Annotated in this window: 43 protein-coding genes and 2 tRNA genes; 12 read left to right on the top strand and 33 right to left on the bottom strand. The window is 52.7% G+C overall.

The annotated features are described in order from the left end of the window. Positions 1-159: 159 nt before the first annotated feature. The 10 genes from moaE to HZS80_RS20400 all read right to left on the bottom strand — a co-directional run bounded on the left by moaE (position 160) and on the right by HZS80_RS20400 (position 8008). Entirely contained in the window at positions 160-669 is a 510-nt protein-coding gene (gene moaE, locus HZS80_RS20445; RefSeq protein WP_179917159.1) for a molybdopterin synthase catalytic subunit MoaE, read from the bottom strand. Continuing rightward, positions 629-1426: a cyclic pyranopterin monophosphate synthase MoaC gene (gene moaC / locus HZS80_RS20440; RefSeq protein WP_179917154.1), complete on the bottom strand. Its 798-nt coding sequence runs from the start codon at positions 1424-1426 to the stop codon at positions 629-631. Before moaC ends, moaE begins: the two co-directional genes overlap by 41 nt. Positions 1427-1431: 5 nt before the next feature. Then, positions 1432-1995 carry a molybdopterin-guanine dinucleotide biosynthesis protein B gene (mobB, locus tag HZS80_RS20435; protein ID WP_179917153.1) on the bottom strand — a complete coding sequence of 188 codons (564 nt, stop codon included), beginning with the start codon at positions 1993-1995 and terminating at the stop codon, positions 1432-1434. 58 nt (positions 1996-2053) lie between these two features. Continuing rightward, complete coding sequence (locus HZS80_RS20430) at positions 2054-3286, bottom strand: uracil-xanthine permease family protein (RefSeq protein ID WP_179917152.1); 1233 nt, start codon at positions 3284-3286, stop codon at positions 2054-2056. A gap of 87 nt (positions 3287-3373) precedes the next feature. After that, positions 3374-4003 carry a uracil phosphoribosyltransferase gene (gene upp / locus HZS80_RS20425; protein WP_008956231.1) on the bottom strand — a complete coding sequence of 210 codons (630 nt, stop codon included), beginning with the start codon at positions 4001-4003 and terminating at the stop codon, positions 3374-3376. Between the two features lie 92 nt (positions 4004-4095). Then, on the bottom strand, positions 4096-4779 hold the full coding sequence (gene ung / locus HZS80_RS20420) for a uracil-DNA glycosylase (RefSeq protein ID WP_179917158.1): 684 nt from the start codon (positions 4777-4779) through the stop codon (positions 4096-4098). Positions 4780-4781: 2 nt separating this feature from the next. Further along, positions 4782-5261, bottom strand: coding sequence for a xanthine phosphoribosyltransferase (gene gpt / locus HZS80_RS20415; RefSeq protein ID WP_008956229.1), 480 nt, complete (start codon positions 5259-5261; stop codon positions 4782-4784). 5 nt (positions 5262-5266) lie between these two features. Then, positions 5267-5812: an adenine phosphoribosyltransferase gene (locus tag HZS80_RS20410; RefSeq protein WP_179917151.1), complete on the bottom strand. Its 546-nt coding sequence runs from the start codon at positions 5810-5812 to the stop codon at positions 5267-5269. Positions 5813-5866: 54 nt separating this feature from the next. Next, positions 5867-7165: an NCS2 family permease gene (locus tag HZS80_RS20405; RefSeq protein WP_179917150.1), complete on the bottom strand. Its 1299-nt coding sequence runs from the start codon at positions 7163-7165 to the stop codon at positions 5867-5869. A gap of 201 nt (positions 7166-7366) precedes the next feature. Further along, positions 7367-8008 (bottom strand): riboflavin synthase subunit alpha, encoded by a 642-nt coding sequence (locus tag HZS80_RS20400; RefSeq protein WP_179917157.1) that lies wholly within the window; start codon positions 8006-8008, stop codon positions 7367-7369. A gap of 575 nt (positions 8009-8583) precedes the next feature. Between HZS80_RS20400 and HZS80_RS20395 the strand changes: the two genes are divergently transcribed. The 4 genes from HZS80_RS20395 to HZS80_RS20380 all read left to right on the top strand — a co-directional run bounded on the left by HZS80_RS20395 (position 8584) and on the right by HZS80_RS20380 (position 11752). Further along, on the top strand, positions 8584-9642 hold the full coding sequence (locus HZS80_RS20395; RefSeq protein ID WP_179917149.1) for a methionine ABC transporter ATP-binding protein: 1059 nt from the start codon (positions 8584-8586) through the stop codon (positions 9640-9642). Then, on the top strand, positions 9623-10276 hold the full coding sequence (locus HZS80_RS20390; RefSeq protein WP_008956224.1) for a methionine ABC transporter permease: 654 nt from the start codon (positions 9623-9625) through the stop codon (positions 10274-10276). Before HZS80_RS20395 ends, HZS80_RS20390 begins: the two co-directional genes overlap by 20 nt. A gap of 104 nt (positions 10277-10380) precedes the next feature. Continuing rightward, entirely contained in the window at positions 10381-11172 is a 792-nt protein-coding gene (locus HZS80_RS20385) for a MetQ/NlpA family ABC transporter substrate-binding protein (protein WP_008956223.1), read from the top strand. A gap of 100 nt (positions 11173-11272) precedes the next feature. Further along, the gene (locus HZS80_RS20380; RefSeq protein WP_179917148.1) at positions 11273-11752 is read left to right on the top strand and encodes a GAF domain-containing protein; all 480 of its coding nucleotides are present in this window, start codon (positions 11273-11275) and stop codon (positions 11750-11752) included. A gap of 75 nt (positions 11753-11827) precedes the next feature. Here HZS80_RS20380 and HZS80_RS20375 read toward each other — a convergent pair. Both HZS80_RS20375 and HZS80_RS20370 read right to left on the bottom strand, forming a co-directional pair. Continuing rightward, positions 11828-11904: transfer RNA gene (locus HZS80_RS20375), tRNA-Val, on the bottom strand. A gap of 23 nt (positions 11905-11927) precedes the next feature. Continuing rightward, positions 11928-12004 (bottom strand) — tRNA-Val (locus HZS80_RS20370). Between the two features lie 216 nt (positions 12005-12220). Between HZS80_RS20370 and HZS80_RS20365 the strand changes: the two genes are divergently transcribed. Beyond that, entirely contained in the window at positions 12221-13291 is a 1071-nt protein-coding gene (locus HZS80_RS20365; protein WP_179917147.1) for an endonuclease/exonuclease/phosphatase family protein, read from the top strand. A gap of 20 nt (positions 13292-13311) precedes the next feature. On the opposite strand, the gene HZS80_RS20360 is transcribed toward HZS80_RS20365, so the two are convergent. Continuing rightward, positions 13312-14688, bottom strand: coding sequence for a class II fumarate hydratase (locus HZS80_RS20360; RefSeq protein ID WP_179917146.1), 1377 nt, complete (start codon positions 14686-14688; stop codon positions 13312-13314). Between the two features lie 309 nt (positions 14689-14997). Between HZS80_RS20360 and HZS80_RS20355 the strand changes: the two genes are divergently transcribed. Beyond that, positions 14998-15372, top strand: a complete 375-nt coding sequence (locus HZS80_RS20355) for a phasin family protein (protein WP_008956219.1) — start codon at positions 14998-15000, stop codon at positions 15370-15372. A gap of 159 nt (positions 15373-15531) precedes the next feature. Here HZS80_RS20355 and hda read toward each other — a convergent pair whose 3' ends face one another. Then, positions 15532-16239, bottom strand: coding sequence for a DnaA regulatory inactivator Hda (gene hda / locus HZS80_RS20350; RefSeq protein ID WP_179917145.1), 708 nt, complete (start codon positions 16237-16239; stop codon positions 15532-15534). Beyond that, positions 16236-17381 (bottom strand): AI-2E family transporter, encoded by a 1146-nt coding sequence (locus HZS80_RS20345; protein WP_179917144.1) that lies wholly within the window; start codon positions 17379-17381, stop codon positions 16236-16238. Before HZS80_RS20345 ends, hda begins: the two co-directional genes overlap by 4 nt. A gap of 225 nt (positions 17382-17606) precedes the next feature. On the opposite strand from HZS80_RS20345, the gene purM reads away from it, so the two are divergent. Together purM and purN are read left to right on the top strand one after the other, a co-directional pair. Further along, positions 17607-18674, top strand: a complete 1068-nt coding sequence (gene purM, locus HZS80_RS20340) for a phosphoribosylformylglycinamidine cyclo-ligase (RefSeq protein WP_179917143.1) — start codon at positions 17607-17609, stop codon at positions 18672-18674. Next, positions 18671-19438, top strand: coding sequence for a phosphoribosylglycinamide formyltransferase (gene purN, locus HZS80_RS20335; RefSeq protein WP_179917142.1), 768 nt, complete (start codon positions 18671-18673; stop codon positions 19436-19438). The genes purM and purN overlap by 4 nt, the downstream gene beginning before the upstream one ends. A 100-nt stretch (positions 19439-19538) precedes the next feature. On the opposite strand, the gene dcd is transcribed toward purN, so the two are convergent. The 4 genes from dcd to cobA form a co-directional block, all read right to left on the bottom strand. After that, a complete protein-coding gene (gene dcd / locus HZS80_RS20330; protein ID WP_008956214.1) occupies positions 19539-20105 on the bottom strand; it encodes a dCTP deaminase in 567 nt (188 codons plus the stop codon). Between the two features lie 11 nt (positions 20106-20116). After that, positions 20117-20917, bottom strand: coding sequence for an iron-sulfur cluster carrier protein ApbC (gene apbC, locus HZS80_RS20325; RefSeq protein WP_179917141.1), 801 nt, complete (start codon positions 20915-20917; stop codon positions 20117-20119). A 150-nt stretch (positions 20918-21067) separates the two neighbouring features. Beyond that, positions 21068-22327 (bottom strand): coiled-coil domain-containing protein, encoded by a 1260-nt coding sequence (locus tag HZS80_RS20320; protein WP_179917140.1) that lies wholly within the window; start codon positions 22325-22327, stop codon positions 21068-21070. Positions 22328-22515: 188 nt separating this feature from the next. After that, positions 22516-23316 carry a uroporphyrinogen-III C-methyltransferase gene (gene cobA, locus HZS80_RS20315; RefSeq protein ID WP_179917139.1) on the bottom strand — a complete coding sequence of 267 codons (801 nt, stop codon included), beginning with the start codon at positions 23314-23316 and terminating at the stop codon, positions 22516-22518. A gap of 266 nt (positions 23317-23582) precedes the next feature. Between cobA and HZS80_RS20310 the strand changes: the two genes are divergently transcribed. The 4 genes from HZS80_RS20310 (at position 23583) to HZS80_RS20295 (ending at position 27669) form a co-directional block, all read left to right on the top strand. Next, positions 23583-24485 (top strand): GGDEF domain-containing protein, encoded by a 903-nt coding sequence (locus tag HZS80_RS20310; RefSeq protein ID WP_179917138.1) that lies wholly within the window; start codon positions 23583-23585, stop codon positions 24483-24485. 30 nt (positions 24486-24515) lie between these two features. After that, complete coding sequence (locus HZS80_RS20305; protein ID WP_179917137.1) at positions 24516-24854, top strand: 4a-hydroxytetrahydrobiopterin dehydratase; 339 nt, start codon at positions 24516-24518, stop codon at positions 24852-24854. Continuing rightward, positions 24855-26045: an amino acid aminotransferase gene (locus tag HZS80_RS20300; protein WP_179917136.1), complete on the top strand. Its 1191-nt coding sequence runs from the start codon at positions 24855-24857 to the stop codon at positions 26043-26045. Positions 26046-26184: 139 nt separating this feature from the next. Next, positions 26185-27669: an NCS2 family permease gene (locus tag HZS80_RS20295; RefSeq protein ID WP_179917135.1), complete on the top strand. Its 1485-nt coding sequence runs from the start codon at positions 26185-26187 to the stop codon at positions 27667-27669. On the opposite strand, the gene HZS80_RS20290 is transcribed toward HZS80_RS20295, so the two are convergent. The 14 genes from HZS80_RS20290 to HZS80_RS20225 form a co-directional block, all read right to left on the bottom strand. After that, positions 27666-29000, bottom strand: coding sequence for an MATE family efflux transporter (locus tag HZS80_RS20290; RefSeq protein WP_179917156.1), 1335 nt, complete (start codon positions 28998-29000; stop codon positions 27666-27668). The genes HZS80_RS20295 and HZS80_RS20290 overlap by 4 nt on opposite strands. 108 nt (positions 29001-29108) lie before the next feature. After that, on the bottom strand, positions 29109-29693 hold the full coding sequence (locus HZS80_RS20285) for a YceI family protein (protein ID WP_179917134.1): 585 nt from the start codon (positions 29691-29693) through the stop codon (positions 29109-29111). Positions 29694-29776: 83 nt separating this feature from the next. Next, positions 29777-30358: a cytochrome b gene (locus HZS80_RS20280; RefSeq protein WP_179917133.1), complete on the bottom strand. Its 582-nt coding sequence runs from the start codon at positions 30356-30358 to the stop codon at positions 29777-29779. A 181-nt stretch (positions 30359-30539) separates the two neighbouring features. Beyond that, positions 30540-31754, bottom strand: coding sequence for an O-succinylhomoserine sulfhydrylase (locus HZS80_RS20275; protein ID WP_179917132.1), 1215 nt, complete (start codon positions 31752-31754; stop codon positions 30540-30542). 12 nt (positions 31755-31766) lie between these two features. Next, on the bottom strand, positions 31767-33287 hold the full coding sequence (gene purF, locus HZS80_RS20270; RefSeq protein ID WP_008956202.1) for an amidophosphoribosyltransferase: 1521 nt from the start codon (positions 33285-33287) through the stop codon (positions 31767-31769). 100 nt (positions 33288-33387) lie between these two features. After that, positions 33388-33963 (bottom strand): CvpA family protein, encoded by a 576-nt coding sequence (locus HZS80_RS20265; protein ID WP_179917131.1) that lies wholly within the window; start codon positions 33961-33963, stop codon positions 33388-33390. A gap of 3 nt (positions 33964-33966) precedes the next feature. Then, entirely contained in the window at positions 33967-34662 is a 696-nt protein-coding gene (locus HZS80_RS20260; RefSeq protein ID WP_179917130.1) for an SPOR domain-containing protein, read from the bottom strand. Beyond that, a complete protein-coding gene (gene folC / locus HZS80_RS20255; protein WP_035557407.1) occupies positions 34649-35992 on the bottom strand; it encodes a bifunctional tetrahydrofolate synthase/dihydrofolate synthase in 1344 nt (447 codons plus the stop codon). The genes HZS80_RS20260 and folC overlap by 14 nt, the downstream gene beginning before the upstream one ends. Continuing rightward, the gene (gene accD / locus HZS80_RS20250) at positions 35985-37007 is read right to left on the bottom strand and encodes an acetyl-CoA carboxylase, carboxyltransferase subunit beta (protein ID WP_035557402.1); all 1023 of its coding nucleotides are present in this window, start codon (positions 37005-37007) and stop codon (positions 35985-35987) included. The genes folC and accD overlap by 8 nt, the downstream gene beginning before the upstream one ends. 94 nt (positions 37008-37101) lie before the next feature. Then, positions 37102-37905 (bottom strand): tryptophan synthase subunit alpha, encoded by an 804-nt coding sequence (gene trpA / locus HZS80_RS20245; protein WP_101145448.1) that lies wholly within the window; start codon positions 37903-37905, stop codon positions 37102-37104. Positions 37906-37928: 23 nt separating this feature from the next. Then, complete coding sequence (trpB, locus tag HZS80_RS20240; protein ID WP_179917155.1) at positions 37929-39116, bottom strand: tryptophan synthase subunit beta; 1188 nt, start codon at positions 39114-39116, stop codon at positions 37929-37931. Between the two features lie 188 nt (positions 39117-39304). Beyond that, the gene (locus HZS80_RS20235; protein ID WP_179917129.1) at positions 39305-39943 is read right to left on the bottom strand and encodes a phosphoribosylanthranilate isomerase; all 639 of its coding nucleotides are present in this window, start codon (positions 39941-39943) and stop codon (positions 39305-39307) included. After that, positions 39940-40878, bottom strand: coding sequence for a tRNA pseudouridine(38-40) synthase TruA (gene truA, locus HZS80_RS20230; protein ID WP_035557393.1), 939 nt, complete (start codon positions 40876-40878; stop codon positions 39940-39942). Before truA ends, HZS80_RS20235 begins: the two co-directional genes overlap by 4 nt. Before the next feature lie 9 nt (positions 40879-40887). Next, complete coding sequence (locus tag HZS80_RS20225) at positions 40888-42984, bottom strand: type IV pilus assembly protein FimV (protein WP_179917128.1); 2097 nt, start codon at positions 42982-42984, stop codon at positions 40888-40890. Positions 42985-43110: the final 126 nt, after the last annotated feature.

Raw genomic sequence — 43110 nt, 5'->3', positions numbered from 1 at the left:
GACGTTCATCAGGGTCAGGGGATAGCGTCCCCATTAAGAGACCGACTATACGCACGCATCGGCTTATGTTGTTCATCATCGGAGCTTGCAACCGGGGAGGAGTCCCTATACGCAATGACAGTTTCGTGTCATTACAACGAGCGCATCGATGCGGCACTCTCATTCCCACCGCGCTGCGTCCTGTTGATCGGTGTGGCGCTCTTTGACCCAATACTCGCCCTGGGCAGAGTGCTCTTTCTTCCAGAAAGGCGCCTGGGTTTTAAGGAAATCCATAATAAAATCGCAGGCTTCGAACGCCTCACGGCGGTGTGCACTAGCAACTAACACCCGCACAATCGGATCGCCCGGTTCCAGGTAGCCAACGCGATGAATAATCCGCACCGCCTGGAGCGACCAGCGCTGCCAGGCCTGTTCGCCAATATCTGTCAGCGTGCGCTCGGTCATGCCGGGGTAGTGCTCCAGCGTTAACCCCGTGACGTCAGGCGTTTCATTAAAATCACGCACTAAGCCGGTAAAACTCACCACCGCGCCAATATCGCTACGCCCCGCCAAGGCATCGTCATAGCCATAGGCCATCGAGAACGGGGCGGCTTGAATCGCCACCTTAATATCCAGCTTAATATCCACTCTAGCCCCCCGTGACCGGTGGGAAAAACGCCACTTCGTCATCATCGGTCACTAACGCATCGTCATTGGCCATGACTTGATTGATGGCACATAGCGTACGCTGGTCGGTGAGTTGCTTAAAGCGACTATCGCGCTCGGCCAGCGCTGCTTTCAATCCGCCAATATCACGGCTGGCCAATTGCTCGAGACTCACTACTGCCTCGCTCTCACCTAGCCGCTCGCGCAGTTCGGCTAAAAACTTAACCCGCACGCAGGGCGATGCGCAGCGTTCACCCAGGCTGACCTCTCCGGCCACCCCATCGCCTGTCACTATCGGCGCCTGCGAGTTTATGCGCTGGTAATCACCGCGCTGGCCACCCTGCTTACTATCAAGCTGAATGGCCTCAATACGCATATTTTTATCTACCGCTTTACACATATCGTAAAGCGTTAAACAAGCCACTGAGACGGCGGTAAGCGCCTCCATTTCAACCCCGGTGCGGCCATTCAAGCGACATAGCGACGTCACGTGAACGCAGGATTCGGCTACATCAATATCAAACTCAACCGACACTTTTGATAGCGCCAGGGAGTGGCAGAGTGGAATCAGCTCATGGGTGCGTTTGGCCGCCTGAATACCGGCGATTCGCGCGGTAGCCAGCACATCGCCCTTGGGCAGTTCACCGTCGCTAAGTAATTTCAGCGTTTCCGGCTGCATCACAATGCGCCCCGAGGCGACGGCTTCGCGGCGCGTTTCTTGTTTATCGCCGACATCCACCATATTGGCTTCGCCCCGGGTGTTGAGGTGGGTTAGATGCATGTTGGTCACCTTTCCTTTTTTGAAGCCACGGTTTGCTTTTTTGCGTTTACCCAGGTCACTATCCAGCGCGCGATTGCGTCGCTGTCATCAAGATTTAACTGCGCTACGCAAGAAGTTAAATCAATAGGCGATGGCGCGCTTAATGCAACCGCCTCGACCCATGGGTCAGTTAAAATGGCCGAGTCACCCACGCCATCGCGATAAAGCACCAGCTTAGGGATCGGCCAGGCTTTAAAGCCTTCGACAATCACTAGGTCGGGATGGTGCGGCACCATCATGGTTATTAACTCGGCTAAATCGGGTTCTTCCTGGTCGGGCGTTTCCTGCATCAGTGCAAATCGTTGCCGTGAAGCGACTAGTACAGGCGCCGCGCCCGCACTGCGCAGTTTATAGCTATCCTTTCCAGGCTGGTCTACTTCAAACGAGTGGTGAGCATGTTTAATCACGGCTACTTTCAAACCGTGCGCAGCTAATAGAGGCAGCAGCTTCTCTAACAGTGTCGTTTTACCGGTACCGCTCCAGGCAGCAATCCCTAGAATGGGGAAGGATGCGGTTAGTTCGTTACTCATACAGCCTACCCTCCTACTTGCCACTCATACGATGCTCACAGCGTTAAAGAGGATGACTTTACTCGCCCTCTTGCGCCTTGGGTAATAGCCAGTTCAACGCAATACCTACCAGTGCAGCCAAGCTCACACCTTGCAGGGTAAATTGACCGCCCCCAAACTGCATACCACCTATTCCGAATACCAGGATGAGCGAGACCACCACTAAGTTGCGAGGTGCCGTCAGCGACTGCCCTGCTCGCACTAGCGTGTTCATACCAACGACCGCAATAGAACCAAACAGCAACGTCATAATCCCCCCCATGACCGGACCGGGTATGGTCTGCAGCAGCGCACCAAGCTTGGACACAAACGCCAGCACAATGGCAAAAATCGCAGCAACAATCATGTACTTGGGGTTAAACGCCCGCGTCAGCGTTACAGCCCCCGTGACTTCCGAGTAGGTTGTATTCGGGGGCCCGCCGAATAGCGCTGCCACACTGGTCGCCAACCCATCGCCTAACAGGGTGCGATGCAGGCCGGGTTTTTCCAAATAGTTTTTACGGGTCACCGAGCCAATAGCGACCATGTCACCAATGTGCTCAACCGCCGGGGCGATAGCGACCGGGATCATAAACAGAATAGCGGCCCAGTGAAAACTGGGGGCGGTAAAGCTGGGCACCGAGAGCCACGCCGCTTCGCGTACCGGGGTAAAATCTACCAACCCCATTAATAACGCCAAACAATAGCCCGTGACGATCCCCCCCATAATCGGCACTAGGCGGAGCAGACCGCGGCCAAAAACGGCCAGCAACAATGTCACCAATAAGCTGGTCATTGAGAGAAAAATGGCCGGACCATAGCCGATGTTGTCACTGGTTTCGCCGGTTGCCATGCTGACTGCCACAGGCGCCAGCGCCAAGCCAATGACCATGATTACCGGCCCGACCACCACGGCAGGGAGTAAACGGTGCAGCCAAACGGTACCTTTTAATCGTACCGCTTGGGAGATCGCGACATATACCAGCCCTGAGGCCATCAGACCGCCCATCGTGGCCGGCACACCGAAGCTTGCTACCGACCCTTGAATAGGCGCGATAAAAGCAAACGAAGAGGCCAAAAAAACGGGCACACTTTGTTTCGTCACTGCATGAAATATCAACGTGCCAGCCCCGGCAGTAAACAACGCGACACTCGGGTCAAGTCCGGTTAAAAGCGGTACTAATACCAAGGCACCAAAAGCCACAAATAGCATTTGTGCACCGGTTAAGACTACTTTTGGCCACGACTCTGCTTGGCTGGTAGCTTCACGCATTAGAGAATTCCTAGTGATTATTAGAGAGTAGATATGCAAAAAAATGCCCCTAACGCGAAGCGTGAGGGGCTAGTTTAAAAAAGGCGCTTAGCGCGTCCCGAAAATCTTATCGCCTGCGTCACCTAATCCAGGGACGATATAGCCATTTTCATCGAGCCGGTCATCGACCGAAGCAGTGTAAATTTCGATGTCGGGATACGCTTCCTGCACCCGTTTAATGCCTTCAGGGGCAGCGACGAGCACAATCACCTTCATATGCACACAGCCACGCTCACGCAGCATGTCCAACGTAGCCACCATTGAACCACCGGTGGCCAGCATGGGGTCAATCACTATCGCCATACGCTCTTCGATATCGTTAGCGAATTTGGCGAAATACGGAACCGGCTCAAGCGTCTCTTCATCGCGGTAAAGACCGACAACACTGACTCGCGCACTGGGGATTAAGTCCGTTACACCTTCTAACATACCCAAGCCTGCGCGCAGAATCGGTACCACGGTAACTTTTTTACCCTTAAGCCGGCGTGTTGCAATCGGCTCGCCGTTCCATCCTTGGATTTCGTGATCTTCCAGCTCAAGACCTTTGGTTGCTTCATAGGTCAATAGCTTAGCGACTTCACCTGCCAGCTCACGAAAGCTCTTAGTGCTCAGATCAACTTCGCGCATCAGTCCCAGCTTATGTTGAACAAGCGGATGGTTAATAGCGTAAACACTCATGGGACTTCCTCACAGCTGGGATTCAAAATGACAATCTGGGTATGTCACTAGACGCAAAATTGCGCACATTCTACCCGCAACCTAATAGGAGGTTAAGGGGTTTCCGGCAATTGCCATTCGATAGGCGTGCGCCCCTGCGCTTGCAGGAATTGATTTGCTTGCGAAAAGTGCCGGGTGCCAAAAAACCCTCGGTGCGCGGAAAGCGGCGACGGGTGCGGGGCTTCAAGTACCAAATGGCGACGCTGGTCAATTAACGCCTTCTTCTGGCGCGCATGACTTCCCCATAACAGAAACACACACGGCGGAGCATGTTCGCTGACAGTTTCAATCGCACGATCGGTAAACGGCTCCCACCCCTTGCCGCGATGAGAGGCCGCATTGCCCTGCTCTACGGTCAGCGATGTGTTGAGCAATAACACGCCCTGTTTAGCCCATGCTTCGAGATGGCCATGGCGAACAGGCGTAAACCCAACATCGCTAGCCAGCTCTTTATAGATATTAACCAGCGATGGTGGCACGGGAACCCCCGCCTGCACGGAAAAGCAGAGACCATGAGCTTGGTTGGGGCCGTGGTAAGGATCTTGCCCTAAGATAACGACTTTCACTTCATGCAGAGGGGTTAACTCAAAGGCGCGAAACCATTGCGTTGAGTGGGGGTAAATGGTTTTTTTAGCCGCCTTCTGGTGCGCCAAAAACTCCTTTAGCGCGAGCATATAGTCAGCCTTAAACTCATCGCCCAGCCACTGACTCCAATCGTCAGGAAGTGGATTGGCCATCATTACCTCTTCATTTGATCGACGAGTGGCTCAACATAAGCAACACCCATATCCCAAGGGAACTGGATCCAGCACTGCTGCGCTACTTCCGTTAGGTATTGGTCCACCAATGGACGACCGTCTGGCTTGGCATAAATGGTCACAAAGTGTGCCTTAGGCAACATTTTGCGTACTGCGCGTGCGGTTTTGCCAGTATCCACTAAATCATCGACTAGCAGCCAGCCGTCACCGTCATGGTCGACACCCTTCATAATATCCAGGCCACCCTGATCCATATGGTCGTAGCTCTTAATACACACCGTATCGATCAGACGGATATTAAGCTCACGGGCGATTAGTGCGGCCGGAATTAAGCCTCCGCGGGTAATCGCCACAATGCCCTTAAAATCACGCTCGATCATCTGATGACAAAGCGTACGCACATCACGATGAAGCTGATCCCAGGAGACAGTGAAGTGTTGGTGATAACGATCGCTGCTCATGGGGGTTACTCGTCTTCGTTGAATGAACAAACTGCGAATACGCTGTAACCCGCATCGCGAATTTTCTGTGACCCACCCAGCTCGGGAAGATCAATAATCGTAGCCGTTTCCACTACATGACCACCGCTGCGCTGGATAAGGTTAGCCGCTGCCAGCATAGTGCCCCCGGTGGCGATCAAATCATCCATCAACAGAATACGGTCATCTTGCTGGAAAGCATCGGAGTGCAGCTCAACTTCCGAATGGCCGTACTCCAGCGTATAAGTCTCGCTGATGGTCTTAAACGGTAGCTTGCCCTTCTTACGCACCGGCACAAAGCTACACCCCAACTCATAAGCGAGCGGCGCGCCAATAATGAAACCGCGCGCATCAATTGCCGCGATAGCATCCAGGTTCATTTCCTGATAGCGATGCACGAAGCTATCAATCAGCTTGCGAAAGGCCGCGCTATTTTGCAGCAAAGGAGTGATGTCGCGAAAATTCACCCCTTTCTCAGGCCAATCCGGAACCGTGCGAATAACGGACTTAATGTAGTCGCCGTAGATGCTCATCGCGTCTCTCATTGAGTGGTAAAATTAAGGAGTTAAAAAAGCGGAAAAGGGTGATCAAACCAAGAAGAGGTACCTTACCGCAAACAGCAGCGCCAAAATAATAACGGCTGGATTCAAATCACTAAATCGGCCTGATAGCGTTTTGATCGCTACATAGCTGATGAAACCGAGTGCAATCCCTTCGGCAATCGAGAACGTCAGCGGCATTGCCAGAGCAGCAATCAGTACCGGCGCGGCATCGGTTGGATCTTCCCAATTAGCATGCGCCAAGCTGCCCGCCATTAATACCGCCACATACAGCAGCGCGCCAGCGGTAGCGTAGGCCGGAATAGAGCCCGCCAACGGTGCGAAAAACAGGCTGATCAGGAATAGGCCACCCACGACCACCGCCGTCAAACCAGTCCGGCCACCGGATGCGATGCCTGCTGTTGATTCAATATAGCTAGTGGTAGTGGAAGTACCCAATGCGGCACCCGCCATAGACGCTGTACTGTCAGCCATCATGGCACGACCAAGGCGCGGCAGTTTGCCATCTTTATCCAGTAGTTTGCCCCGATGAGCAACGCCCACCAACGTGCCAGAGGTATCAAACAGATCAACAAACAAGAAGGCAAAAATGACGCTGAGCATCGCTACATCTAGCGCACCCATTAAATCCATCGCCATAAACGTAGGCGCAATCGAAGGTGGCATCGACATTAAACCGCCGTACTCATTATGGCCCAGCACCATGGCAATCACTGTCACGCCCAAAATACCGATCATTACTGCACCGGTGACGCGCAGGTAAGAAAGCGCGGTAATCACAAAAAAGCCTAACAGCGCATATAGGGCCGGCGGCTGAGATAGATCGCCTAACGAAACAAAGGTAGCGGGATTAGCAACCACAATACCGGCATTTTTCAGCGCAATCATCGCCAAGAAAAGACCGATACCAGCAGCGATTCCGAGTCGCAATGTCATAGGAATAGAGTTAATAATCCATTCACGAATTCTAAAAATGCTTAACAGGAAGAAAGTGAGACCAGAGAAAAAGACGGCGCCGAGTGCCGCTTCCCATGTATATCCCATACCCAATACAACGCCGTAGGTAAAAAACGCATTCAACCCCATGCCTGGTGCTTGGGCGATTGGATAATTGGCCCATAGGCCCATCACGAAACAGCCAATCGCTGCGGCTATGCACGTCGCCACAAATACCGCACCGTAGTCCATGCCCGCTTCAGACAGGATGCTCGGGTTAACAAAAATAATGTAGGCCATCGTCAGGAACGTAGTAATCCCGGCGATAACTTCTGTTTTCACATTGGTTTTGTGCTCGGTGAGCTTGAAATAATTATCCAGAAGTTTCATGAATTTTCTTATCCTTAGCGATAACGCAGCACGCGCACGCGTTCTAGTGCTGAGAAAAGCCGCACATACTACCGAAACGCTCACCGTGATGCGAGCGCTTCAGCATGGCGACCAATGTAAGCGGGAGCAGCCCCGCCGCTGTATACCAAGCAATCTTCAGGCCACAACCTAACCGATCGGTCAATTCAATGACGGATTAAGCTACAGAGTGTTGCTGCGCCCGCTTTTTTGAGAGAGCACGCGCTCTACCGTTTCAACGATCACCTGGGTTTGCGGATCAATTTCAATATTGACTTGGTCCCCTGACGCTCGATCCTGAAGCGTAGTGCGCGACAAGGTTTCAGGGATTAAATTGACGCTAAACTCTACGCTTCCGCTATCGCTTTGCCGTACATCACCGATAGTCAAACTGATACCGTCCACCCCGATATAGCCTTTCTCGAACACAAATCGGCCAAGCCTTTCCGGCAGGGAAAACCATAACCGACGGTTATTGGGCGCTTCTTCAATGGCCACTACCTCTGCCATGGAAATGATGTGCCCCGACATAGAATGCCCACCAATCTCATCACCAAAACGCGCCGCACGCTCTATATTGACGCATTGCCCTGGCACGATTGCACCAAGGTTAGTCAATCTCAGCGTTTCACGCATCAAATCAAAACTAACGCTATCGCCATCGATGGCCGTCACCGTTAAACAAACGCCGTTATGGGCAACAGATGCACCAATCTCAAGCCCCTCGCGCATGGCTGGCGGCATTTCCACAACATGTACGCGAAAATCATCCAGCTCACGCACCGCTACTACCTTGGCGACCCCTTGCACAATGCCCGTAAACATATGGCTCATTCTCCTAGTGGTTAAAAACTAAGTATTATAAAAACTAAGTATTAAAAGCGGGGAGGTAAAAATAACTAAAATCATGGGCGCAAGCTTACTACTGGCGCCCCCTATGTGTGCACTCTTATGGTGATTGCCATAAGGGCATGCAACTTGAGGCCCTCTATTCTACGTCACTCGTTTTTATATGGTCGCGCATCAGTGTGTATTTCACTCGTCGAACACGCCCCAATAAGCCTGTCGACAGATCCAAAAACCTAAACACTCCTTTCTAATAGAAAAAAAGACTATTTTAAGCCCCTAAGACATAAAATCAGACGGCTATAATTGACAAAACACCTACCTATCTCTAAGCTTTTGCCGCAAATGTAATGACGCCGATTTGTACCCAGATTGCGGGCGTCCACCAAGTTTCTAACTCGGTGAAGTGCAGCTAAAAGGGTGTGTCCAGCGTTGATGGCCGCCCATTAGGGTGGCCTTTTTTGTTTCTCATTCGCTGCTGGCCCGCCCTATACTGACCCGCCCAATGCTTGCATCCCGCACTCCGTCTTCGGCCTACCGTTAAGGCAGACGCTATGATTGAACTTAGCAACGTCAGTAAAACCTATTTCAGCAACAACAAAGGCAACGGCTCCCATGCCATCCATGCGCTTAAAGAAGCCAATCTCATCGTTCCCAAAGGCACCATTCACGGCGTCATTGGCCTGTCTGGCGCGGGGAAATCGACGCTAATTCGCTGCGTTAATCTGCTAGAGCGACCCACGAGTGGCACCGTGACAGTGGATGGCCAGGAAATGACAAGCCTGAGTAACGCCGCCCTTAACCGGGCGCGTCACCGCATTGGTATGATTTTTCAGCACTTCAATCTGCTAACCACGCGCTCGGTCTTCGATAACGTTGCCCTACCGCTTGAGCTGATGGGACAAAAACGCCATACCGTTCGCGAACGCGTTATTCCACTGCTGGAAATGGTTGGTCTGGCAGATAAAGCGGATCAGTACCCCGCCCAACTTTCGGGCGGCCAGAAACAGCGCGTTGCGATTGCTCGGGCACTGGCCAGCAAACCGCAGGTATTGTTGTGCGATGAAGCCACCTCCGCGCTGGACCCACAGACCACCAGCTCTATATTAGAACTGCTGCGTGACATTAATCATCAATTGGGGATCACCATTCTACTGATCACCCACGAGATGGAAGTGGTGAAATCGATCTGCCACCGCGTCAGCCTGATCTCAGATGGCGAATTGGTGGAGGATTCTGAAGTCGGCGACTTCTTTACTGCCCCCCGCACCCAGCTTGGCCGTGAGTTTCTCAACGACTTTCTTCAGCTGACGCCACCTAAAGAACTGATAGAAAGGCTCGTTGATACCCCTAGGGACAATACACACCCGGTGGTACGCCTAACGTTTTCTGGCGACGCAGTTTCCACACCGCTGATTTCGCGCCTGGCTCGCGAGTGCGGGGTCGATGTCAGCATTTTGCAAGCCAAGGTAGAGTCGATCCAGGAACGCACTTTGGGGCTGATGATCGCTGAGCTGCTGGGCACGCCGACGCAAACTCAGCAAGCCATGACCTATCTTGAATCTCATCAACTACAGGTAGAGGTACTCGGCCATGTCCAGCGCAATGATTGATCTTATCTTACAGGCCACGCTGGATACCCTTTATATGGTGGCCGTTTCAGGGCTTATTTCCACCTTAGTGGGCCTACCGCTTGGCGTGATGCTGTATGTCACCCGCCCACGCCAAATATTGGCGAAGCCGGTGCTCAATCAATTGCTGAGCATTATTACGAACATTGGCCGCTCTATTCCGTTCATTATTTTGATGGTGGCCATCATTCCTTTTACGCGCATGTTGGTGGGCACCTCAATTGGTATTAACGCCGCGTCAGTGCCGCTTACTATTGCTGCCATTCCGTTTGTTGCTCGGCTGGTAGAAGCAGCGCTGAACGAAATTTCGCCAGGATTAATTGAGGCCGCCCAAGCCATGGGGGCAACGCCGTGGCAGATCATTTGCAAAGTGCTGATCCCAGAAGCCCGTGGCGGAATCATGACTGGCTTAACGATTACCGCCGTCACGCTGGTCAGTTACTCCGCCATGGCGGGCGCCGTCGGCGGCGGCGGCCTAGGCGACTTAGGCATTCGCTACGGCTATAACCGCTTCAACCCCACCATCATGCTGATTACGGTAGTGATTCTGGTTGTTATGGTGCAGGGCTTCCAAAGCCTGGGTGACTACTTGGTACGCAAGAGTGATCGTAAATAAAAGCGCCACAACGAAACAATTCAATATAACCAAAACGCATTAGACAACCATTTCTTATTGCCGCATCATTGCATTATTACGTACAACGCTACTGGAGAGACCACATGCAAAAACTCATTATTGGTAGTCTTACCGCCTTAGCCCTTGCGGTTAACGTCGCTAACGCTGAAACGCGCAGCATCAAGATGGGTACCGTTGCCGGCCCTGAAACCGAAGTAATGGAAGTGGCAGCGCGCATTGCCAAAGAAGAGTATGACTTGGATGTCGAAATCATTGAGTTCACTGATTACGTTACGCCCAATGCAGCCCTAGCCGACGGCAGCCTGGATGCCAACGCCTACCAGCACGAGCCCTACTTGCAGTCGATGGTAGAAGATCGCGGCTATGACCTGGCAATTGCTGGTTACACCTTCGTTTACCCAATCGGCGCTTACTCAGAAAAATACGACAGCATCGACGATCTACCTGACGGTGCACAAATCGCGCTGCCCAACGATCCTTCCAATGAAGGCCGCGCGTTGATCCTGATGCACAACGAAGGCCTGATCACCCTTAACGACCCAGAGTTTCTGGAATCAACACCTATTGATATCGCTGAAAATCCCCGCGACTTCCGTTTCCGCGAAATTGAGGCTGCCCAGCTTCCTCGCGTACTGCCTGATGTCGACATGGCGTTCATCAATAATACCTTCGCGCAGCCTGCAGGCTTGAGCCTGGACGACGCTTTGATCAAAGAAGGTCCGGAGTCCCCGTACGTTAACTTGATCGCCGTACGTGGCGGTGACGAAGAACGCGAAGAGATTCGCCAACTGGTCGACGCCTATCAGCGTGATGAAGTGATTGAAAAAGCGGAAGAGCTATTTAAAGGTGCTGCGGTACCTGGCTGGACCGAGTAAAACCGCAAATTAGCCATCAATAGATGACATCAGGCCGACACGCATAGGCACCTCTATGCAAAAAGTGTCGGCCTGATGCGTTAGTAGCAAGAGAGGTCTCATGCAAAACAGCGTTGACTATCCACTCCTCAATCGCCAGCTCGAAGCGCTGCTTGACACGCGTGACTGGCTCACCAACAGCGCCCAAACGTGTGCTTTTATTCAGCAGCAGCTCAGCGACCTTAACTGGGTCGGCTTTTATCTCCAGCGCCAGCCTGACGTCTTGGGCCTGGGCCCGTTCCAAGGGCAGCCTGCCTGCCACCCGATCCCATTCAGCAAAGGCGTATGCGGTGCCGCTGCACGCCAGCAAATCACCCAGCGAGTCGACGATGTGCATGCGGTGGCTGACCATATTGCCTGCGACGCCAACTCACTCTCCGAGTTGGTAGTGCCCATCGTGGTCAACGGCACTCTTTGGGGGGTTCTTGATCTGGATAGCCCGCTCCATGCGCGCTTTACCTCACAAGACCAAGCAGGCATTGAAGACCTAGTCGCCACCTTTATACGTCAGACAGAGCTGCCCGACTTAATTGAACGCTAGCGGCTTAATAAAACGCTAACAACGCCCATACGAAAACACCCCGAGCAATAAATGCCGGGGTGTTTTGATAACAGCTGGTAGAACCAGGCGGATTTGAACCGCCGACCTCCACGATGTCAACGTGGCGCTCTAACCAACTGAGCTATGGTCCTAGAAATTGGGGCTGGCTAGCAAATGGTAGGACCAGGCGGATTTGAACCGCCGACCTCCACGATGTCAACGTGGCGCTCTAACCAACTGAGCTATGGTCCTATGGCGCGCTGAAACATATAGCGCTAGCTAAGCAACGGATGCGTATTTTACGCTTTCATCACTGAATTGCAAGCTATTTTACATCCCGAACGAATGCGCCCTGAGTTGCTCAACGGCATACAGATCGTCATTTATAGCGCATTTCTATCTTTATAATCCTTATAGCGCTAGGCTGGGTATTTTAATATTCTTGATATTCATTAAGGGTGATAGACCATGCTGGGTATTTTGCTAGGAAGCATAGCCATCGTGTTATTAATAGCGACACTGATTGCGCGCATAGAATTACACTGGTGGTGGATCCGCAGCTTTGAATTTCCACGCTTGCAGATTGCTTGTCTGGCGCTAATCACCTGGCTTTTAGCTGCTGTACTGCTGGAAGGGGGGTCATGGCAGTGGGTAACACTACTTGCGTCAGGCATCACTTTTCTGATTCAAGGCTATTACATTATGCCTTTTACTCGCCTATGGCCTATACAGGTTAAAACAGCAAAGAGTAACGACGGCGATAAAACCATTACCCTGCTGATTGCTAACGTGCTGACGCCTAATCGGCAAGCTCAACCGTTAATCGATATGATCAAACAGCACCAGCCTGACATCATATTAACGCTAGAGTCTGACCAGTGGTGGCAAGACCAATTGGATCCCGCGTTAGCTAAGCAATGGCCCAATAGCGTTAAAATCCCGCTAGACAACCTTTACGGCATGCACCTCTATTCTCATCTTGAGCTTACCGACACCTCCGTTGAATGGTTGATTCAAGATGACATCCCGTCTATTCATACCAGAGTAACACTGGCTAACGGCGACTCTATTCGCCTATTTGCCCTGCACCCTCGCCCGCCAGCACCCAGTGAGAGTGAAAAATCCCTTTGGCGCGATGCAGAGCTGTTGTTGATAGGCAAACGTATTCATGACGACCCCCAACCGACGCTAGTCGCTGGCGACCTCAACGATGTGGCATGGTCACGCACAACACGCCTGTTTTGCCGTGTTGGAGGCATGCTCGACCCACGCCGAGGGCGCGGGTTGTTCAGCACCTTCCACGCCAAATACCCGTTATTACGCTGGCCACTGGACCATATTTTTGTGACTGAACACTTCACGCTAGTGGGTATGCAGCGGCTGAAATACTTCGGTTCTGATCATTTTCCTATGTTGGCAACGTTTTGCTATCGCCCTTCGCGCAAAAATGAAGCAGAAACCCCAGAGGCCAGTACGGAAGAGCGAAGTGAGGCCAGCGAAACAATCCAAGAAGGTAAAACGGAAAAACAGGAGACCTGATCGCTGGCTACCTGCATTGCTTACTCAGGGACGCCACCCTGGGTAAGCACGGTCGAGTCTAGCAACCGCTCTAACGTTTCGCGATCCAGGTCGGTCCTCTCCTCAGCGACATCAATAATCGCCCGCCCGGCTTGATAAGCCTCTTTAGCAATCGCCGCGGCAGCGTTATAACCAATCACGCCATTTAATGCCGTTATCAAGATAGGATTTTTTGCTAACGGGCCTTTTACATTCTCTTCACGCACTTTAAAGGTCGCAATTGCTTTATCCGCTAGCAGCCGGGCAGTATTACTCATCAGGCTAATGGAGGTAAGTAGATTGGAAGCAACCAGCGGCAACATCACGTTTAATTGAAAATTGCCGCTTTGCCCGGCAACCGTAATGGCCGTATCCAGGCCAATCACTTGCGCGGCAGCCTGAGCGGCTGATTCTGGAATCACCGGGTTAACTTTGCCTGGCATAATGGAGCTACCGGGCTGCAGTGCCTCAAGTTCAATTTCCCCCAGCCCTGCCAGTGGGCCAGAGTTCATCCAGCGTAAATCATTGGCAATCTTCATGATTACGCAGGCGAGCCCTTTCAGTTGCCCTGACAGCTCTACCGCCGCATCTTGTGACGAGAGGCTGGCAAAAAAGCTGTCATTGGGTGTGAACATTAACCCAGTCTGTTCACTAAGCTCTTGAGCAACCTGCTCAGCAAAACCGGCTGGCGCGTTAACACCGGTACCTACAGCGGTCCCGCCTTGCGCTAATCTGCAGAGCCTCTTCATCGCGCTGTCAAAACGCTCTATGGCCTGATTAATCTGGCTCGACCAGGCGCCTAGCTCTTGATCCATGCGCAGCGGCATAGCGTCCATAAGATGCGTACGGCCGGTTTTTACCACATGGCTTAGTTCGCTCGCGCGCTGATCAATAGTATCGCGCAGATGAACAAGGGCTGGGCGCAGCGATTCGTGAACGGCAATGGCCGCCGAAAGATGGATCGCCGTTGGGATTACATCATTACTCGACTGCCCCATATTAACGTGATCGTTCGGGGTTACCTCAACACCCTCACGGCTCGCTAAGGTCGCCAACACCTCGTTGACGTTCATATTGGTGGAAGTGCCTGAACCGGTTTGAAAAACATCGATGGGGAAATGCTGGTCATGCTTGCCGGTTAATACGTCACGAGCCGCTTTTTGGATAGCTTCGCCACGTGCGCTATCTAACCCTCCCAGGGTTTGGTTTGCGCGTGCTGCGGCTAGTTTGATGCGGGTGACCGCATGAATAAAAGCGGTCGGCATAGGCGTATGGGAAACAGGAAAGTTATTGATTGCCCGCTGTGTCTGCGCGCCGTAGAGGGCATCGAAAGGCACTTCCAGTTCGCCCATGCTGTCGCGTTCCATCCGTGTTGCCATTGCTCTTACTCCCATCAGTGAGATTAATAGTGCTGCTTATCTGAGCGCATACTCTCTCTTTCGTTCGCTAGCATAAAACTGCATCGGTCTTCTTTAAGTTAGCTGGTTAGGCCATGGGGGTAAACATGACCTTACCCACATACGCTTACTTGCCCACCTATTCTAAAATGCCTAAAGCTAAATGTTGCACTGCACAAAAACAGTTGCTATGCTGCATCGCAAGATAGCTTAAAAGGCTACTCAATCAACAAGCAGCGCCAACCTCTGGATAGCTGCTTTTGGCAAGACTAGACCCTGGAGGGTATGACGATGCGTACTTTAAATACTAACGAAATGACTCAGCAATTTGACAACATGTTTATGGCGCCAGTACGCGCTTATATGGCGTTGAGCATCGATTACAGCGAAAAAATGGTCAATGCTCAAATGGATGCCAGCAAAGCCTATTTCGACACAGGCGTTGCGCAGATGCGCCAGATGATGGATGTCAAGGATGCAGAAGGTCTGCGTAGTTACATGGAAGGCCAGCAGAAAGTTGCTAAAGACTTAGCCGAGCGCGCTAAAGGCGACGCAGATAAAGTTGTATCGCTACAGCAGGACTTTATCCAGAAAAGCCAGAAAATCACTGAAGATAACGTCAAGCAGGCGCAAACTGCCGCTAGCAAAATGACGAAAACTGCCTAAACCAACAAGGTTTAAGTAATCCGTAACGCCACTGCTGGCCCTGCCAGCGGTGGCGTTTTAGTCTCTGCGCCATCAATTTTCATCTATGTTTGACCAACTATCTACGTTTCACTAACCATCTCATTTCACCAACCATATCACTTCACCAACTATCTCAGTTCACCAACTAAGTGCAGATTTCACAAACGGTATGGTTAGTTTACGCTTGGCCGATAAAGACGCTTTATCCAGTGTTTCCACCGCACGGCAAAGCTCGCCTAACTCGCGCGGTCCACGATGCAAAATATAGCGCCCGACGTCATCGGGTAGCTGCATTCCTCTTACGCTGGCACGCAGTTTTAAAGCTGCCAAACGCTCTTCATCGTTCTCTAAAGGGTGTACGTGGAAGGTTACTCCCCAAGTCAAACGTGAGGCCAAATCGGGCAGTACCACATTTAACTGGCGCGGGGAGGCGCTTGCCGTAATCACCAGCTTTTTACCGGCGTCACGCAGCCGATTAAAGGCGTGAAATAGCGCTTCTTCCCAACGTTTACGACCAATCACACACTCCAGGTCATCAATAGCGACAAGATCCAAGCGCTCAATATCTTCCAACATTAATGGCGGAAAGTGGCCTAAATCACTCAGCGGCAAATAAAGCGTGCGCTTGTCAGCGTCCGATGCAGCGTGGCAAGCGGCTTGAAGCAAATGACTACGGCCAACACCAGGTGCGCCCCAGAGATAAAGAAACTGTTCCCCCGTGGGGGTTAACTGCTGGGTAATATGCTCAACCAGCGGTGCGTTTGCCCGCGACGCATAATAGTTATCGAAAGTAGCGTCATCCCGCAGCCCGATCCCCAGTGGAAGCTGTGCCGGTATTCGGCTCATGGTGATTCCCCAAAATCTTTACGACCCTGATTATCACGACCCAACTCATCATGATATGAAGAACTGGATTCAATTATCGTTGACTGGTTGTCGATGTTTTTATCGTCGTACAACTCACTATGTTGGTAACGAACCTTAACTTCTTTAAGTAGCACTAGGATGACCGCCGCGACGGGCAGTGCTAACAGCACCCCTGTCAGTCCAAATAGATTGCCCCCCGCCAGCACGGCAAATATGACGGCGACCGGATGCAGACCGATTTTATCACCTAGTAACTTAGGCTGTAGGATCACACTCTCAGCCATTTGGCCGACACTGAACACCAAAATGACGCCGACCACGGCCCACCAAGTAGCGTACTGGAAAAGCGCGACAACAAGAGCGATGACTAACCCAACGATAAAGCCCAAAAACGGTACGATGCTGACTAGTCCTGATACAAAGCCGATTAGTAGGCCAAAATTCAGGCCCATCAGCGTCAAACCTACCGAATAAATAATTCCTAAACACAGCATAACGAGCAACTGCCCGCGCAAAAATGAGGAAAGCACTTCATCGCAGCGGCGCGCTAAGCGAAAGGTATCATCTGCCCACTGACGCGGAATCAAATTGGCAACATTATCGAGCAGACGGTTCCAATCCAAAAGCAAATAGAAAGTCACGACGGGTATCAAGGCCACATAGGTAATCCAAGAAACGAATGCCATCCCTGAACGGCCAATTTGGCCTAAGGCCTGGGCTAAATAGCCACCGGCATCCTGCCAGTTTTCAGCAAGGGTTTCGCGGACATTAGTTAATTCCGCCGTCACATCGTAGCCAGTCCACTCCTGCACCTGTGGGGCAAGGATATTTTCCACCCAGTTGAAGATGCTCGGGATGGCTTCTCCCAATTGTTTAAGCTGCTGGACAATCAGCGGAATCAATATGAGCAAACTCACCACAAGAATAAGGAGTAACACCAAAAACACACTACTTACCGCTAATGGGCGGTTCATCCCCCAACGCTGGAACTGGTTTGCTAACGGATCGGCTAGATAAGCGAGAATCATCCCAGCAATAAAAGGCATCAGTACTGCATCTAACAAATAAATCAAACCGCCGATCACCACTAAAAACAGGACACCCCACCAAGAATTCCGCATAGTTCCCTCTCAAACGTGGCTTTAAACCAACATTTTCATTAAGCGCTACTATTTTTACTTACCACTACTATGCCGCATATGAACAAAAGCTGCTCGTATGCTTTTCATCATGTGTCACAGCGGTGCGACCTGAGCCGCTGAGTGTTACAATCCGCTCAAGTTAAGCCCAGCACTGGCTTTGTCGCCAGCACTACCAGCACCGCTAATTGCTTCACAGGATCTGTCATGACCGAGACCTCCTCTTCTTCGGCTACTCCTTCCCTCAGCTATAAGGACGCAGGCGTCGATATTGATGCCGGTAATGCCCTGGTTGACCGCATCAAACACGTTGCCAAACGCACCACACGCCCAGAAGTCATGGGCGGGCTGGGTGGTTTTGGCGCGCTATGTGAAATTCCGGCGGGCTATCGGCAACCCGTGCTTGTCTCGGGTACCGATGGCGTCGGCACCAAACTGCGCCTCGCGATGGACCTTGGCAAACACGACACGATTGGGATTGATTTAGTCGCGATGTGTGTCAACGATTTGATCGTGGCTGGCGCCGAGCCGCTACTATTTCTTGACTACTATGCCACGGGTAAGCTCGATGTGGATATTGCTGCTGACGTTGTCACCGGCATTGGTGCTGGCTGCGAGCTGGCCGGCTGTGCACTGGTCGGTGGTGAAACTGCCGAAATGCCGGGCATGTACGAAGGCAGCGATTACGATTTAGCTGGTTTTTGTGTCGGCGTAGTTGAGAAAGCAGACATTCTGGATGGCAGCAAAGTGGCCGAAGGTGATGTCATCCTGGGGCTTGCCTCCTCAGGACCACACTCCAACGGTTACTCGCTGATTCGCAAAATACTCGACGTCAGTAACGCTTCGTTGACCACCGACATCGACGGCAAGTCTTTGGGTGATGCATTGATGGCGCCCACCCGCATTTATGTGAAATCACTGCTCTCGTTAATGCGCGGTAGTGACATTCCTGTGCACGCACTGTCACACATTACCGGTGGCGGTCTGCTTGAAAATATTCCCCGCGTTCTACCGGATGATCTCGCTGCTCATATTGATATTAATAGCTGGCAGCGCCCTGCCGTATTTGACTGGCTGCAGGCACAGGGCAACGTCAACGAAACCGAAATGCACCGTGTGCTTAATTGCGGTATCGGCATGGTCGTTGTGGTGCCACAACAGCAAGCAGAGCGTGCAACGGCACATCTAGAAGCTGAAGGCGAAACTGTTTACCGCCTAGGTCAGATCACCAAACGTCAAAGGGAAGCCGTTATTCTGGAGAACCTCTCGGCATGACCAATACGGACTATCAAAGCGACACTATCAAAGACGTGACGCCAGACCCCCTCGGGGCCCGCCGTATCGTGGTGTTGGTTTCAGGTAACGGCAGCAATCTGCAGGCCTTGATTGATGCCCAGTCCCATGACCGTTTAGGCGGCGGAGAGATTGTCGCGGTTATTTCCAACGTCGCTGATGCCTACGGATTGAAGCGTGCCCACGAAGCGGGCATTGAAGCAGTCGCCCTGCCCCATCGCGAATACGATAGCCGTGAAGCTTATGACGGCGCGTTGATCAAAGTCATTGAACGCCATGAACCGGATCTTATCGTCCTGGCAGGCTTCATGCGTATTTTGACGCCTCGCTTTGTTCAGCGTTTCTTAGGTCGCATGCTGAATATTCATCCTTCACTGCTCCCCGAGTACCAAGGTCTTAATACTCACGCCCGTGCCCTGGCAGCCGGTGTTACCAGCCATGGGTGCAGCGTGCACTTTGTCACCGAAGAGCTGGATGGTGGGCCCGTCGTGCTGCAAGCTGAGCTCCAGATCAGCCCTGACGACACGGTGGAAACACTGCAGGAAAAAGTGCGTTCCCGTGAGCATCTACTCTATCCGATTGCGGTGCAGTGGTTTTTGGAAGGTCGACTGCAGTTCAGCGCCGAAGGCGCCAAAATGGACGGTCACCTGTTACCTGAGCATGGAATGCGGCTTTCTCACGCCGACGCGGCTGAAGAGCTGGATGAGGAGTTAGACGCAGAGCTGGATGACGAACATCAGGACTAATTAATGCTTTCTCGCCGGAAATGACTGTTCACTCAGCTTGAATCAGAAACGCCTGACGGCTTTATCACCGTCAGGCGTTTTTGTCAGCAAAGCAGTAAGGCTAGGTGCGCGGCAAAGTAACACCGCGCTGGCCCATGTACTTTCCTCCGCGATCTTTATACGAGGTTTCGCACACCTCATCGGACTCTAAGAACAACATCTGCGCAACACCCTCATGGGCATAGATTTTCGCTGGCAGATTGGTGGTGTTAGAAAACTCTAGTGTCACGTGGCCTTCCCACTCGGGCTCCAGCGGGGTCACATTGACAATAATGCCACAGCGCGCGTAGGTGGATTTTCCCAAGCAAATAGTCAGCACATTACGTGGAATCCGGAAGTACTCGACCGTACGGGCCAGTGCAAAAGAGTTGGGCGGAATAACGCAAACATCGCCTTTAATATCGACGAAGCTTTTCGCATCAAACGCTTTAGGATCAACTATCGCTGAGTGAATATTAGTAAAGACTTTAAATTCATCTGAGCAGCGTACGTCATAGCCATAGCTTGACGTGCCGTAAGAAATCACGCGTTGGTCGTTCACATAACGCACTTGCTCGGCTTCAAACGGCTCAATCATCGCGTCGCTTTTGGCCATGCGGCGAATCCAATTATCAGATTTGATACTCATGTGTTACTTCTTCACTCGCTAAAGGAAATAGTGGGTCCATCGCCTTGATTGGCATTAACCGCTTCGGCTACTTTTTGGGCGATAGCAGCAAAGGTCTGGCTCACCGTCCCCTCAGGTTCAGATATGACACTCGGGCGTCCTGAATCCGTCAGTTCCCGGATGGAGAGCGTGAGTGGTAGCCGTCCAAGCACTTGAGTATCGTACTCTTGAGCGATGCTATCTCCGCCACCAGTACCAAAAATAGCCGCTTCATGGCCACAGTTTTCACAGTGGTAAAGGCTCATATTTTCCACTACGCCCAGTACCGGCACGTTAACCTTGCGGAACATCTCGATCCCTTTGCGGGCATCTAAAAGCGCAATATCCTGCGGGGTAGTGACAATCACCGCGCCTGCCACAGGTACTTTCTGGGCCAGGGTAAGCTGGATATCACCAGTGCCTGGGGGCATATCAATCAATAGGAAATCAAGATTATCCCATTGGGTTTGTGTCAGCATTTGCTGGAACGCGCCGACAACCATTGGCCCACGCCATACCATCGGCTCGCGGGTATTGACCATAAATGCCATCGACATCGCTTGAAGTCCATGCGCCTCAAGCGGCAGAAATTTATTATTGGTACCTGCCTGAGGGCGTACGCCCTCTTTTACACCCAACATCTGAGCCTGACTCGGGCCGTAAATATCTGCATCAAGTACACCCACGCGGTGACCTTGCGCCGCCAAGGCTAACGCCAAGTTGACGGTGACGGTGGATTTACCCACGCCCCCTTTGCCTGATGCCACTGCAATAATATGCTTTACCCCATCCATCAATGGCACTCCTCGTTTAGGCTAGTAATTAACGTTGCTAGAATGATACTCCTCGGGGCTTCATTCATAAACCAACAAACAAAAAGCGGATGCCAGTCACCCGACATCCGCTCTCGTGCTGCTAGTCTACAGCGTTACCGATTTTCTCTATTAGCCAGCAGCGTTTTGCTGTTCTTCTTCACTGCTACCATCGCTATCGTTGGCGCTCTCATCGCCATTGCTAGACGCTTCTTCTGACGAACTCTCTTGTGCAGAACTGTCATTTGAAGAGCTGTTATTTGAAGAACCACCATTTGAAGAGCCGCCTTCTGACGAGTCACTTTCTGAACCACTGCCCTGGGAAGAGGAAGTGGCTTCACCAGCTGACTCCTCCGCATCGGCCAAACGGCCGTCTAGTGTGGAAAGCTCATCGCGCCATTCACCAAGCTGGCTCTCTAAACGCTCTAGTTGGCTTTCACGCTCTTCAATATCACTCTCAACGCTCGACACTTCCTCACGGCCCATCTCCAAAGCGACCATGACGTCATCGAGCTCGGTGCGCACGTCGCTCAAGCTCTGCTCTTCCTCTTCGCGAAGCGCCGTTAGCGAATCAACTTCGTTTTGCAGCTCATCGCGTTCGCTAGTGATGGAGTCACGCTCGCTTTTTAGGTCATCAAGCTCGCTTTGGGCGGTTGAGATTTCCTCTTCTAAACCACTTAGCTGTTCATTTGACTGGCTAATCTGCTCTTCCAGCCCGGACAGTTCCTCTTCCGTGTTGCCCAGCTCTTCAACCGCTTGTTGGCGCTGTTCCTCGGCTTCTTGACGGGCGGCTTCTGCTTTCTGACGAGCTTCTTCAGTACTAGAGCGCGCTTCTTCAACTTGCTGGAGAGTACTTTCCGCTTCATCGCGAGTGCTGATGATCTCGTCGCGTTCTTCACGCAGCCCGCTCATCTCACTTTCAGCGCTCTCTATCTGCTCATTAAGAGAGGCGATTTCTTCTTCCAGCGCATTTCGCTCGGATTCAAGTTCTTCTAACCGCGACTGCACATCGCTGACGTTGGTTTGAGCACTCTCAAGCGACGAGTTGGCCTCTTCCTGCTGAGCCTCAAGAGAAGCCATCTCCTCTTGCAGTGCAGCTAAATTGGTTTCAGCTTCCTCTATTTCGCTAATGCGCTGGCTCATTTGGCTATTTTCTTGCTCAACGCTAGCGAGCTGCTCTTCTAAGCTATCAACACGATCCTGGCGAGAACCTGCGTTAGACTGCGCCATGATCGCCCAGATAACCGCAATAGCAGCGATCCCTGCAATCGCTTTTACTCGGTTATCTTGAAAGAGAGTTTTCATATCCGTCTTTTTGGCCGGCTCTGTCTTTTTTGCTGGCTCCGGCTTGTTGGCCGGTGACGGGTGATCCGTATTATTTGTTTCCGACATTATGCGTTCCTCTTTGGTCTAAGCTAACGTTGGCTCAGCTAACGGTAATCAATTGCACTTGTAATGCACTAGCCGTGGATGATTCTCCCTTTCAGCATACACAGCTCACTGTATCTAGCCAGTTTGTTAGTAACAATCGTATATAAATGTTGCTCTAACGTTACCACTACCCTCTATGATGAACCACGTTAATTTGAAGGGGGGTGTTTCCCCTCATGGAAGCCTGATGCTTGGCCATTGTGCACATCAAACCAACTGAGCGTCGTATGCAGCGACACCACACTTCCCACTATTAGCAGCGTAGGCGGTTTAATGAGACCCGCCAAGAAAGTAGCTGGCAACGCTGACAAACATCCAATATGGGTTAGCTGTTGGCGCGTTGTCCCTTGCTCAATCAAGGCAAGCGGTGTTTCTGGCGCTAAGCCATGCTTTATCAACGCCTGACTAATGACGTTCACGCTACCCAATCCCATATAAAACACCAGCGTCTGCCCTGGCCGCGCAAGCGCATCCCAATCAAGATCACACTCACCTTGCTGTAAATGACCTGTCACGAAACGCACCGACTGAGCATGATCGCGATGGGTCAGCGGTATTCCCGCATACGCCGCACAGCCCGAAGCCGCGGTTACTCCCGGTATAACTTCCACACTAATGTGCGCCGCTACCAGAGCCTCAAGCTCTTCACCACCGCGCCCAAAAATAAACGGATCGCCACCTTTGAGGCGAACAACGCGCTTACCTTGCTGTGCCCATTTTACTAGCGCCTGATTAATGCCATTTTGAGGAACGCTATGCTGCGAGCGCGCTTTACCGACATAAAAGCGCTGCGCTTGCGGGGGTATAAACGCAACAACCTCATCGCTGACTAGGCGGTCATACAGCACGACTTCAGCGGTCTGCAGTCGCTTGTAAGCTTTCAGCGTTAATAACTCTGGATCGCCGGGCCCTGCCCCCACTAAACTGACAAAGCCATACGAGCGAGACATTTGCTCTCGTGCTACTTCCAAGAAACCACCTCAGGAATAAAAAAGTTTTTTAATATGCAAAAAAGTAATTAATTTTATCACTAAATGCCAATAACACATCGACTATTGCTTATAATTCAACCTTTCATATGTTATATGATAATATATATATTCTTAAAAAATATAAATTTTAACCATACTGTCTGCAATTACTTACATATTGATTACGTAAATAGCGCTAATCTTCACTTCCAAAATTAAATTGGCATATGCTTGGAGATTCACGCATGCCCGTGAATGATATAGACGCACCCCAGCGAATCAGTGCAGACCATTTGATACCCCTCATTCCTGGCGTCATCTTTCAATTACACCTCGCTCGTAACGGTCATATGCGCTTTCCCTATATAGAGGGTGGCGGTGAGGCTCTCAAACATATTGACCGAGATCTGCTCTCACAAAATGCTGGAGAGTTGGTTGAGCAATTAACCGGCAATGATCACCCCAAAATTATGTCAGCGATCGAACGTTCAGCACGCTGGATGCTGCCGCTGACGACCCGCTTTTTACTACCGTTCCCGAAAGAAAAACCTCACTGGATTGCGGTGAGCGCACGACCAAAGACGGTCGCGGACGGAGTGCAGTGGAACGGCATAATGATGGACATTAGCGACCAGGTCTCCGAGGAGCAGCGTCTTCGTAAACTATCCGATACAGACCCGCTCACAGAGTTACCCAATCGGCGCAAATTGATGGTGCACTTAACTAATATAGCCTCACTCAGCACCCGCCATGGCACACCGCTCTCCATCATGATGATCGATATCGATCATTTTAAACGCCTTAACGACCGCTGGGGCCATTTGCACGGTGATGACGTGCTCAAACAGTTGGCGACACAAGCGCAGTCACTACTGCGCTGTGAAGACATGATCGCCCGCCTGGGTGGAGAAGAGTTTATGGTCGTGCTGCCGCTCACATCGCTGCAGCATTGCCATACACTTGCCGACCGAATACGCCATGCCATCAGTGTGTACGACTTCGGCATGGGCGCTGGCCAGGTAACGCTAAGCATCGGGATTGCCGAATTTCGTTGTGGCGAGCCTCTTACGAGTTTGATCGAACGGGCCGACCAGGCGCTGTATACCGCCAAGGATATTGGTCGCGACTGCGTTTGCCTTCTACGCTAGTAAGAAATACCCCGCTAGAGGAGCAAAAAGATGGCAACGCTCGCTGAATCTACCTGCGAACCCTGCGGTAAAAATGCTCAGCCGCTAAGCTTAGGAGAAGCCCAAGAGCGGCTAAAAAGCCTCAGCCAGTGGCAGATTGTCGAGCACGATGGCATCATGAAGCTGTCACGGAGTTTTACATTTCGCGACTTCGCCAGCGCATTGGCATTCACCCAACGCGTTGGTGATATTGCAGAGCAGGCTGGCCACCACCCCGTTATTACCACAGAGTGGGGCAAAGCCACCGTCACGTGGTGGTCTCATGCTATTCAAGGCCTGCATCTAAATGACTTCATTCTTGCCGCCAGAACCGACGAGGTAGCCGAATAAATGTTTGAGCATATTGAGCGAGTCCCAGGAGACGCCATTCTCGGGCTGATCGAAGCTTTCAAAAAAGATACCAACCCACAAAAAGTGGATTTAGGTGTCGGTGTTTACCGTGATACCCAAGGCAATACGCCGGTAATGCGCGCTGTTAAGGAAGCAGAAGCTCGCCTGCTCAAAAACGAAACGACAAAAACCTATATCGGTTCTCACGGCGCGCCTAGCTATGGCGAAGTCGTGCTGCCCATGGTTTTTGGCGCTGAGTCATCCGTCTTAAAAGCCAATCGTGCCAGCGCCACTCAATCACCAGGCGGTACCGGCGCGCTGCGCTTGGCTGCGGATTTTATTGCCACTCAGCTGCCGGGTAAGGGTATCTGGGTAAGTGACCCGACATGGCCGAACCACCACGGCATTTTTACCGCGGCTGGTATTGAGCTGCACAAGTACCCTTACGTTGACCCCGACAACCGTCTCGACTTTGACGGCATGCGGTCAGCGCTGAAAAGCATTCCCGAAGGTGATGTGGTGGTGCTACACGCCTGCTGCCATAATCCTACCGGTTTCGATCTTTCCCATGACCAGTGGCAGGAAGTGCTGGAAATCGTGCGTGAACGCAAGCTGCTTCCGCTGATCGATTTCGCCTATCAAGGCTTTGGTGAAGGTCTGGATGAAGATGCTTATGGCGTGCGCCTGCTGGCCGAGAACCTTGATGAAGCGATCATCACCAGCTCATGCTCTAAAAACTTTGGTATTTACTGCGAGCGTACTGGTTGCTTGATCATGGTGGCCAAAAATAACGAGCAGATGGACAACATCCGCTCTCAAGTCGCCATCGTTGCCCGTGAGAACTACTCGAATCCCCCCGCTCACGGCGGCTCTATCGTCAGCGAGATCCTCCACGACGACGAACTGACCAAGATGTGGCGTGAAGAACTCACCGAAATGCGTGATCGCATCAATACCCTGCGCCGCGACTTTGTGGAAGCGCTGAAGCCCTATGGTCTGGACGAGAAGTACGCCTGCGTTGCCGAACAGCGTGGCATGTTCTCCTACACCGGTCTAACGCCGAAGCAGGTCGATCGCCTGCGTGACGAGTTTGGCATCTACATGGTGCGCTCGGGTCGCGCCAACGTAGCGGGCTTCTCCCATGAGAACCTCCCCTACCTTGCCAAAGCGATTGCCGCTGTTAACGACTAATCGCCAAGCAGCAACGCAGTAACAAACGCCCAGGCAACGCCTGGGCGTTTTCATGTATTAGGCACTTGACCGATTAGTCAACACTTCGGCACACTCAGTATAGCCTTGTATACAACACACCATAATCAAGAGGTCTAACATGGCGGCTGCCAGCACTCACTATCCGTGGTACAAAAAAGAAGACACTGACGCATTCTTCGCGCTATTCCAAAACAACATCGCCAACTTTGTCATTATCGCCATCACTATGTTGGGCATGGGGTTTCCTGCCTCCATTGTCTACGGGCAAGTGCTGCCCGGTGCAGCGGTAGCGGTGATGGTTGGCAACTTCTACTATGCATGGAGCGCGGCAAGGCTGGCACGCAAAGAGAACCGGGCGGATGTGACAGCGCTCTCTTACGGTATCTCGACGCCGGTGATGTTCGTATTCCTGTTCGGCGTATTGCTACCCGCCAAACAGCTCACTGGCGATGCAGAAATGGCCTGGAAAGTAGCTGTTGCCGCCTGCTTTATAAGCGGTGCCATTGAAGCCGCGATTAGCGTCATTGGCCGCTGGGTGCAATACCACCTACCAAGAGCCGCCATGCTTGGCGCGGTGGCTGGCGTTGCACTGACGTTTATCGCCGGAGAAATGCTGTTTAAAACACTCGAAATGCCGATTATTGGCCTGCTGGTGTTAGCGATTATCATTGTTGGCTTAGTGGCCCGCGTCAGCATGCCCTTTAAGCTTCCAACCTCGCTATTTGCTATTATCGTCGGTACCGCTATGGCCTACTTGATTGGCGACGCTGGCACCGAACGGTTTAGCGATGCCTTTACCCACCTAGGCTTTTATCCGCTGCTTCCCAATCTGGCTTGGTTTGAAGGGCTGGGGCTACTGCTGACCAGCATGCTCGCAGTGCTGACCGTGGTGCTGCCCATTACGCTGTATAACGCTATTGAAACCATGAACAATGTGGAAGCAATGGAAGCGGCAGGCGATAAGTACGATGTGCGCGAATGCCAGGCAGTAGATGGCGCAGGCACTATGATTGGTGCGCTATTTGGCGGCGTCTTTCCCACTACGGTTTATATCGCCACGGTAGGCGCTAAATGGATGGGCGCGGGCCGGGGATACAGCCTGCTGAATGGCGCCGTATATGCCTTAGCCACCATGTTCGGTCTCATTGCTGCGCTGGCAGCAATTATTCCCGTTTCTGTAGTGGCGCCTATTCTAGTCTTTGTTGGCATGTCGATGATTGCGACCGCCTTTCAAGCCAACGACACGCGCTACTACCCGGCCGTGGCGCTGGCCATGCTGCCCTACTTTGCTAACTACGTGATGACGCGCTTTAATCGCGGGGCTGGCGAGGTGGTGACCGATATCTCAAGTGCCATCGTAGTAATGGGCCAAGGGGCCATGTTTATGGCGATCCTGCTGGGCGCTATGACGGTATCGGTGATTGATCATCAGTTTAGGCGTGCAGCCGCCTTCGCAGCGATTGCGGCGGGTTTTTCGTTTTTCGGACTAATGCACGCCCCTAAACTCGCTTTCAATGCAGCGCCTGAGTTTGTCATGGGCTACTTGGGTATGGCACTACTGTTTATGTATTTTTCCTATCAGGAAGCAGCACGCAAGCGTTAATTGATGAATCCCGCCTGACGATGCGGGCGGGATAAAATACGCCGCATAACGAGCCATGCCATAAAGCCTGCCAGCAGATTCCCCACGGCCGCACCCGCCGCCAGTCCCCACCAACCGAAGAACTGCGAGCCTAACCATAGGCAAGGCAAATAACAAATAAACAGCCGCGCACTGGATAACAGCATGGCTCGTAATGGCCAACCTAACGCATTACCTGCCGAGACGACTAGCATGCAAATACCCAGTGCCGCATAGCTAGGCAGCAGAAAACGAATCAGCAGTGTCAGCTCGCTTTGCACATCCGGGTTGCCTGCCAATGCCATCGCTAGCCAGGGCGCTCCCAGTGCCAATACTATACCGAGACACAGTTGCCAAAATAGCGCGACTTTTATAGCCAACGTCATAAGCTGCTGAATCTGGCCCCAATCTCCGGCACCGTAGCAGCGTCCTAACCACGGCGGCAGCGACATGGTCATGGCCAGAATCACCATCAGCGAGAGCGTTTCCAAACGGCTCGCCAAGCCCCAGGCCGCCACTTCGCTTTCACCCAGGCCCGCCACAACAGAGATTGCCAGCATCGCAGCCAAGGGCGGCATCAGCTGGCTGACCATGGCCGGTGCGGCAATACCCGTAAATGGCCGCCACGACTGTTTGGCCTCTTGCCACAGTCCCTGCTGAGCGGCCCACTGGCGTTTAAGTAATTTACGCGTGGTCACCAATAGACCTACTGAAAAAGCAATCGCGGTTGCCCAGGCTGCGCCAGGTAGCCCCCCGCCTTCCCAATCACCTATGCCAAAAATCAGCAGTGGATCGAGAACAAGGTTCACAAGGCTACTCAGCACCATCATTTTGCCTGGTAGGCGGGTGTCACCATGGGCACGAAAAACGCTGTAGCTGAAATAAAGCAGTGCCCCCAACCATGCGGATAGCAGCTGAGGTGCCCAATAAATGCGGATATAGGAAAGCGTCGTTTCATCCGCGCCCAGCAGTTGAAAGATAGGTACATAAAATATCCATAATGCGATCGCCAAGAGGCCGATGACGCCGCCACCCGCCATAAGCACCAAACTGCTTAAGCGTCTCGCCCGGGCTTCTTCACCCGCCCCCAATGCCCGCGAAATAAGCGCGGCAATCGCAATCCCCATCCCTACCTGAATGCCGATAATCAGAAACGACAAAGGAAAGGTAAATGATTGCGCGGCCAACGGCGCAGTACCCAAACGAGCAATAAATGCGCTATCAACAAGTTGAAAACCCAATAGCGCCAACACCCCAATGGCCATAGGCCACGTTTGACGCCATAGGGTTATCGCCAACTCTTTTTGTTGCATGACAGCAGCCAAGCACTCTCTCCTTAGGTGATGGTTAATTATTTATCGGTTGTAACGTAAAACGCCACCGCCCTTAAAGGACAGTGGCGTACTTAGCGCAGTAAGTTATTACTGACGAATACCTTCAAACGTCACATATAGCTCAAGTTCATGCATAGATTCAGGGAAGTCACTCATATTAATACCGTAATCGCCCAAGGTCAGCGTAGTGCTGCCTTCAAAACCAGCGCGGTAGTTGCCCCACGGGTCATCGCCTTCACCCATCAGGGTAACCGGCATTTCAATCTCTTGAGTTTCGCCGTGCAGGGTCAAATCACCGGTCAACACGCCTTCATTATCACCCGTTGACTCAAAGCCTGTGGAGGTAAAGGTAGCTGTCGGGAATTCACTGGCATTCAGGAAGTCGCCGCTCAGGATATGACGGTCACGCTCAGCATGGTTGCTGGTCAGGCTGTCAACTTGGACTTCGATTTCTGCCGAAGATGCATCAAGATTTTCAGGATCGTAAGCGAACTGGCCCTCAAACTTTTCAAAGCTACCTAGAATGTAAGAGAAGCCCAAGTGAGAAATTTTGAATTGAACAAAGGCGTGCTGGCCTTCGGTATCGATTTGGTAATCAGCTGCCTGTGCTTGGCTCAAAGGTACCAGTGCTACAGCGGCGATCGCGGATGCAAATGCTGTTTTCTTGAACATATTGAATTACTCCTTACTTTACTTAATAGGCACCGCGGGAAGTCAATTATCTTACGCGCGATGTTTAGAAAAAGTGTAAACGGCTAACGTGATGACTTTGTTGCACTATGATCGCCTGCTCGGCTATGCGCGGGGTTTAGCATACGTACCAATGTTGAATGCCGGTCTAGCCAGTGATGCTTAAACGCGGCAAGCGCGTGACCTGCCGACAAAATCATCAATGCCAGAGCGCTATACCAATGTACGTTACCCGCCAAACTTGCCTGGTTGGGGAAGTCATATACCAGTGCAGGCACCTCAAACCAACCAAATACACTGATCCCGCTCCCGTCAGCGGTAGAAATTAAGTAGCCGCTCGCCATGACCAGTAACACAAGCACATAAAGAGCGATATGCCCCACGTGGGCAGCAATAATCTCTAGGCGGCCGCCTTCTGCCTTAGGCGTTGGCTGAGCAAAACGCCATACTAATCGCGCCAGGGTGGCAAATAGTAGCAACATACCAATCGAGCGATGTACCCATGGGCCCTGATTGTACCAGGGGTCATAATAGCCAAGGTCCGTCATCCACCAGCCCAGCGCAAACAGACCGATAATAGCCAGCGCGCTTAGCCAGTGAAACAGAATACTGATCAACCCCCACCCGCTGCGACTATTTCGCCACATTAATCTCATCCTTATTAATCGCTAACCACTAGCGAACACGTCAATAGCAAAAGCATATCGTGTAACTACGCGAGGAACCGCTGAAAAAAGCAGAACACACCATTCGTAAAAACCACTGCTTACAGTCATCTATAAAAAAACCGGCCAACTGCGGGGCCGGTTTTAGTCAGCAGATGCTGGTTTAACGCGCCGCTAATGCATCCAGTCCGCGGGCTAAATCTCGCTGAATATCTTCCTGACTCTCTAACCCCACCGCGACTCGAATCAACCCAGGCGCGATGCCAGCAGCACTCTTTTGGGCATCAGAAAGTCGCCCATGAGTAGTGGTAGCGGGATGAGTGATAGTGGTTTTAACATCACCAAGATTGCCCGTGATAGAGAGCATACGGGTCGCATCAATTACCTGCCAGGCCCCCTCTTGACCACCTTTCACTTCAAAACCTAACACCGCACCAAACCCTTTTTGCTGCCGTTTGGCCAATTCATGCTGGGGATGATCTTCCAGGCCGCTATAGAACACGCGGTTCACCGCCGGATGTGCATCTAACCAGCGGGCAAGGATCAAGGCATTTTCACAATGCGCTTTCATACGCAGTGATAGTGTTTCCAACCCCTTAGTGAATATCCAGGCATTGAAAGGGCTCAAGCACGGGCCGCAGGTACGCACCACACCGAACACTTCTTCAAGCAGCGCATGGCTCCCCACTACTGCCCCCCCAATGGCACGGCCCTGTCCATCCAAATACTTAGTCGCCGAATGGATGACTAGGTCAGCACCTAACGCCAACGGCTGCTGAAGTGCCGGTGTGAGGAAGCAGTTATCAATTGCCAACAGCGCGTCGTGGCGTTTGGCCAGCGCGGCCAAGGCCGGAATATCGGCAATTTCAGACAGCGGGTTCGAGGGCGTTTCGGCAAACAATAGACGCGTTTTGGGCGTGATCGCCGCTTCCCATGCAGCGGCATTGGAAAGCTCGACATAACGCGTGGTAATACCAAACTTGCCTAAATACTTATCGAACAGACTAACCGTTGAGCCAAATAGCGACCGGGAGGCCACAATTTCATCCCCTGCGGAAAGCAATGCCAACGCGGTCGACAGAATGGCCGACATGCCCGAGCTGGTGGCAACACAGCGCTCGCCACCTTCAAGCGCCGCTAGGCGACGCTCAAAGGTATGCACTGTCGGGTTGGTAAAGCGCGAATAAACGTTACCCGGCTCTTGCCCACCGAACTTACGTGCCGCTTCTGCAGCGCTTTCATAGACAAAGCTCGAGGTCGGAAAAATAGGCTCCGAGTGCTCCTGCTCAAAGGTGCGCTGATGGCCTGCCCGGATCGCCAGTGTCTCTAATGACCATTCATCCTGGTGACCGTCTTCCTGATGATTGTCATCCTGCATAAGGCTTCACTCCTAATCGTCCAGGTCATCGTCTTGATTGTGCATATCGACAAGCGCGTGATCGCCAGCGCTCTGATCCTTGGCAGAATCATTACGGCTAGCCTCAAGCGCAGCCAAATAAGCGTCATCGATATCACCGGTGACGTAGTTGCCGTCAAACACCGAACAATCGAACTCTTCCATTTCAGGATTCACTTCACGACACGCCGCTTTTAGATCTTCCAGGTTTTGATAGAAGATGCGGTCAGCCCCAATTAAATCACCGACCTCCTCTTCACTACGGCCATGGGCAATCAGCTCAGACGCAGCGGGCATATCGATGCCATATACATTGGGGAAGCGAACCGGCGGCGCCGCCGAGGCAAAATAGACCTTGCGGGCACCGGCATCACGAGCCATCTGGATGATCTGCTTACAGGTCGTGCCACGCACGATGGAGTCATCCACCAGCAGCACGTTCTTGCCTTTAAACTCAACGTCGATGGCATTGAGCTTTTGACGTACCGATTTCTTCCGCTGGGTCTGCCCCGGCATAATAAAGGTACGGCCAATGTAGCGGTTCTTCATAAACCCTTCGCGATAGGTCACCCCAAGGTGCTGTGCCATTTCGAGGGCAGACGTGCGCGACGTGTCAGGAATAGGAATGACCACATCAATATCATGATCCGGCCATTCATTGAGGATTCGGTCACCCAGCTTACGGCCCATCTGCATCCGGGTACCGTAAACATAGGCACCGTCCAGCAACGAGTCTGGGCGCGCTAAATAAACATGTTCAAAAATGCACGAGCGAAGCAGCGGACGATCAGCACAGACTTGGGTATGAATATTGCCTTCGATATCGACAAAAATAGCTTCGCCAGGCGACAGATCGCGTTCAAGTTCAAAGCCGCCGACGTCCAACGCAACGGATTCAGAGGCGATCATGACCGCTTGACCGTTTTCCTCTTCGCGGGTACCGAAAACCACCGGGCGAATACCGAAGGGGTCGCGGAAGGCCACCATGCCAAAGCCATTAATAATCGCCACGGCGGCATAGCCACCTTTACAGCGACGGTGAACGCGACGCACGGCGTCAAAGATGTCTTCCGCTTCCAGATGTAAGCCTTGCTTGCCCAGCTCGTGAGCAAATACATTGAGCAGCACTTCAGAATCGGAGCTGGTATTGATGTGGCGTAAATCGGTCGAGAACAGCTCCTGCTTCAACTGCTCAGAGTTGGTCAGGTTGCCGTTATGCGCCAGCGCAATACCGTAAGGAGAGTTAACATAGAACGGCTGTGACTCGGCTTCACTTGAAGAGCCTGCCGTCGGGTAACGCACGTGACCAATGCCTAAGTTGCCTTTTAGGCGGGCCATATGGCGGGTATGAAAGACATCACGTACCAAGCCGTTACTCTTGCGCAGTAGGAAGCGTCCCTCGCTCCATGTCATCATGCCGGCAGCGTCCTGGCCACGATGCTGAAGTACGGTCAGGGCATCGTAGATTCCCTGATTTACCGCCTGCTTGCCCAGAAGGCCCACTATACCGCACATTCACGTTACCTCGCTTAATGCCATGGCTTGCCTAAGTCACTTACCTAAGTCACCTAACTACGCAAGCCCGAACGTTCATAGAATCGACTTCAGTAACAGGTCAATCACCTGTCGGGATAACCTCACGCTCCGTCGCACTAGGCAGACGCAGTTCAGGTAGAGAGATGTCACGCAGCGACGATGGCGCCTCAGGCAGCTCGCGATCCCACTGATCTAACTGGCTCACCGCCCAATCGCGTAGCTGAATAAAGGTCGGGCGCAGCTCGGCTTGTTGCCACGCCTGCAGTTCCGCCAGTGGTGTGAGGGTAATCAGCACAGTCGCAATAAGCAAAATAACCGCCCCGCGGGCAACGCCGAAAGCGGCCCCCGCCACGCGGTTCAAAAGACCCATGCCCACCCACTCAATCGCTGCATGCACCAAGCGAATCACTATGCCGCAAAGCAAAATAACGGCAAAGATCACCAGTATAAAAGCGAGCACTAGGCGGGCATCAAAGCTATCGATAAACCCGCTCATCAGTTCGGCCACCGGCTCGGCGAGTACTCGGGCTACCATTAAGGCAACGACCCAGGCGGCCAAACCCAATGCTTCACGAACAAATCCCCTGACGAATCCGGCTAGCATTGATAACGCCAGCACGGCCAAGAACACCGCATCAATCCATGTTAACGCCATGGTTTAGTCTCTTACTCGAACAAGAAGGCCCTGAACATTGGCGCGTTCTTTAATCGAGGACATGGCAGATTCACCGTCTTCGGAGGTGGCATATGGGCCAACAAATACAGTGGTCATATTGTTATCACGCTCACGTTGATAAACGCTAAACCCTTCTTCTGACAGTTGTGCACTGAGTCGCTGGGCATTCGCTGGCTCACCGAAACTGCCCACTTGCACCGCCCACTCACCTTGAGCGGTGGAAGAAGGACTAGAAGCGCTTTGTGACGAACGTTGTGACTCGCTTCCAGCGCTGCTTTGACCGCTGCCACTATTGGTGGCAATTAAATCAGCGATGGGGTCGCTATCAGGAGTAGACGGCGCCTCGTCGGGCTCACTGGAGCCTGCCGCTTCTGCCCTAGAAGGTGACTGGTTTGAAGCAGCGATTTGATCGGTTTGCGGCGCTCGCGGATTGGCATCAATAGGGATAAAGCCGTCGTCACTGGGTGCTGAAGATAATGCGGGTTCATCAATGGTTGAGGGCCTTTCTGGCGCGGGTACATTACGACGCTCCACCTCAACCGGCTGCTCAATGACAAAGCTCGGCTGGGGGCGCTCTTCTCTGGGTGCCGGGTCACTCATTAGCCACGGCACAAAGATTGCCAGCAGCGCGAGCAAAATTACAATACCGCTAATGCGTTCAGTTTTACCGTATTTCATTTCCGTCTCCATCAAGCGACGCGGCGCCTGTTGGCAGTGGCCGAGCTAGCAGTGCCGCTACAGTAAAGAACGACCCGGTGGCCAAGACACGATCATTGGGCGTTAACACCTTAGCGAGCCAATCGGCGCCAGCGTGCGGCGACTCTGCGCAAAAGTGTACCCGCCCTCCCTGAGCTATAATACGTTGCGACAACTCACTTGCCAGACAACCTCGTTCGCCTGTCAGCGACACGCACACCCAGTCGCTGATGCGGGCAGATAATGCCTGTATGACACCGTCAATATCCTTATCATTCAACATGCCGATAAGGCCCCACTGCTGGCCCCCTTCGGGCGGTGACGGTAAGTGGCGAGCGACGTACTCGGCGGCATGAGGATTATGCCCAACATCCAGGCACCATGGCCCAATCCATTGTAGCCGCCCAGCCAGTTGCACCGTCGCGAGCCCAACTTTTACATCAGCGGGAACCAACGCCATTCCGGCAAGTACGAGCGCTTGTAATGCAGTAGCCGCATTATCGATAGGTAGCCCAGGGTCAGGAAGCGCGTCGACGACGATGCTTATGCCATCCGCTTGCTGCCCCTGCCAGCGCCAGTTGGAATACTCTTTACTCATGGTTTGATGGGTAAACTGCTGCCCTAATGCAAACTTAGGCGCTGCTAACGACTGCGCGCATTCGGAAACGCTTACAGGTAGCGCTTGGCTGCCTAAGACGGCTGGCTTGCCAGCACGGAAGATACCGGCTTTTTCGCGCCCAATCTGAGCCAGATCGGTGCCTAAAAAGTTAGCATGATCCTGAGCAATCGTGGTGACGATGGCCACATCTGCATCAATGATATTGACCGCATCCAGCCGACCGCCAAGACCTACTTCAAGTACCGCAAGATCAAGCTCTGCGTTGGCCAAGCACCATAGCCCGCACAGTGTGCCCGCCTCAAAATAGGTCAGGCTGATGTGATCATCCTGCAAGCGCGCTCTCTCAACGTGCTCAAAACCTTCTACGAGCAGTTTATCCTCAGCTTCCTGACCGTCGATTTTGACGCGTTCGTTGTAGCGCAATAAGTGGGGTGACGTATAGGTACCCACCTGCCAACCGTGGGCACGGGCAATGCTCTCGATCATGGCAAGGGTTGAGCCCTTGCCATTCGTTCCCGCCACGGTAATAACGCGGGGAGCAATCGGGCTTGAAAGCAGCCCCATACGCCTTGCCACTTTGGAAACCCGCTCCAGGCCCATATCAATTCCGACCGGATGCAACGTTTCCAAATGTTGAAGCCATTGGTTTAAAGACAAGGGCGACAAGGAGTCTGGCTGCAAAGAATCAGGCATTGCGTGTATGGTCGTCACTCTTAGCGGTAGAGGAAGTGTCCTTCTTAGCCGGCTCAATGCTTTCAAAAGTGACGTCAGCAGTGTCCGCTAACGTTGCCTCTTCGACGATAGGTTCTGAAACGTCCGCATCATCAGTCGACAACGAACTAACTGGCGTAACATCGTGATGAGTCAATTTACGCAGCACACTGCCCACGCGGGCACGCATTTCATGACGATGAACGATCATATCGACAGTGCCATGCTCAAGCAGAAACTCACTGCGCTGGAACCCTTCGGGTAGAGTTTCACGCACCGTTTGTTCGATGACCCGTGGGCCAGCAAAGCCAATCAACGCATTGGGTTCGGCAATGTTTAAATCACCGAGCATAGCCAACGAGGCTGAAACGCCACCAAAGACAGGATCAGTAAGCACTGAAATATACGGCACTCCCGCCTGTTTGAGCTTCTCAAGCGCCGCGGATGTTTTGGCCATCTGCATCAGCGAGAAGAGCGCTTCCTGCATGCGAGCACCACCCGAGGCCGCAAAGCATACCAGCGGGATATTCTCGTCCAGGGCCAGGGTAGCAGCGCGCACAAATTTCTCACCGACCACCGCCCCCATAGAGCCACCCATAAAGGTGAACTCAAAGGCAACGGCAATGACCGGCAAACCATCCAACTCACCGCGCATAGCGACCAGTGCATCTTTCTCACCGGTGTCTTTTTGCGCTGCAGTCAGGCGGTCTTTATATTTTTTAGAGTCGCGAAACTTCAATCGATCATTGGGTTCGATTTCCGCCGCGATCTCTTCGCGTTTTGCTTTATCCAAGAACCAGTCCAAGCGTTTACGCGCCGTCAAGCGCAGGTGGTGATCGCACTTGGGGCAGACGCTATTGTGTTTCTCTAACTCAGGAAGATAGAGAACCGCTTCGCACTTGGGACATTTACGCCAGAGGCCGTCGGGAACGCTAGCGCGACGGTCTTTACGCTGGATACGACCCATGGAGGGTACGATCTTGTCTAACCAGCTCATATCAAAAAGGCTTCCGTTATACGTCAACGCCTGGCCAAACCAGGCTTGATGAGTGTCGTCAAACTGTTAAGCATAGGCGATAAAGCATTTAGCTTTAGGCATCCATCGCCGTACGCATTTCTGCTAATACACTTTTCAACTGGCCCGCAATGGTTTCCGGCGCATCTAAGCTTTCGGCGATACGGTTAACCAAGGCGCTACCTACAATGACACCATCGGCGACTTTAGCCACTTCCGCGGCCGTTACACCATCACGAATGCCAAAACCAACGCAAAGCGGCAAATCGGTCATCCCCCGCAGTGGAGCCAAGTGCTCGGCTACGTCTTCGGCATTCAGGGTGGCGGCACCTGTCACGCCTTTCAGCGAAACATAGTATAAGTAGCCCTCGCCATGGGCGCATATTGTAGCGGCACGCTCGTTAGAAGTGGTAGGCGCAACGAGAAAAATCGCCGCTAAATCACGAGATTTCAGCAATGGGCCAATTTCATCGGCTTCTTCCGGCGGCATATCGACAATCAATACGCCATCGACGCCGACACTGGCAGCTTGGTCGGCAAAGTTCTCATAACCAATACGCTCAATAGGATTTAAATATCCCATTAACACGACCGGCGTCGTGGTATCGGTTTGGCGAAACTCTTTGACCATTTGCATCAGGTCAACCAGCCGGGTGCCCTGCTTTAACGCACGTTCACAGGCTTTTTGAATCACTGGGCCATCGGCCATTGGGTCGGAAAAAGGTACGCCAAGTTCAATGACATCGGCACCGGCGTCTACCAGTGCGTGCATAAAGCCCACCGTATACTGCGGTGCTGGGTCCCCTGCGGTGATGTAAGGGATCAGAGCCTTGCGGCCCTGCTGTTTAAGTTCACTGAAACGCTGATCAATACGGTTCATGCTCGCCCTTAAAAAAGCTGACCTTAAAATTCGATGCCATCAATCTTAGCAACAGTCATGATGTCTTTGTCGCCACGCCCAGAAAGGTTGACCACGATATGTTGATCAGGTCGCATGGTCGGCGCCAATACCTTGGCATGGGCCAGCGCATGAGCCGACTCAAGAGCGGGCATAATGCCTTCCATATGCGTCAACTCACGAAACGCTTCCAGCACTTCGTTGTCGTTAGCCACCACGTATTTAACACGGCCAACATCCTTCCACAGGGCGTGCTCCGGGCCTACGCCCGGGTAATCCAGGCCGGCTGAAATGGAGTGCGTATCCGACACCTGGCCAGCTTCATCGGACATTAAATAGGTGCGGTTACCGTGCAGCACACCGTGCGGGGCGTTGGACGCCAGCGGTGCCGCGTGGCGGCCCGTTTCAACCCCATCGCCACCGGCTTCTACGCCGTACATAGCAACGTCATCATCTTCAACGAACGGATAGAACAGCCCCAGGGCATTCGAGCCGCCCCCAACACAGGCAATCAGCGCATCTGGCAAACGGCCGATCTGCTCCAACGACTGGCGACGCGCTTCACGGCCAACGACCGCGTTAAAATCACGAACGAGCAGCGGATAAGGATGTGGGCCAGCCACGGTACCGATGATATAGAAAGTGTTATCAACGTTGGTGACCCAGTCACGCAGCGCTTCGTTCATGGCATCTTTAAGCGTACGCGTACCGGACTCTACCGGAATAACCCGTGCACCCAGTAAGCGCATACGATAGACGTTTAGTTTCTGTCGCTGGACGTCTTCCGCCCCCATATAAATATCGCACTCAAGCCCAAGGCGAGCAGCAACAGTGGCCGAGGCAACGCCATGCTGACCCGCCCCTGTTTCAGCAATAATGCGTGGCTTACCGGTTTTTTTTGCCAGAAGCGCCTGGCCGATGGTGTTATTGACCTTATGAGCGCCGGTGTGATTCAGGTCTTCCCGCTTCAACCATATCTGTGCGCCACCAAGGCTTTCCGACCAACGTTTGGCATGATAAAGCGGCGACGGGCGCCCCACATAGTGGGCAAGATCATAGTCAAACTCAGCTTGGAAGTCGGGGTCATCACGTAAGCTGAAATATGTTTTTTCCAGCTCTTCCAAAGCAAAGCTGAGGGTTTCTGACACAAACCGACCGCCGTAGGGGCCAAAATGACCACGGGCATCCGGCATTCGGGTCAGGTCACTGAACTTTGTTTTCAGTACAGTGTTAGGAGCGGTTTCAGAAGCGGTCACAGAGACACCTCACAAGATCGCCAGAACAGGCAACCAATAAATGAATCAACTTAACAACGTAGCTCGATAAAATACCCATAGGCAACATACATGAACTGCGTCTATCTAAACGTGTGCAAAGAGCGCTAACGGGCGTCGGCTAACGCCACATGACGAACAAAAGAGGCCATCTTCTCGGCATCTTTACAGCCGTGGGAGGCTTCAATACCGCCGGATACATCCACCGCATAAGGCGCTACCTGGCGCACAGCGTCAGCGATATTATCAGCACTCAACCCACCGGCGAGGATAACAGGTTTTGCTAGATTTGCGGGGATTCTCGACCAATCAAAGGTCTCCCCTGTGCCCCCCGGCACTCCCGGCCGGTAAGCATCTAACAGCAGCGCCTGAGCCCCATGATAGCGTTCAGCTTCATGGGCTAGATCTATTTCTTCGCGCATGCGCAGCGCTTTCATCCAGGGCAGCGAATAGCGCTGGCAGGCATCAGGTGTTTCGCTGCCATGAAACTGGAGCATATCTAAATAGGGCAGACAGCGCTCAATCAGCTCATCATCCTGATCTACAAATAGCCCTACGCGGGTCACAAATGCTGGCACGCGCGCTGAAAGCGCCGCCAGTTGTTCGACACCCACACTACGGGCACTGTTCGGCCACATCACAAAGCCTAAGGCATCCACCCCTAGCGCCACGGCACGATCAATATCCTCGCCGCGGGTGAAACCACAGAACTTAATGCGCGTACGGAGTAACGGCAACGTACTCATAAAGACGCCTCCTGTTCAGGGTTAATTGCCGTATTGCTTAGCGAACGGTTGCGACGATAGGCGACCCGGGGCGTATCAGGGAGCTCGCGCTCGCCTGTCCACTCGCCGGTAAACGCGAGTAATTGCGGCCCTAACGGCTCTTTAGGCAAATCAAAGCGCTCATCGTAAACCGAATCGACAAAATGCAGCCCGCAGGCGGGCGCCGTTACATCCCCTTTACGACGGTTTTTCAGCGCTAAAAGTTCACCAATATAAGTTTCATCCTGCGCACCACGTCCGACGCTTACTAGCGCCCCGGCAATGTTGCGAATCATATGGTGTAAGAACGCGTTACCCTGAATATCGATCATAACCAGTTGGCCGTAGCGCTTTACGTCGACAAAGTGCATATGCCGCCAGGGGGTTTTTGATTGACAGCCAGCGGCACGGAAGCTCGAAAAATCGTGCTCCCCTACCAGCGCCTGAGCGGCCCGATGCATGGCATCGGCGTCTAACGGATCACGACACCAGGTGACATTAGCGCGCTCCAATACGGGGCGACTAATCTGGTTCAGCAGCACGTAGCGGTAGCGGCGCCCCAGGGCGCACAGGCGTGAATGAAAGTCGTCGCCCACTGGTTTCACCCAGCGCACGGCCACGTCGCGGGGCAAATGGGTATTGGCACCAAATATCCAGGCTTTTTCGGAGCGCCCTACTGGCGGATCAAAATGGACAATTTGCCGAGTGGCGTGCACCCCGGAATCGGTGCGCCCGCTGGCGTGCACCCTAATGGGTTCATTGGCCACCTTGGCCAGCGCAGCCTCTAGCGAAGCCTGAACAGATGCGGCGTGCTTAAGGCGCTGAAAGCCACAGTAATGGGTACCGTCGTACTCGATACCCATCGCCAAACGACCTGTAAGCGGAATTTTCTCATCGAAGTGATAGAACAGCGTCATCAAGCCACATCATTTTGAAGATTTTGAAGGTTCGCTATTATCCAGGCCTCGCGGCTTGAATGCTACCTCTTCAATTTCCCACTCCTCTTCAATCGGCCGACGCGGTTGTTTCGCAGGAGAAACAGGTTCGGCGTCAAGCTGACTGGCGAACTCTACCGTAGGCTGCATTGGGGTTTCTCTGCGCAGGCCTTCTTGGCTACTTAGCGTGTTCATTAAAGTGGGCGGGTGGTAATCGATAAAGCGATGCTCGGCATCCTCAGACCGTTTTGCTGGCTCAGCCGATTTTAAGTCAGCATTGAGAGAAGCCAGCAACAAACGCATGGGCACTGGGCTTAGTGGCGGTGCTAATGACAAGTGATCAGCACCATTATCGGGGGCAACATGCAGACCTAAGCGACGCTGACGCCCCTGCTCAGCCAACCCGGATGCCTGGCTTTTTTCATAACTATTCTCATAACTATTCTCATAGCTATTTTCATAGCGAAGCGTGTCATCTTGCTCGGGCGTTTGCGCTTGCTCATCAATTAACCACTGATCGGCGTTCGCCGTTGACGCTGAGCTGGCGTAAGAAATCTCGGGTTCGTCTTCGGTTGCTACCTGTGGCTCGCTTTGCTGATGTGGCTCTTCCACGTCATTATTATTCGCCTGGATTGGGTACGCAACAGGAACAGCGTCAGGTATCGACGCTGTCATCGGCGCTATCTTAGAGGTCGCTTCAGGCGTTGCCTTAGAGGCTGCTTTAGGTGCAGTACCAGGCGTAACTATTGGCTTTGTTACTGGCTCAGGCTCAGTAAGCGGGACATTTTCCCAGGCCTCTTCACGTCGCTTACGCAGCCACACCAACACTCCCAGAAGCAGAGCGATGGCAGCTAACGCGAGCGGCCACTGATAACGCTCAACTAAGGCAGCCACTCCCGGGCTGCCCATCTCATCCATGCTGGCAATGTATGGTTCTGGTGACTGCTCTTGAGCAGCCAACGCATCGCTCAACGCCTGAGTTAGCGAGGCCACTTCGCTACGCAGCGCATTAAGCTCGGCGCGCATTAACACGCGCTCTTCCATTACCTGCTGAAGCGTCGCTTGGCTTAGGCGCAGCTGCTCGGTTAATTCTGCCCGGGTTAGCGCCTCGGGCTCGTTGGCAGCCTCTTCCAACGCAGCTGGGCCGTTTACTGAGGACTCGTTTGCTTCTTGCTCATTTGGTTTAGCGCCACCCGCAGCAAGCGCGCTGTCTGGCTCAGCTGCACCAGTAGCTTCAAGGATTTGGGCAGCGGCTATAGCGTTGTTTGAAACGGTATCGGCTTCAACGTCAGGTAACGACACTGCCTCCAATGAGCCGTTGCGGCGAGCGCGCCAGGCTTCATTCATCGCTTTCATGGCGGCATCAGCATCAAGATGGGAGCGCGCCAAAATGCGCTCAATATCAGGGACACTCAGCGTTTGGCCTGCACGCATATCATTTATATTGCCGCTAGGAAAGACGTCTGGATTGGCCTCCAGCAGCGCCACCATCATCTGCTGAACGCTGGCTTGCGAAGGCTTAAGCCGCTCTGCGACGCCCCATAACGTATCGCCACTGCCCACATACGCGCTGCTGCCATTGCCACGCTCGCTTACCACGGTCGGCGCCGCTGATCTGGCTTCAACCACCGGAGGAGTGGCTGCGTTACTCGTTGTTGGCACAGCGTTGGGAGCAGCGCTTTGGCCCTGCTGGGAATAACCCTGGGGATCAAACAGCAAGGTGATGTCACGAAATTGTTGACCGCCCGGAAACTCAACCGCCAGCAGCAGGTCAAGCCAAGGCTCTTGCATCGTTTGAACAGAGCTTAAGCGTACTTGTCGTAGCCCTTGCTGCTCTACAATCTGGGCACGAACACTTGCGGCTAGAGGCGTCCACTCAAGGCCCGCCGCGGCAAAATCTGCCGGTTCGGCAACGCTGACTTGGATATCGTCAAGGGCGTAGTCACTACTTTCCAGCAATGGTATTGAGGCATTTAAAGGCGCATTCAGATACGAGCCGACACTCGCCTGCCCCAGCCCGACGGCTAGCGCAAAGGGACTCACTGCACTCAACGAGAGCCATGTAATCCATGTCAGTGTTTTTTTCATGAATGTTGGCGGTCTCAATGAGCAAGTGCAACACGTGACCCATCAGGTACGGTGTTGCTATGACTTACTGCTATCGCCATCTCACTGCTGAAGACCGAGCCGCCATCATGATGATGCGAGCGACTC

This window comes from Vreelandella glaciei, assembly GCF_013415125.1.
GTDB classification, from domain to species: domain Bacteria; phylum Pseudomonadota; class Gammaproteobacteria; order Pseudomonadales; family Halomonadaceae; genus Vreelandella; species Vreelandella glaciei.
The sequence above is the reverse complement of the archived record's forward strand: the minus strand, read 5'-3'. Positions and strand labels throughout refer to the sequence as shown.

What these genes read in the sequence shown, in the direction of transcription:
- HZS80_RS20400 (WP_179917157.1), bottom strand. Translation starts at nt 8,008, where the DNA reads ATGTTTACGGGCATTGTGCAAGGGGTCGCCAAGGTAGTAGCGGTGCGT.
- HZS80_RS20355 (WP_008956219.1), top strand. Translation starts at nt 14,998, where the DNA reads ATGCGTACTTTAAATACTAACGAAATGACTCAGCAATTTGACAACATG.
- HZS80_RS20345 (WP_179917144.1), bottom strand. Translation starts at nt 17,381, where the DNA reads ATGCGGAATTCTTGGTGGGGTGTCCTGTTTTTAGTGGTGATCGGCGGT.
- purM (WP_179917143.1), top strand. Translation starts at nt 17,607, where the DNA reads ATGACCGAGACCTCCTCTTCTTCGGCTACTCCTTCCCTCAGCTATAAG.
- HZS80_RS20290 (WP_179917156.1), bottom strand. Translation starts at nt 29,000, where the DNA reads ATGCAACAAAAAGAGTTGGCGATAACCCTATGGCGTCAAACGTGGCCT.
- trpA (WP_101145448.1), bottom strand. Translation starts at nt 37,905, where the DNA reads ATGAACCGTATTGATCAGCGTTTCAGTGAACTTAAACAGCAGGGCCGC.
- HZS80_RS20430 (WP_179917152.1), bottom strand. Translation starts at nt 3,286, where the DNA reads ATGCGTGAAGCTACCAGCCAAGCAGAGTCGTGGCCAAAAGTAGTCTTA.
- HZS80_RS20285 (WP_179917134.1), bottom strand. Translation starts at nt 29,693, where the DNA reads ATGTTCAAGAAAACAGCATTTGCATCCGCGATCGCCGCTGTAGCACTG.
- HZS80_RS20395 (WP_179917149.1), top strand. Translation starts at nt 8,584, where the DNA reads ATGATTGAACTTAGCAACGTCAGTAAAACCTATTTCAGCAACAACAAA.
- HZS80_RS20300 (WP_179917136.1), top strand. Translation starts at nt 24,855, where the DNA reads ATGTTTGAGCATATTGAGCGAGTCCCAGGAGACGCCATTCTCGGGCTG.
- purF (WP_008956202.1), bottom strand. Translation starts at nt 33,287, where the DNA reads ATGTGCGGTATAGTGGGCCTTCTGGGCAAGCAGGCGGTAAATCAGGGA.
- HZS80_RS20280 (WP_179917133.1), bottom strand. Translation starts at nt 30,358, where the DNA reads ATGTGGCGAAATAGTCGCAGCGGGTGGGGGTTGATCAGTATTCTGTTT.
- HZS80_RS20360 (WP_179917146.1), bottom strand. Translation starts at nt 14,688, where the DNA reads ATGGCAACACGGATGGAACGCGACAGCATGGGCGAACTGGAAGTGCCT.
- HZS80_RS20390 (WP_008956224.1), top strand. Translation starts at nt 9,623, where the DNA reads ATGTCCAGCGCAATGATTGATCTTATCTTACAGGCCACGCTGGATACC.
- gpt (WP_008956229.1), bottom strand. Translation starts at nt 5,261, where the DNA reads ATGAGCAGCGATCGTTATCACCAACACTTCACTGTCTCCTGGGATCAG.
- dcd (WP_008956214.1), bottom strand. Translation starts at nt 20,105, where the DNA reads ATGAGTATCAAATCTGATAATTGGATTCGCCGCATGGCCAAAAGCGAC.
- hda (WP_179917145.1), bottom strand. Translation starts at nt 16,239, where the DNA reads ATGAGCCGAATACCGGCACAGCTTCCACTGGGGATCGGGCTGCGGGAT.
- moaC (WP_179917154.1), bottom strand. Translation starts at nt 1,426, where the DNA reads ATGCATCTAACCCACCTCAACACCCGGGGCGAAGCCAATATGGTGGAT.
- HZS80_RS20260 (WP_179917130.1), bottom strand. Translation starts at nt 34,662, where the DNA reads ATGAAATACGGTAAAACTGAACGCATTAGCGGTATTGTAATTTTGCTC.
- moaE (WP_179917159.1), bottom strand. Translation starts at nt 669, where the DNA reads ATGACGAAGTGGCGTTTTTCCCACCGGTCACGGGGGGCTAGAGTGGAT.
- accD (WP_035557402.1), bottom strand. Translation starts at nt 37,007, where the DNA reads ATGAGCTGGTTAGACAAGATCGTACCCTCCATGGGTCGTATCCAGCGT.
- HZS80_RS20305 (WP_179917137.1), top strand. Translation starts at nt 24,516, where the DNA reads ATGGCAACGCTCGCTGAATCTACCTGCGAACCCTGCGGTAAAAATGCT.
- HZS80_RS20310 (WP_179917138.1), top strand. Translation starts at nt 23,583, where the DNA reads ATGCCCGTGAATGATATAGACGCACCCCAGCGAATCAGTGCAGACCAT.
- HZS80_RS20235 (WP_179917129.1), bottom strand. Translation starts at nt 39,943, where the DNA reads ATGAGTACGTTGCCGTTACTCCGTACGCGCATTAAGTTCTGTGGTTTC.
- cobA (WP_179917139.1), bottom strand. Translation starts at nt 23,316, where the DNA reads ATGTCTCGCTCGTATGGCTTTGTCAGTTTAGTGGGGGCAGGGCCCGGC.
- HZS80_RS20380 (WP_179917148.1), top strand. Translation starts at nt 11,273, where the DNA reads ATGCAAAACAGCGTTGACTATCCACTCCTCAATCGCCAGCTCGAAGCG.
- HZS80_RS20405 (WP_179917150.1), bottom strand. Translation starts at nt 7,165, where the DNA reads ATGAAACTTCTGGATAATTATTTCAAGCTCACCGAGCACAAAACCAAT.
- HZS80_RS20320 (WP_179917140.1), bottom strand. Translation starts at nt 22,327, where the DNA reads ATGTCGGAAACAAATAATACGGATCACCCGTCACCGGCCAACAAGCCG.
- HZS80_RS20365 (WP_179917147.1), top strand. Translation starts at nt 12,221, where the DNA reads ATGCTGGGTATTTTGCTAGGAAGCATAGCCATCGTGTTATTAATAGCG.
- folC (WP_035557407.1), bottom strand. Translation starts at nt 35,992, where the DNA reads ATGCCTGATTCTTTGCAGCCAGACTCCTTGTCGCCCTTGTCTTTAAAC.
- trpB (WP_179917155.1), bottom strand. Translation starts at nt 39,116, where the DNA reads ATGCCGGATGCCCGTGGTCATTTTGGCCCCTACGGCGGTCGGTTTGTG.
- HZS80_RS20295 (WP_179917135.1), top strand. Translation starts at nt 26,185, where the DNA reads ATGGCGGCTGCCAGCACTCACTATCCGTGGTACAAAAAAGAAGACACT.
- ung (WP_179917158.1), bottom strand. Translation starts at nt 4,779, where the DNA reads ATGGCCAATCCACTTCCTGACGATTGGAGTCAGTGGCTGGGCGATGAG.
- HZS80_RS20275 (WP_179917132.1), bottom strand. Translation starts at nt 31,754, where the DNA reads ATGCAGGATGACAATCATCAGGAAGACGGTCACCAGGATGAATGGTCA.
- mobB (WP_179917153.1), bottom strand. Translation starts at nt 1,995, where the DNA reads ATGAGTAACGAACTAACCGCATCCTTCCCCATTCTAGGGATTGCTGCC.
- purN (WP_179917142.1), top strand. Translation starts at nt 18,671, where the DNA reads ATGACCAATACGGACTATCAAAGCGACACTATCAAAGACGTGACGCCA.
- HZS80_RS20385 (WP_008956223.1), top strand. Translation starts at nt 10,381, where the DNA reads ATGCAAAAACTCATTATTGGTAGTCTTACCGCCTTAGCCCTTGCGGTT.
- upp (WP_008956231.1), bottom strand. Translation starts at nt 4,003, where the DNA reads ATGAGTGTTTACGCTATTAACCATCCGCTTGTTCAACATAAGCTGGGA.
- truA (WP_035557393.1), bottom strand. Translation starts at nt 40,878, where the DNA reads ATGACGCTGTTCTATCACTTCGATGAGAAAATTCCGCTTACAGGTCGT.
- HZS80_RS20225 (WP_179917128.1), bottom strand. Translation starts at nt 42,984, where the DNA reads ATGAAAAAAACACTGACATGGATTACATGGCTCTCGTTGAGTGCAGTG.
- HZS80_RS20265 (WP_179917131.1), bottom strand. Translation starts at nt 33,963, where the DNA reads ATGGCGTTAACATGGATTGATGCGGTGTTCTTGGCCGTGCTGGCGTTA.
- HZS80_RS20410 (WP_179917151.1), bottom strand. Translation starts at nt 5,812, where the DNA reads ATGAGCATCTACGGCGACTACATTAAGTCCGTTATTCGCACGGTTCCG.
- apbC (WP_179917141.1), bottom strand. Translation starts at nt 20,917, where the DNA reads ATGGATGGGGTAAAGCATATTATTGCAGTGGCATCAGGCAAAGGGGGC.